This is a genomic window from Herbidospora yilanensis (assembly GCF_001570565.1).
In the GTDB taxonomy this organism is placed as follows: domain Bacteria; phylum Actinomycetota; class Actinomycetes; order Streptosporangiales; family Streptosporangiaceae; genus Herbidospora; species Herbidospora yilanensis.
In genome coordinates, this window is the sequence record NZ_BBXE01000023.1 from 1 (window position 1) to 56478 (window position 56478).

Here is a 56478-nt window from a genome sequence, read left to right on the forward strand (position 1 = left end):
GCTCCACTTGAGCGTGTGGCCCGAGTAGGCGTGGTTGCCGTCCGGGTGCTTGCCGCTCGGGTAGCCGAAGACGTAGACCGACTGGCCGACCTTCTGGTTGTACGCGAGGCCCTGGCCACCGACGTTGTCGCCGAGACGGCCAGCGTCCACGAACTTCCAGACGAAGTAGACGTAGACGTCGTCCTTCTCGCCCGGCTTGTCCACGATCTTCCACTTGAACGTGTCACCCTTGAAGGTGTCCCAGCCCCAGTACTGGTCGTAGACCTCCTTGGAGACCTTCTGCCAGCCACCGAGGTCGTTCCAGCCCTCGCCGCCCCCAGCGATGGGGGAAGGCGTCTTGCCGCCGAAGGCGGGGCCGTCGTGCGGGGCCTTCAGACCGTTGTACACGGTGACGAACGCGTAGTTGCGGTCGCCGTCCTCGTACACGTCGAAGTCGTAGTGGGTGAAGGCCTGCTTACCCACGTAGATGCCCCACGGGGTCTTGCCCTGGTAGTAACCGGGGACGAAGATCCAGTTGTTCAGGGTCGCCTTGTTGGACACGACGTCGTAGACGCAGTGGCCGGCGGTCGCGACAAGGTTCTTGTACGCGGCCTGAACGGAGGTGGCGGTGCACCAGTGCGGCTCACCGTTCGCACCGGTGAAGAACACCTTGCCCGTGGTCTTGGGCAGGTTGACGTTCTTCGAGGTGCTGGTGACCTTCTTCTCGTCACCGATGGCGGGAACGATCCCCGGCTTGGTGTCGGCGGTCGGGCCACCGGTCGAGACGTGCTTCCCGACGACCTGGGTCTCCACGTCGTAGGGGGTCGCGCCCACGAGGTTGGCGGCCTTGTTGGCCGTCCAGTAGGCGACGATGTTCTGCGCCGCGATGCCGGTGGAGGCCAGCGGGGTGCTGGCGACGTCACCGGCGGCGGAAGCCGGCTGGGTGACGAGGGCGGAGGCCAGCAGGCCCGCCGCCACGCCACCGAGGGCGAGAGTGCGCTTCATGGGGGAACTCCTTGGTCTGTACGTGGGCCGCATCTTGCGTCCCATGCGTCAGGAAAGGGATGAGTGGACCTTACAGCCGCGATCTTCGGTGACTGAAGTGATCCGTGAGTCTTGTTGATCACCCTGAGTGACGGAGATCTGTCCGTGATGTTGATGACCTGGTGTTGACAGATCTGTCAATGCGACCAAAGGGATGGAAGCGCAGCTCCGATGCCATCGAGATGTGACCGGCGAATGGCGTAGGGAACCACAGGTTGCTGAGAAGACACTGGGAATGTGATGCGAATCACATCGAATCAGTGGAACCGGTCGCGAACGGCAAAGGGCCCGGTCCAATCGACCGGGCCCTCGACCGTGGAGACGACTACGCGATCGAGCCGCTCCACACGTTGGCGGCGGCCTTGTAGACGCCGTAGGTCTCGCCGTCGAAGTAGGCCGAGACGCTCGTGTCGATGCGCCTGTTGCCGTCGGTGTCGGACACCCCGCTGGTCAGGCCGTTCAGGTAGCCGAGGCGGCGGGCGCTCTTGTACTGCGACAACCACGCCGAGCCCAGCGAGCCCTGGCCGGTGAACGACGACTTCACGCCGATCAGCTCCTCGGCCTTCACGGCCGACGCCTTGGCCTTGAACGTCTTGCCGTAGCTCCACTTGAGCGTGTGGCCGGTGTAGGCGTGGTTGCCGTCCGGGTGGGAGCCGCTCGGGTAGCCGAAGACGTAGACGTTCGTGCCGACCTTCTGGTTGTAGGCCAGGCCCTGGCCGCCGACGTTGTCGCCGAGGCGGCCGGCGTCGGTGAAGCGGATCACGTAGTACTTGCCCTTGATCGGGCCGGGCGAGCGGATGGCCTTGCTGTAGGTCTCCCACTCGGACTTGGAGACTTCCTTGGTGTTCTCGGTCCGCATCCACTTGGCGAACTCGCTGCCCTTGGCGGGCAGGCCCGACGCCGGGGCCTTGAGGCCGTTGTAGACGGTGACGAACGCGTAGTTGCGGTCGCCGTCCTCGTAGACGTCGAAGTCGTAGTGGGTGTAGGCGGTCTTGCCGACGTAGATGCCCCAGGGGGTCTTGCCCTGGTAGTAGCCGGGCACGAAGACCCAGTAGTCGAGGGTGGCCTTGTTGGTCACCGTGTCGTAGACGCAGCTTCCGGCGGTGGCCACCAGGTTCTTGTACTTCGACTGCAGCGAGGTGGCGGTGCACCAGTGGGGCTTGCCGTCGCCGCCGCGGAAGAACACCTTGCCGGTGGTGCGGGGGAGGTTGACGTTCTTGGAGGAACCGCCCGACTTGGCCTCGTCGCCGATGGCGGGGACCGTTCCAGGCTTTCCGTCGGCCGCGGGGCCGCCGGTGGAGACGTGCTTGTTGACCTTGATGGTCGTCTCGGCGTTGTAGGGGGTCGAGCCGACCAGGTTGGCGTACCTGTTGGCGAACCAGTAGGCGACGACGTTCTTGGCCGCGAGCGAGGTCTTGGCCAGAGGGTCGCTCGCCACGTCGCCGGCCGCCGAGGCGGGCTGGGCGACGAGGGCGGAGGCCAGCAGGCCGGCTGCCACACCGGAGAGGGCGAGGGTGCGCTTCAAGGGTGCTCCATGCGTTGGTAAAGGGACCGTCAGGACGATATGCGGGATGTTCCGCGTGTCCAAAGCGGCTTCACCGGGCCTTTGGGGCCGTTGTGCACGCATCGTCGCAGGTGGGAACTTGACTGACGCCAGTCGGATCTTGGTCTAAATGTGACCCGAATCACATTTTTCCATGGCACCGAAATCCGTCTATGTACGTCTAATTCTCTCGCGCATGAAAAAAGGGCCCGGCCAGATGCGGCCGGGCCCCTCGTCGTCCTAGGCGATCGAACCCGACCACAGGTTCGCCGCGTGCTTGTAGATGCCGTAGGTCTCTCCGTCGAAGTAGGGCGAGAGGCTGACGTCGATGCGGTCGTTGCCGTCGGTGTCGGACACCGCGGCGGTGACGCCGTTCAGGTAACCCTTGCGGCTGGTGTTGCTGTACTTGTACATCCAGGCCGAGCCCGACGAGCCCTCGCCGGTGAAGCTGCACTTGACGCCGAGCAGCTCCTCCGCCTTGATGGCCGGCGCGGAGGCCGGGAACGTGGTCCCGTAGCACCACTTCTGGGTCTGGCCCGTGTAGGCGTGGTTGCCGTCGGGGTGTGACCCGCTCGGGTAGCCGAAGACGTAGTCCTTCACGTTCCTCTTCTGGTTGTACGCGAAGCCCTGGCCGCCCACGTTGTCGCCCAGGCGGCCCGCGTCGACGAACTTCCAGATGTAGTACTTCGAGCCGACCTTCTTCGTGTACTTGTCGACGATCCACGGGTAGGTGCCGTAGGAGCGGTACTTGTCCCACTCGCTCTTGGAGACCTTCTTCCAGTCGCCGTCGAGCGGGCCGCCGTCGTGCGGGGCCTTCAGGCCGTTGTAGACGGTGACGAAGGCGTAGTTGCGGTCGAAGTCCTCGTAGACGTCGAAGTCGTAGTGGGTGAAGGCCTGCTTGCCGACGTAGATGCCGTAGGGGGTCTTGCCCTGGTAGTAGGCCGGGACGAACACCCAGTACTTCATCGTGGCGGCGTTCGACTCGGTGTCGTAGACGCAGTGCCCGGCGGTGGCGACCAGGTTCTTGTACTTCGACTGGAGCGAGGTGGCGGTGCACCAGCGGGGGTTCTTGTCGGCGTCCAGGAAGAAGACCTTGCCGGTGGTGCGGGGCAGGTTGACGTTCTTGGACGAGGTGGAGCCCGCGCCGCCGATCGGGGAGACGAGGCCGGGCTTGCCGTCGGCGGACGGGCCGCCCTTCGACAGGTGCTTGGCGACGACCTTGGTCTCGACGTCGTAGGGGGTGGCGGCGTTCAGGTTGGCCTTCGACTGGCCGTACCAGAAGGCGACGACGTTCCAGGCGGCGATGCCGCTGCCGGCCAGCGGGTCGGACGCCTCGTCGGGAGTGGCGACGGCCGCGGACGGGACGGCCAGGGCCGCGCCGAGAAGGCCGGCGGTGGCGCCGAGGAGGGCGAGGTGCTTCGCTCGGGTTCGCATGGTGGTGCTCCTTCATTACAGAGGGTGTGCTGTGATGAAGGTAGGTTCGTGCGCTTTATCCCTGCTTTATTCGCGGTTGCAAGGCGCTTGCTCAGGCCGTGGCCTGCTTGGCGGCCTGCTGGTAGACCCGCGCGGTGATCGTGTTGAAGTAGGGGGAGGACGCCGCGTCGAGCTTGCCGTCGGCGTCGATGTTCCACGTCAGGCTGGTCACGCCGTTGAGGAACCCGGTCTTCTTCGCCGGATCCCAGCCGAGCACCCACGGGCCGCCGCTCGCGCCCGCCGTGAACGGGCACGGGTTCAGCAGGACGCCGTTCTCCAGGAGATAGGTGGGCGCCGTCGCGGCGGTGGCCCTGGTCGTGCCGGAACAGGACCGGACGACCTGGCCGTCGAAGGGGCGGCTGCCGTCGGGGTGGGCGCCGGCCGGGTAGCCGAACACCGACACCGGACGCGAGCGGCCCTTCGTCGAGGCGAACTGGAACGCGCCGACCTTGTCTTCGAGCCGGCCGCCCTGCACCCGCTGGTCGCCCTTCCAGGTGAAACCCCGGTAGACGGTCACGAAGGCGTAGTCGCGGTCGTAGTCGCCCGCGCCCGAGAAGTCTTCGTGCAGGTAGAGCGTGTGGCCGACGTAGATGCCCGCGTCGGTGGAGCCGCCCGCGTAGGACGGGATGAAGACCCAGTTCTCCACGGGCTTGTTCTGGCCCAGCGACCAGCCGCAGTGGCCGGCCGTGGCGACCAGGTTGCGGTTCTTGGAGTGGACGACCGAGCCGGAGCACCAGTACTCCTTGTCGCCCAGCTTGAAGAAGACCTTGCCGACCATCGGCTGCTGGGAGGGCGCGAGCGCGCGGGCCGAGGTCGTCGTCGTGCTCTGGCGGGAGAGCTCCGCCATCGAGGGGGCCTGCCGCGCCCCGGTGGCCGGCTTGGAGGCCGGGACGTAGGTGCTGGCCTCCTTCAGCCGCTCGGGCGTCCAGTAGGCGGCGACCTTCTGCATGTCTCCGCCGGTCGCCGCGAGGGGATAGGCCATGACGCCCTTGCCGAGGTGCCGCTCGGCCGGTGGCGCGGCCTCCTTGGCCGAGACCTCCATCAGGGGCGCCGTGGGCGGGGCCGCGATGGCGGGAACCGAGGTCGGCGTCCAGATCGAGAGGAGCGCGGCGGCACCCAGCGCGGCGGCGACGCCGCCCGCGGCAAGGGTGATCCGCCTGGTCATGGGGGCCTCTCGGGGGTCTCGTGACGGAGGTATCGATCGTAAGGGGTGATTTTTCCAGATCACCAGTGATCAGGCACAGGTTCTTGGCTGTCTCGTTATGAATTCGGGGGAACCGAACGGCCCTCTGACCCGTCCGAGTAGATCGGGCCGAAGCTACGGCCCGTGTAAAGGAAAGTGCCCGGGAGACGAAGAACGTCCCCCGGGCACCCGGTGCGAGGTCGTGTCACGCGGTCCAGCGGTTCGCCGCGACCTTGTAGACGTCGTAGGTCTCGCCGTTGAAGTAGGGCGAGGAGAGCCGGTCGTACCGGTCGTTGCCGTCGGTGTCCCAGGCGATGCTGTTGACGCCGTAGAGGTAGCCGGAACGGGTCTTGCTCTTGTAGTTCCAGAGCAGGGGGCCGCCGCTGGCGCCGGCGGTCATGCCGCACTTGATGCCGACGTGCTCCTGGACGTTGTACTTCGGCGCGGCCGGCATGGCGGCGGTCTGGCCGTAGCACCACTTCATCGTCTTGCCGCTGAACGGACGGTCGCCGTCGGGGTGCGGGCCGGCCGGGTAGCCGAACGAGAAGACGTTGGTCTTGGTGCTGCGGTTCCAGGTGAAGCCCTGGCCGCCGACGTTGTCGCCGAGGCGGCCGACGGAGGTCTTGACGAGCTTGTACTTGCCGTCGACCTTCTCCCAGCTCGCCTTGTAGCCGGAGGCGACGTTGACGAACGCGTAGTCGTAGTCGTAGTCCTCCTTGACCACGAAGTCGTCGTGCGCCTGGTACCAGGTGGCCGGGTAGATGCCGTAGGGCGCCTTGCCGTTCCACGCCTGCGTGCCATCCCAGTACGACGGGATGAACACCCAGTTGTCGTAGAAGCGGTTGCTGGCCGGGTCGTACACGCAGTGGCCGGCGGTGGCCACGACGTTGCGGAACTTGCCCTGGATCGAGGTGCCGGAGCAGTACTTCCAGCTCTTCGGGTCGAGCGGGTTCTTGCCGGGCAGGGTGAAGAACACCCGGCCGACCGTGTTGGGCAGGTTGACCTGCTTGCTGGCGGGCGTGCCCGCCTTCTCGCCGCCGATCGGCGGGACCACACCGGCCTTGCCGTCGGGCTCGGGGGTGCTCGGACGGCCCGAGCCCTTCACCGCGTTGCCCAGCTCCTCGGTGCGGTCCTTCGCGGCGCGGAGCCGGTCGGGGGTCCAGAACTGCGCCGCGGCGGCGGCCGTGGTGGGGGCCGCCTTCTGGGTCACGTCACTGGGGGCCGTGGCCGTGGCCGACGAGGCGGTGCCCACGGCGCCGAACGCGACCAGCGCGCCGGCGACGGGGATGGAGAGACGTCGTGCTCGGGAGATCATCGAAGTCCTTTCCCTTGGGACGAATTGAGGGTGCGTCCCAAATACGTGGAAACAGCTCCGAACGTTAATGACGCGATCGCGGTCAACGCCCTAGATATAACGAGAGGGCTGGGTCAATTGGCCTTACCGTTATTCATGCGCTGCCGTTATGAATGGCGTCCTCGCAGGTGATCCCTGGTTTGCCATTTCGGTTTACGTATTATTCGCGGCGGGTCTCAGTCCCTTTTGTCACTCTCGTAACAGGGATAGAGTAATGTTCTGCCATGATCGCAGTAACGGCTTCGCAGACCGATCCGAACGACCCGCTGAAGGGTCTGACCGTGGGCGAGCGGCCCGAGCCCGCCGTCCCCGACGGCTGGACGACGGTGACCGTCAGGGCCGCCTCGCTCAACCACCACGACCTGTTCACCCTGCGCGGGATCGGCATCAGCCCCGACCGGCTGCCGATGACGCTCGGCACGGACGCGGCCGGGGTCGACGAGGCGGGCAACGAGGTGATCGTGCACTCGGTCATCGGCACGCCGGTCAACGGCGACGAGACCCTCGATCCCCGGCGGACGCTGCTCTCCGAGCTCCACCAGGGCACCTTCGCGGAGAAGGTCGTGGTGCCCAAGCGGAACCTGGTGCCCAAACCCGCGGCTCTCTCGTTCGAGCACGCCGCCTGCCTGCCGACGGCCTGGCTGACCGCCTACCGGATGTTGTTCGAGAAGTCCGGGCTGGAGCCCGGATCGACGGTCCTGGTCCAGGGCGCGGGTGGGGGCGTGTCGACCGCGCTGATCACCCTGGGCCGGGCCGCCGGCTATCGCGTCTGGGCGACGAGCCGGTCGGAGGCCAAGCGGGGCAAGGCGCTGGAACTGGGCGCCGACCAGGTGTTCGAGACCGGCGGACGGCTGCCCGAGCGGGTCGACGCCGTGATGGAGAGCGTGGGGGAGGCGACCTGGGACCACTCGATCTCGTCGCTGCGGCCCGGCGGCCGGGTGGTGATCTGCGGCGCGACCAGCGGCATGGTCGCCCCCACCAAACTGGCCCAGGTCTTCTTCCTGCAGAAGCAGATCATCGGCTCGACCATGGGCACCCGCGACCAACTGGGCAGACTCGCGGTCTTCCTGGAGCAGACGGGTGTGCGCCCGCTGGTCGACCGGGTGCTCCCGCTGACCGAGGCCCGCGAGGGCGTGGCGGCCATGGCCGGGGGCGACGTGTTCGGGAAGATCGTCTTCACTCCCTAGGGCGGCCGGCCGACTCCCCGTGGCCGGGCGGTGCGGGCGCGGCCGGTCGGCGCCGGCCGCGGGGAGGTCCGGGGACGGCGGGCGGGGCCGGCCGGGCGGAGCCGTAACGGAACGACCGTGAACGGCGTGACGGGCCGCACCCGACGCACAGGTGAGCTCCACCCAGCGGAGATCAGCCGTCGGGGTCGAGGATCGACCGCAGGCGGGTCGCCGTGTCGTCGAGGACCGCCTTGCAGGCCGCCAGGTCGTCGTCGCCGAGCCTGGTGTCGGCCGCCTCCGAGCGGACGGCGGCCACGAAATCGGCCAGATACTGGCCGAGTTCCGCGTCGTTGGCCGTGGCCCGCTCGTCGTCGACCGTGCCGTTCGGGGGCGCCGGGAATCCCGTCATGGCCCACGTGTCGGTCCAGATGCGCTGCCACTCGCCCTTCCAGCGTTCCGACTCCGCCTTCCACTGCTGCTTCTGGCGGGACCATTCCGCCTTCTGCCGGTCGCGCTGGCGCTTCCACTCCTCGCGTGTGTCGCGGGCCGAGCCGGTCGTCTCCTGGTTGATGTTTCGGGCCATCGTGGTCAGTTCGTGGCGCAGGGAGCGCACGGTCTGGCGGACGTCCTCTTTGACCTCGCGGGCGATGTCCTGGACCGAGGCGGTGATCTCGCGTTCCAGGTCGGCGAGTTCGTCGAGGCGGGCGTTCAGTTCGGCGCGGCCCTTGTCGGTGAGGGTGAAGACCTTCTTGCCGTCGACGACCTCGTGGGTGACCAGGCCCTCCTCCTCCAGCCGCGCCAGGCGCGGGTAGATCGTGCCGGGGGAGGGGGAGTAGACGCCGAGGAAGCGGTCTTGGAGCAGGCGGATGACCTCGTAGCCGTGGCGGGGGCTCTCCTCCAGCAGTTTGAGCAGGTAGAGCCGGAGCCTGCCGTGGCCGAAGACGGGACTCATTCTGTTTCCTTACTGAGCAGGGTCACGCCGCCCGAGACGGTGGTCGCGCTGAGCGTGGCCATGCCACCGCCGAGACGACCGGTGAGGGTCTTGGTGCCGGGGTGGCCGTTGTACGTGAGACCCGGGAAGGCGGACTCCAGATTGCCCGACATCGAGCGGAAGGTCACGTCGCTGTCGGTGGCGCGCGGGAGCCGCACCCAGATCGAGCCCGAGACCGTGTTGAGCGTGACGTGGCCGGTCGGGCCGAGGGTCAGGTCGGCGGTGATGGCGCCGCTCACGGTGTTGCCGCGCAGGCGCCTCGGCACCCCGTCGGCGACGGTCAGCTCGCCCGAGACGCTGGTGAACGCCAGGTCGCCGGCGAGGGCGCGGCTCTCGACCGAGCCCGAGACGGTCTCGGCGTGGACGTCGCCGCTCACGCCGTCGAGGATGATGTCGCCCGTCACGCTGCGCACCCGGGTCTGCGTCTCGAAGCCGGCGATCACCGCCCCCGCGGAGATCACCCCCGCCTCCACCCGGCACGTCTTGGGGACCGTCAGGGTGATCACGCAGCTCCGCCCGCCACCCGAGCGCAACCAGCCGAGCACGCCCTCCCAGGTGAGGTCGCCGTAGGTGACGGTGAGCCGGCCGCCCTCCTGCTCGACGACGAGGGGGACGCTGCCGATCTCGCTGATCTCCAGGCCGGGCGGGCCGTCACTGGCCAGCACCGCGAGGTGACCGGCCACGATGCGCACGCTCAACCGGTCGACCGGATCGAACGTGAGCTGGTCGGGTTTGTCGATGGTCCATCTCGGCATGACGCCGCCCCTTCCACGAACTGCCTACAGACACGATATGTCGCGTTCGTGGAAAGTCAAGATGTATCGCGTTCAGTCCTCGTCGTCGTCGAGCCGGGCCAGCCAGGTCGCCAGGCGCTCGACCGGCGTCTCGAACTCGGGGTTGAGGTCGACGAACTCGCGCAGCCGCTCGGCCAGCCAGACCATCTGCACCTCCTCCTCGCCCCGGCGCTCGACCAGTTCCTCGATGCCCCTGTCGGTGAAGTACATGAAAGCTCCCGGAAACGGCGAGAGGCCCCCGCAGTGGAGGGCCTCCCGCTGGGTTGTGACGTCGTCTAACCGAAGATCTCGGTGATGATGGTGTGGAGTTCGTCGTCGTGGGTGCTGTGGGAACCGGCGGCCGGCGAGGAGTTCGCCGCCCGCGAGACCCGCCGCAGCCGCCGGCCGTTGAGCACCTCGGGCCGCTCGGTCATCTTCAGCGCCAGGTAGGGCCACGGGCCCATGTTGACCGGTTCGTCCTGCGCCCACACGAGCTCGACGTCGTCGGCGTAGCGGGCCAGCTCGGCCTTCAGCGGCTGCTCGGGGAACGGGAAGAGCCGCTCCATCCGGAGGATCGCCGTGTCGGTGTGGCCGCCCTTGTCCCGTGCGGCGGCCAGATCGTAGTAGATCTTGCCGGAGCACAGGACGACCTTCCGGACGCCCGCCGGGTCGACGGTGGTGTCACCGAGCACCGGCTGGAAGGTGCCGGAGGTGAACTCCGCGGTCGCCGACGCCGCCGCCTTTTGGCGCAGCAGCGACTTGGGCGTGAACACGACCAGCGGCTTGCGCCGGTCGGACAACGACTGCCAGCGCAGCAGGTGGAAGTAGTTCGCCGGGGTCGTCGGCTGGGCCACGGTCATGTTGTCGAGCGCGCAGATCTGCAGGAAACGCTCGATGCGGGCCGAGGAGTGGTCGGGACCCTGACCCTCGTAGCCGTGCGGCAGCAGCAGCACGACCGACGACCGCTGGCCCCACTTCTGCTCACCGGACGAGATGAACTCGTCGATGATCGACTGGGCGCCGTTGACGAAGTCGCCGAACTGCGCCTCCCACATGACCAGCGCCTCGGGCCGGACCACGCTGTAGCCGTATTCGAAGCCCAGCGCCGCGAACTCGCTCAGCAGCGAGTCGTAGACGTAGAACTTCGTGACGCCCTCGTTGAACGCCTTCAGCGGGGTGTGGTCTTCGCCGGTGACCCGGTCGACCAGCACCGCGTGGCGCTGGCCGAAGGTGCCGCGCCGCGAGTCCTGGCCTGCCAGGCGGACGGGGTGGCCGTCGAGCAGGAGCGAACCGAACGCCAGCATCTCGCCGGTCGCCCAGTCGATCGCGTCCTCCTCGATCATCGCGCCGCGCCGCTGGAGCACCGGGTTGAGCCTCGGGTGGACGGTGAAGCCCTCGGGCAGCGTGAGCTGGGTGTCGATGACCCGCTTGACGGTCTCCTCGGAGATGGCCGTCTTGGTGTCGTCGTGGCTCCACACGATCAGCTCGTCGGTGGGCGGCTTGACGACCGCGCCCTCTTCGAGCGGCTTCTTGGCGGCGTCGCGGGTCTCGGTGAAGGCCCGCTCCAACTGCTCCTGGTAGTCGCGCAGCGCCTGCTCGGCGTCTTCGACCGTGATGTCGCCGCGGCCGATCAGGGCCTCGGTGTAGAGCTTGCGGGTGGAGCGCTTGGCGTCGATCAGGTCGTACATGAGCGGCTGGGTGAAGCTGGGGTTGTCCATCTCGTTGTGGCCCCGGCGCCGGTAGCAGATCATGTCGATCACGACGTCCTTGCGGAACGCCTGGCGGTATTCGTAGGCCAGCTTGCCGACCCGGACGACCGCCTCGGGGTCGTCGCCGTTCACGTGGAAGATCGGCGCCTGGATCATGCGCGCGACGTCGGTGGCGTAGACCGACGAACGCGAGGCCTCCGGGCTGGTGGTGAAGCCGACCTGGTTGTTGACCACGATGTGGACGGTGCCGCCGGTGCGGTAGCCGCGGAGCTGCGACAGGTGCAGCGTCTCGGCCACCACGCCCTGGCCCGCGAAGGCCGCGTCGCCGTGGACCAGCACCGGCAGGACGGTGAAGCCCTCGGGGCCCATCTCCAGCAGGTCCTGCTTGGCGCGCACGACGCCTTCGAGGACGGGGTCGACCGCTTCCAGGTGGGACGGGTTGGCGACGACCGACGCCTTGATGCGCTTGCCCGACGGCGACACGAAGTCGCCGTCGGCGCCCAGGTGGTATTTCACGTCGCCCGAGCCGTGGGCGCTGCGCGGGTCGAGGTTGCCCTCGAACTCGCCGAACACCTGGGCGTAGGACTTGCCGACGATGTTGGCCAGCACGTTGAGACGGCCGCGGTGGGCCATGCCGATGACGACCTCGTCGAGCTGCTCGTCGGCCGCCGCCGCGATCACCGAGTCGAGCAGCGGGATCAGCGACTCGCCGCCTTCGAGGGAGAAGCGCTTCTGGCCGACGTACTTCGTCTGCAGGAAGGTCTCGAACGCCTCGGCGGTGTTGAGCCGCGCCAGCACGTGGAGCTGCTCGTCGCGGTCGGGCTTGGCGTGGGGCTTCTCGACCCGCGCCTGGATCCAGGCCCGCTCTTCGGGGTTCTGGATGTGCATGTACTCGATGCCGACCGTGCGGCAGTAGGAGTCGCGCAGCACCCCGAGGACCTCGCGCAGCGTCATCAGCGCCCGGCCGCCGAAACCGCCGGTCGGGAACTCGCGCTCCAGGTCCCACAGGGTGAGGCCGTGCTTGGTGATGTCGAGGTCGGGGTGCTTGCGCTGGCGGTATTCCAGCGGGTCGGTGTCGGCCATCAGGTGGCCGCGCACGCGGTAGGCGTGGATCAGCTCGATGACGCGGGCCGACTTGGCGACGTCGTCGTCGTGGGAGGCCGACACGTCGGCGGTCCAGCGGACCGGCTCGTAGGGGATCCGCAGCGACTCGAAGATGTCGTCGTAGAAGCCGTCGGCGCCCAGCAGCAGCTGGTGGATGCGCCGCAGGAAGTCACCCGACTGCGCACCTTGGATGATGCGGTGGTCGTAGGTGCTGGTGAGCGTCATCACCTTGCTGATGGCCAGCCGCGAGAGCGTCTCGGCCGAGGCGCCCTGGTATTCGGCCGGGTATTCCATCGCGCCGACGCCGATGATCGTGCCCTGGCCGGGCATCAGGCGCGGCACCGAGTGGACCGTGCCGATGGTGCCGGGGTTGGTCAGCGAGATCGAGGTGCCCTGGAAGTCGTCGACGCCGAGCTTGCCGGAGCGCGCCTTGCGGACGATGTCTTCGTAGGCCATCCAGAAGTGCTGGAAGTCGAGCGTCTCGGCGGCCTTGATCGACGGCACCAGCAATTGGCGCGTTCCGTCGCTCTTCTGGACGTCGATCGCCAGCCCCAGCCCGACGTGCTCGGGCCGGACGATCGCCGGCTTGCCGTCGATCTGGCCGTAGGCGTAGTTCATCTCCGGCATGGCCTCAAGGGCCCGCACGATGGCGTAGCCGATGAGGTGGGTGAAGGAGATCTTGCCACCGCGCCCGCGGGAGAGGTGGTTGTTGATCACGATCCGGTTGTCGATCAGCAGCTTGGCCGGCACGGCCCGCACGCTCGTCGCGGTCGGGATCGCCAGCGACGCCTCCATGTTGAGGGCGGTGCGGGCGGCGGCGCCGCGCAGCTTCTCCTCGACCGCGCCGACGGGCGCCTTGGGCGCCTCTGCCTTGGCGGCGGGCTTGGCTGCGGCGGGGGCCTTCTTCTCAGGCACGGGGGCCTTCGGCGGCTGCGGAGGCGCGGCCGGTGCTGCGGGTGTGGGAGCGGCGGCCGGCGTCGCGTCGCCCGGCGGGGCGACCTTGCCCTGCCCGTTGTAATCCGCGAAGAAGTGCCACCAGGCCTTGTCAACCGACTCGGGGTCCTGAAGGTACTTTTGGTACAGCTCGTCGACAAGCCATTCGTTCTGTCCGAAGCTTGCCAGCGGGTTTGTCCGCGACGACTCAGACGACACGGCGGAAATCGCCCTCTTCCGCAGATCGGCGTTGATGTAAAGGAACCTGTCCAAGGCTACTCGTCCAGCCAGGTGACGAGAGCCGTCCGGCGCGTGGCTCCCGCTTATGCTCCCAGGACTGTCCGAACTGGTCACGCACGGGTAGCCCTCCAGGATGGTAGAGGCACCCTCACCGGCTGGTCAGGGCGAGGTCCCCTTTTCGTCATATTGGTCGTAATTCTAGCTGATTGTGCGACTTGAAGTTCGGACATCAGGGCTGATCAAGTGCAGCAACGTGACCAGTTCCTCGCCTGCTGCGGCCAGTTCCGCCATGGTCATGGGGGCCAGTCGTTCGAGGATGAAAATCGCGTCGACCGTTTCCTCGGTGATGCGGGTGCGGACGCCCTGACGCCAGTTCCACCGCCGGCAGGTCACCCCCGCGTCGTCGCGCCAGATCACCTCGCCCTGCTCGGGCTCGCCCAGCGCCTCGTCGGACTTCTCGTCCCCGGCGGCGCGGACCAGCCGGGCCGGGCCCTCGTAGCGGCGCAGGTCCTCGCCGCCGATGGGGAGCGTGTGGCGCACCGACACGGAGTTGTAGGCGTCGACGACCAGGTTGATCTCGGGCAGCGGCATGCGGCGGATCAGGGCGTCGACCGACGGGCGGGTGCGGGACGGCTTGGCGCCGAACGCGCGGTAGGCGTCGCGCCAGGACTCGATCTTCTTGTCGTCGAGCGGCGCGGCCCGCTCGGCCGCCTTGGCCAGCCACTTCCTCGACCGGTCGTCGGAGGGGCCGTTGACGAAGCCGGTGGCCTCGATGAGGAGGGCGGCGAAGTCGGGCCGGAGCGCGCGGACCGCGTCGTCGACGTGGATGTCGTTCAGCACGGAGAAAGAGTAGAGCGAGACACGGACGGCCGGAGGCCGGGCGTGTCCCGCGTTGTGAACGTGCCTGAAAGACCGGGCCCGTGGCTCCCCCGGAAGAGCCACGGGCCCGGGGGTCGGCTTAGGCGCAGGCCTTGCCGTTCAGGAGGAACAGGTCCGGCACGGGGTTGGCGCCCGGGGCGCCGACGCCGTTGAAGCCGAAGGTGATCGACGAGCCGGGGTGGATCTTCTTGTTGTGGGACAGGTTCTTCGCGGTCAGGGTCGCGCCCGACTGCGAGTAGTCGGCGTTCCAGCCGTGGTCGAGCTTCTGCCCGCCCAGGAACGACCACTTCAGGTTCCAGCCGTCGATCGCGGCGGCACCGGTGTTCTTGATCGTCACCTGGGTCGAGAAGCCGGTCGGCCACGTGCCGTGGATCTGGTAGGTCACCTCACACGAGCCGGGAGCCGTCACCGAGCCGTCGCCCTGGTCGGCGATGAAGGCCGAGATCCACGACAGCGGGGCGTTCCAGTTGATCGTCAGCTCGTTGGTCGCCCACGACTCGATGTGGTCGATGTAGCAGAACTGCGGCTTGCAGCCCTGGAGGTTGGCCTGCGCGATCGGGTCCTGGATGGCCGAGTTCGGGCCGCCCGCCAGGGTGCCCCGGGGCGGGTTGGGCAGGTCGGGGTTGAGCTGGTTGGCGTACCAGCGGGAGTGCTGGTTGCGGGAGTTGACCTCGCCGTAGCCCGTCACGTAGGAGATGTTGAGGGCGTTGCGGCCGAGGATGTAGTCGATGCCCTCCAGGACTCCGTCGAGGTACTTCTTCTGGCCGGAGATGTCGTACGCCGCCGCCATCACGACCATGTTGTTCAGGACGAGGTTGTTGGAGCCCCAGTCGAAGTCGGGCGGGTTGTAGGGCAGGCCGTACGGGTGTGCGTCGAGGGTGGCGAGGTACTTGTCGGCGCCTTCCAGGACCGAGGCGCGGACCGCCGCGCGGCCGGGCAGGTTGTTGGGCACCGTGGCCAGGTCGAGGCGGCCGAGCTGCGCCGTCGAGCCCCAGTCGAAGCCGCGCTCGCGCCACACGTCGGACGTGTGCAGCGGCGAGTTCAGCACGGCGTCCCGGAAGACCGCCTCGCCGGTGGTGATGTAGAGCTCGGCGGCGGCCCAGTAGAACTCGTCGGTCACGTTGTCGTCGTTGTAGGCGCCGCCGCCCACGCCGTCGTTGGGGGAGGCGTAGATCGCCGGGTTGGCCTTGGCGGCCGTCCAGGCCTTGCGGGCGGCGGCCAGGTTCTTGGCCGCGAACGCCGCGTCGTAGGGCGCGAACAGGCGGGCGGCCTGGGCGGCGGTGGCGGCGAGGTTCAGCGTGGCGGCCGTGGAGACCGGGTGGAGCTCACGGGCCTGCGGGTCGAGGTGCGGCATCAGCGGCAGGCCGGTCCACGCGGCGTCGTGGATCTTGTGGTGGGCCATGCCGTCGGGGCGCTGCATCTTGAGCAGGAACTCCTGCTCCCAGCGGGCCTCGTCGAGGATGTCGGGCACGGCGTCGCCGCTCTCCGGGATCGCCAGCGAGCCGATGCTCTTGGCGGTGGCGGCGTTCTTGGTGCGCTCGAACTCGCTCATGAGCTGCCAGGCGGAGACGCCGCCGTTGACGACGTACTTGCCGTGGTCGCCGGCGTCGTACCAGCCGCCCGAGACGTCGAGCGAGTAGTCGCACACGCCGGGCTGGCAGGGGACGTTCGTGTCGCCCTGGTTGGGCGCCACGCCGACGTGCCCGGCCGGGCGGCCGTAGCCGGGGCGCAGCGTGTCGTCGATCGCGATGCCGCTGCGCTGGGTGTAGTAGAACTTCAGCGCGTCCAGCTTGAGCTGGGCGTAGGCGTTCGCCGAGATGTCGAAGGGGCGGCTGGTGTCGCCGTCGGCGGTCAGGGTGTAACCCTCGCCGGCGGTCGTGTAGGCGCCGAAGTCGATGCTGTGCACGTTCTGGCCGGAGCTTCCGTCGACGCCGCGCGGGGTCGTCGAGCCGTTCGCCACGACGGTGCCGCCCTCGTTCTTGAGCTGCCAGGCGACGGCCTCGGTCGCGTCGGTCACGACGGTGGCGTTCTTGGGGCCGTTGGGCAGGTAGGCCACCTGGTTGACGCGCACCCGGGGGCCGGTGTCGGGCTCGTAGACCTCGGGCTCGGCGCCGCCGCGCAGCGACACGTCGTCGAGGCAGAAGCGCCACGGGGTCGCGCTGCCGCCGAGCTGGAAGGCGATCTGGGCGTTGGGCAGGCTGGTGGGCGCGGTGAAGGTGAACTCGTAGGAGTTGCCCGACACGCTCAGCTCGGGGTTGGCCGCGAAGAACTGCGTCCAGGGGTCGACCGGGAGCTGGATCAGCGCCCGGCCCACGCGCGAGGGCGTGGCCGAGGCGAAGAAGCGGTAGGCGTAGGTCTCACCGGCGACCAGCGGGATGCCGTCGAGGCCGATGATCGCGTCCCACGGGTTGGTGGTCGAGCCGGGGATGTCGGCGCACAGACGGCCGTCCTCCAGTTCGACGGTGACGTTGCCGGTGTTCCACCAGGGCGCGGTGGAGGTCTCGAACGTCCCGTTGGGGATCTGCTCGGGGCCCTCGTCGGCGTACGCGGTGGTGACCGGTAACAGGAACAGGGCCGCCGCGGCGAGCACGGCGGTGAGGCGGGAGGGTCGCGTCAAAATGCACCTCGTCAGATATGGGAGCGCTCCCATGGCTCAGATGCACCCGATGTTTCCAATGGGTTTCATCGAGGGTCAAGAATCGCAGGTCGGCGCTGGTGGGCGACCTGCCGTGCGTCCGGAATGTCCGGTGAAACTTTCAGCCACTAGAATCTTGTTCGGTATGTCGGACACAATCGACCCCGTGAGAAGACCAACCGAACCGGCCAGTCCCGCCCAGCACGCCGCCTGGCTGGCCGGTCGCCTCCCCGAGGTCGAACGCGTCCGCCCCGGCCTCTGGTCGATCCCCGTGCCGCTGCCGAACACCCCGCTGCGCTACGTGCTCGTCTACGCCCTCGAACTGCCCGGCGGCGTGGCGCTGATCGACGCGGGCTGGAACACCGAGGAGGCGTACACGGCCCTGACGGCGGGACTCAAGACGGCGGGTTACGAGATCGCCGACGTCCGGGCGGTCCTGGTCACCCACATGCACCCCGACCACTACGGCCTGGCCGGCCGGGTCAGGGAGGACTCGGGCGCCTGGATCGGCCTGCACCCCGCCGACGCCCGGCTGCTGCGCGGCCGGTACGAGGACACCGAGGACCTGTCGAAGCGGGAACTCGCGCTGCTGCTGCGCAGCGGCGTCCCGGCGGAGAAGGCCCGCGAGCTGGCGGGCGCCTCGATGGCGATCCGCCGGTTCGTCTCGGCCGGCGCCCCCGACCGGCTCATCGAGGACGGGACCCGGCTCGACCTGCCGGGCTGGGACCTGACCGCGATCTGGACGCCGGGCCACTCGCCCGGCCATCTGTGCTTCGCCGGCGACGGGCTGCTGTTCTCGGGCGACCACGTGCTGGCCAAGATCACCCCGATGGTCGCCTTCCATCCGCAGTCGGCGCCCGACCCGCTCGCCGACTACCTCGACGCCCTGCGCGCGGTGGGCCGCCTCGACGTCGAGGAGGTCCTGCCCGCCCACGAGTACCGCTTCCCCGACCTGCCCGGCCGCGTCGAACACGTGATCTCCCACCACCACGACCGGCTGGCCGAGATCGAGCGGGTGGTGACCGCCGAGCCGGGCCTGACGTGCTGGCAGATCGCGACCCGGCTGACCTGGTCGCGGCCCTGGGAGTCGATCCGGGGCTTCCAGCTCCGGGCCGCCAACAACGAGACGCTCGCCCATCTGATCTACCTGGAGGCGAAAGCCCGGCTACGCCGGGAAGATAACCTATATTACAAGTAGGGAATAAGTGCTACATTCGTGCCATGAGCCTGGAGTACCCCGGCGACGTCTTCTGGTACGACCTCCCCGACGACGAGGCCGAAGAATACGAGGAGGACGTCTGATGGGCAGCATCGTGACCCTGGTCGGCAACCCCCGCGGCGGATCGCGCACGGCGGCCGTGGCCGTCCGCGCCGCCGAGGCGGCCCTCGGGTCGGCCGGCGACGTGGTCGACCTCGCCGGTCTGGCCCCCCACCTGTTCGCGCCCCAGCCCGTCGCGGCCGTCGAGGTGGCGCTCGACCTCGTCAAGGACGCCGATGTGCTGGTGGTGGCGAGCCCGACGTACAAGGGCACCTACACCGGGCTCCTCAAGGCCTTCCTCGACCGCCTGCCGCCCAGGGCGCTGGCGGGCAAGCACGCGCTGCCGCTTCTGGTGATGGGCGGCGCCCAGCACGCCCTGGCGGTGGAGGTGCACTTCCGGCCGCTGCTGGTCGAGCTGGGCGCGATCGTGCCGACGCCGGGGCTGGCGGTGCTGGAGAGCCAGATCGCCGAGCTCCGCGACTTGGACGCCGTGCTCAAGTCGTGGGCCGGGCAACTCGCGGGCCAGCTCCCCGCCCGGGTCTAGGCCAGCCGGGCCGTGCCCCGGCCCGTCACCATCGGCAGGTCGAGGATGGTGCGGATGCCCGGGTCGGCCAGCACCACGGCGCGGATCGTGTTGACCGCGTGGGCCGCGGCCCCCGCCAGCCCGTGGTCGACCTCGTTGAGGTTCACCACGATCGTCGGCCGTCCCTCGATGTGGATCGAGAAGCCCGGCTCGGCCCAGCGCGGCACCTTGTCGGCGTCGGCCTTGTAGACGCACTCGACGGTCATGAAGGGCCGCCCGCGCACGAGGCCGGAGAAGACCCAGCGCGAGGCCGCCACCGTGCCCTGGCGGACCAGGCCCGAGGCGATCTCGAAGTCGTCGGCGGCGAGCTCGAACTCGTCCATCTCCTCGATCTCGTCGAGCTCGACGCCGAGCGCCGCCGAGACGAGCTGCACGCTCTCGGTGAACAGGGCCCGCTGAAAGGCCCGGAACGGGCGCACCGCCGTCACGTAGTCTTTCGGCGTGCGGGCGAAGCCGATCAGGTCGGTCACGATGTGGTGGGACGGGTGACCGCGGTAGTCGGAGGTCTCGCGCACGTAGATGTGGTCGAGCCGCGACGACAACCCCGTGAGCGTGAGGGGGAGCACGTCGCTCACGAAACCGGGGTTGATGCCGGTGCCGTGGAGTGTGGTGCCGCCCTCGCGGCAGGCCTTCTCGATGCGGTCGACGACCCCCGTGCCGTAGGCCATGGGGTAGACGAAACCGGTCGTCGTGATGACGTTCTTGCCCGAGGCGAGCAGCTTGCAGATCATGTCGACGTCGTGGCCGTGGTCGCCGCCGAAGAAGGTCGCCGGCAACGGCATGTGCAGCACGCAGTCGGCGTCGAGCGCCAGGATGGCGTCGACGTCGTCGGTGCAGGTCACTCCCGTTTCGGGGAGACCGACGAGCGGACCGGCGTCCATGCCGATCTTGTCGGGGTCGTAGACCAGAACTCCGGCGAGCTCGAACTCGGGACGCTCGACAACACCGCGAAGCGCGTATCCCCCCACGGCGCCGGTGGCCCACTGAACCACACGGAGAGTGCGCATTGAGCGGCCTCCAGCCCAGGGGTGTGCGACGGCGGCGAAACCATATCAGAAACTCACTCATCCGATCACTGTCCGCTACGTCCCGTTTGGTATCGTGCGCTAGACCAGAATTTTGTTCTCCTTGGAAGGGTGTGAGCGAGAATGCCGGATGATCTCCTCAGGTTCGACGGGCGGGTCGCCGTCGTCACCGGCGCCGGGCACGGCCTCGGCCGGTCGCACGCGCTGCTGCTCGCCGAGCGCGGGGCCAAGGTCGTCGTCAACGACCTCGGCGGGGCGCTCGACGGCACCGGGGCCTCCGCCGGACCGGCCGCCGAGGTGGCCGAGCTGATCGTCAAGAACGGCGGCGAGGCCGTCGCCAACGGTGACAACGTGGCCACGCCCGAAGGGGCCGAGGCGATCGTCCGGCAGGCGGTCGAGACCTTCGGGCAACTCGACATCGTGGTCAACAACGCCGGGATCCTGCGCGACCGGTCCCTCGGGAAGATCACCGTCGAGGACTTCGACGCGGTGCTCGCGGTGCACGTGCGCGGGTCCTTCCTCGTCACCCGGGCCGCCTATCCGCACATGAAGGAACGCGGGTACGGCCGGGTGGTCAACACCTCCTCGCCCGCCGGGCTGTTCGGGAACTTCGGGCAGGCCAACTACTCCACGGCCAAGATGGGGCTCGTCGGGCTGACCAAGTCGACCGCGATCGAGGGCGCCCGGTCGGGCATCACCGCCAACGCCATCGCCCCCATCGCCTGGACGCGGATGACCGAGTCGCTGCTGCCGCCCGAGTTCGAGGCCAGGTTCGGGCCCGAGACCATCAGCCCCCTGGTGGCCTATCTGGTCCACGAGAGCTGCGCCACGAGCGGCGAGGTGTTCTCCGTGGGCGCCGGGCGGGTGGCGCGGGTGTTCGTGGCCGAAGGGCCGGGCTGGCACGCCGACGGCGACCTCACCGTCGAGGGGATCGCGGCCAACTGGGACGCCGTCCTGGCCGAGCAGCCCTACCTCCAGCCGACCGAGATCGGCAAGCAGGCGACCGCCTCGTTGCAGGCGATGCTCAAGCCGTAGAAACCCGGCAGGGCCCGGCGTGGGGGGGAACACGCCGGGCCCTGCGGTGTTTCTGAGGGGTGGTTCTAGTTGCCGTACACCTCGAACTCCCAGAGCGAGTAGCCCCAGGCCGTGCCGCGGGCCGTGCCGTTGATCCGGACGTAGCGGGCGCTGGAGTTCAGCCCCGTGTGGTCGTCGACGCCGCCGTTCTCACCGGTCACCGTCTTGATCGTCGTCCAGGTCGTGCCGTTGGGCGAGGTCTGGATCTGGTAGCCGCTTCCGTAGGCGGCCTCCCAGCTCAGTCTCACCCTGCTGACGGCGTAGGTCTGGCCGAGGTCGACCTGGATCCACTGCGGGTCGGAGAACGCGCTCGACCAGCGGGTGGTGGCCGATCCGTCGACCGCCGCCGCGGGGGTGTAGGCCGCCTCCTGGCTGGAGGCGGTCGCCGTCTTGTTCAGGGCGACGTTGGTGGCGGGCGGCGGGTCGGTGGGGCCGCTGCCGCCGTACACCTCGAACTCCCAGAGCGAGTAGCCCCACGCGGTGGCGCGGGTCGTCCCGGTGATGCGGACGTAACGGCCGGTGGCGCTCAGGCCCGTGTGGTCGTCGACGCCGCCGTTCTCACCGGTCACGGTCTTGACCGTCGTCCACGTGGAGTTGTTCGTCGAGGTCGCGATCGTGTACGCCGACCCGTAGGCCGCCTCCCAGCTCAGCCTGACCCGGTTGATGGTGTAGGAGGCCCCGAGGTCGACCGTGATCGACTGCGGGTCGGAGAAGGCGCTGGCCCACCGGGTGGTGGCGCTGCCGTCGACCGCGGCCGAACCCGGATAGGTGGCCGCCTCGGTGCTGGTCACCACGACCGGCTTGTTCAGCGCCAGGTTGTTGCTCGGCGGCGTCACGGTGCCGGTGCCGAAGGTGAAGTCGTCCAGGTCGAACAGGCCGCCGCCGGTCGCGCCCTTGAACACCAGGTAGAGCTGGCCGGTGCCCGTCGGCGGGTTGGTGATCGGGACGGTGACGTCCTGGAAGGTGGCGTACCCGCCGGTGGCCGGGACGGTGACCGTGGCCACGAGCGTGCCCGTCGGCGAGCCGGTCCGCACCTCCAGCGTGTTGCCGCCGGCCACCGCGCCGACCCGGGCCGTGAACGTGGTCGCCCCGCTCAGGTTGTACGGGGTGAACGCGATCCAGTCGTTGTTGTCGATGTAGCCGACCGCCGCGCCGCCGTGCGGAGCCGCGCCGGTCACCACCTGCACGCCGTTCTGCGACGAGAAGTGCTCGGCCTGGCGCAGCCTCGGCTGGAGCTGGGCCTGGGTGTGCGTGGTCAGGCCGCCGTTGTCGGTGTACTCGGCGTCGATGACGCCGTAGATGTTCGCGGCGGAGTCGTGCTCACCGTCGGTCGTCGTCTGCAGCACGCCCGAGCAGCCGTTCGCGCTGGTCATCGGGTGGCCGTGCGAGTCGTGGCCGAGGATGAAGCTGACCTTGACCCGCGAGCAGGCGATCGTGCCGTCCTCCGGGTCGGTGACGGTCACCGTGAACGGGATCGCGTCGCCGAAGGAGAACAGGCCGCCGTTGACGGGCGTGTTCACCACCACCGTCGGCGCGGTGTTGCCGACCGTGATCACCGTCGAGGCCGACGACGACTTCCCGGTCGAGTCGCGCACCGTCAGCGTGGGGTTGTAGGTGCCGTTGGCGGTGTAGGTGTAGCTCGGGTTCGCCGCCGTCGAGTCGGTGCTGCCGTTGCCGTCGAAGTCCCAGGCCAGCGTGATCGGGTCGCCGTCGGGGTCGACGGTGCCGGCCGAGGAGAAGGCGACCGTCAGCGGCGCGGGGCCGCTGGTGCGGCTGGGGGTGATCACGGCCTTGGGCGCGTGGCCGTCGGCGGCGTACTCGATCCGGTAGAGGGCCGAGTTGCCGTCGCCGTTGAACCAGCCGGTGCCGTAGTCGAGGACGTAGAGCGCGCCGTTCTTGCCGAACTCCATGTCCATGACCTGGGTGCCCGACCACGGGAACGGGTTGATCGTCAGCCACTGCCCGGCCGAGTCGGGCACGATGTTCTTGATCCAGCGGCGGCCGAACTCACCGGCGAAGAAGGTCCCGTCGTAGTAGCGGGGGAACTTCACCGTGGAGGTCGAGGCCGCGTCGTAGCGGTAGACCGGGCCGCCCATCGGCGACAGGCCGCCGCCGGTGAACTCCGGCGGGGTCGAGCCGGTGTAGGGGATCCAGCCGCGCTGCGACGGCGGGAGGGTCGTGATGCCGGTGTTGTTCGGCGAGTTGTTGGTCGGGCCGCCGGCGCAGTTGTACTTCGCGCCCGAGGGGCCCGACGGGAAGGTGTACTCGTTGTACGCGTCGTTGAACGCCGAGCAGTAAGGCCAGCCGTAGAAGCCGGGGCCGGTGATGCGGTCGAAGGAGACCTGGCCGGCCGGGCCGCGGTTCGGGTCGGCGGTGCCCGCGTCGGGACCGTAGTCGCCCAGGTAGACGACCCCGGTCGCCTTGTCGACGCTCATCCGGAACGGGTTGCGGAAGCCCATGGCGTAGATCTCGGGCCTGGTGTTCGCGGTGCCCGGGGCGAACATGTTGCCCGCCGGGATCGTGTACGCCGGAGAGCCCGACGCCGTCGGCTTGACGCGCAGCACCTTGCCGCGCAGGTCGTTGCTGTTGGCGCTGGTGCGCTGGGCGTCGTAGGCCGGGTTGCGGCCCGACCGCTCGTCGATCGGCGCGAAGCCGGCCGAGTCGAACGGGTTGGTGTCGTCACCGGTCGACAGATAGAGGTTGCCGGCCGCGTCGAAGTCCATGTCGCCGCCCACGTGGCAGCACATGCCGCGGCTGGTCGGCACGTCCAGCACGGTCCGCTCGGACGCGGGGTCGAGCGTGTTGTCGGACCTGACGGTGAACCGGGACAGGCGGTTCACCCCGTTGAAGGGGGCGAAGTCGGCGGCGGTGCCGGTCGAGGGGGCGTCACCTCCGGGGGTCGACAGCGGCGGCGCGTAGAACAGGTAGATCCACCGGTTGGTGGCGTACCCGGGGTCGACCGCGACGCCCTGCAGGCCCTCCTCGTCGTGGGTGTAGACGGGGATGGTGGCGGCGACCTTGGTGTTGCCGGCCGCGTCGGTGTAGCGGACCGTGCCGGTGCGGGCGGTGTGGAAGACGCCGCCGTCGGGGGTGACCGACAGGCTCATCGGCTCGCCGACCTCGGCGACGCCCTTGGCCAGCTCGATCTGCTGGAAGTTGCCCGTCACCGTGGCGCCGCAGTCGGCCGCCGCGAAGCCGGCCGCGGTGCGGATGCCGCCGAGCAGGTGGTTGCGGAAGTTGGCGTCGCCGTAGGAGGCGTCGGTGTGTCCCATGCCGGTGTACCAGGAGCGGCCGCCCGCGTAGTCCTGGCACCACGAGATCGGGTGGTCGATGCCCATGCCGCCACCGGAGTAGGTGGTCTCGTCGAGGGTGGCCAGCACGTGGACCTTGCCGCGCGGGTTGGCGCGGTAGCTGTACCACTCGTCGTACCGGCTCCAGCGCTGCGGCAGGTGCGCGGTGGAGGGGTGCACCCGGTCGGAGACCCGCACGGTCGCGGTCTGCTCGGCGGGGTGCTGCTGGAAGTAGGCGCCGACGAGGTTGCCGTACCAGGCCCAGTCGTATTCGGTGTCGGCGGCGGCGTGGACGCCGGCGTAGCCGCCGCCCGCCGCGATGTAGCGCTCGAAGGCGGCCTGCTGGGTGGCGTTGAGCACGTCGCCGGTGGTGGAGAGCCAGATGACCGCCTGGAAGCGGGCCAGGTTGGCGTCGGTGAACTGGGCCGCGTCCTCGGTCGTCTCGACCGTGAAGTTGTTGGCGGCGCCGAGTTGCTGGATGGCGGTGATGCCGGGGCCGATGGAGCCGTGCCGGAAGCCGGCGGTCTTGGAGAAGACCAGGACGCTGAAGTCCGCCGCGTGAGCCGGAGGGGTGGTGACGACCACGCCCGCCAGCACCAATAAGGCGCTTAGGACGACACGGATGAAGGGGCGCACGGGGCGTTCCTTTCGGAGGGGGTGCCGGAACGCGTGCGCCGAACGCGTCAGAGGGGAAGCGCTCTCACCGGTGGGTCAGCGTGCCACCGCTGACCGGATCGAGTGGGACCCGCCCGTAATGTTGCTGCCTTGTCACGAGTCAGTCAAGAGAGCGCTCTCAGGATGAGACGACCAGATCCACCGCTTCCGGGGACAGGACGTGCTCTATGACCATGACGGCCGCGCCGATGATGCCCGCCCGATCACCGAGCTCGGTGGCCCGTATGCTCAGGTGTTGCGTCGCCAGCGGGAGCGATCGGCTGTAGATCACCTCTCGCACCCCGGCCAGGATGTGCTCCCCGGCCTCGGCCATGTCTCCACCGATCACTATCACCGACGGATTGAAGAAGTTCACGATCGACGCCAGGACGTCGCCGATCTCGCGCCCGGCCTGCCGTGCGAACTGCACGGCCATCGTGTTGCCCTGCCGCACCAGGTTGACCACGTCGCGGCTGCCGTGGGCCTCGACCCCGGCCGCGTCGAGCTGGTTGGCGATGGCAGCGCCGCTGGCCACCGCTTCCAGACAACCGCTGTTGCCACACCGGCACACAACCTCGTCGCTCGCGGTCACCCTGATGTGGCCGATGTCGCCGGCCGCTCCCTGAGCGCCGCGATGGAGCCGCCGCTCGGAGATGATGCCGCACCCGATGCCGGTGCCGATCTTGACGAACACCAGGTGCTCGACGTCGCGCCTGGCCGCCCAGTGTTCGCCCAGAGCCATGATGTTGACGTCGTTGTCGACCAGAACCGGCGCGCCCAGACGAGATCCCAGCCAGTCAGGCACTGGGAACCCGTCCCACCCCGGCATTATCGGGGGGTTCACGGGACGGCCGCTGGAATGGGAGACCGGCCCGGGAAGGCCGACGCCCACGCCGCAGAGCTCGCCGCCGGTGTCGACGAGCAGTTCTTTCAGCGTCACCACCAGCCAGCCGAGGACCTCTTCGGGCCCTCGGTCGATCGGCAGGTCGACCCTGCGCTCGGCCAGGACGGTCGAGGCGAGGTCGGTCACCGCCACTCGTGCGTGGGTCGCCCCGAGATCGGCCGCCGCGACGACCCGGGCGCCCCGGTTGAAGGTGAAGGCGGTCGCGGGCCGCCCTCCTGAGGAGATCGCGTCGTCGGCGGGCACGATCCATTGATGCGAGAGCAGCGCGTCGAGCCGCTGCGAAACTGTGGATCTGGCGAGACCCGTGAGCTGCACGAGTTCGGCCCGAGTGCGGGCCTGGCCGTCACGAAGGATCGAGAGCAGCGCTCCCGCCCCGGTGACCGAGCCGCTGGACTCGCTCAGCATCCCCTGAGTCAACATCGCCTCCCTTCACCGCATCCGATGATTCCAGATCTCATTATGACATCAGGACACCCACTTTTGCTTGACCGTCAGCATAAGTCGTCCTTAGCATCCGGAAACATGGAGGACATAAGCCGGGAGCAGTCGGAAACCCCGTCGTTGCTCGCAATGCGGGACATCGTCAAGCAGTTCCCCGGCGTGCGTGCACTCGACGGGGTGGACCTCGACGTCCGCGCCGGAGAGGTCCACTGTCTATTGGGACAGAACGGGGCCGGGAAGTCGACCCTCATCAAGGTGCTCGCGGGCGCCCACCAGCCGGACTCCGGCGAGGTGCTGATGAACGGCGAACCGGTGAAACTGACGACACCGACGGCCGCTATGAAGCTGGGCGTCGCCACGATCTATCAGGAACTCGACCTCGTCGACGGCCTCAGCGTCGCCGAGAACGTGTTCCTCGGGCACGAGCACGCCACGATGGGATTCACCCGCCGGGGCGCCACCAACGCCGCCACCAGGAAGATCCTCGAACGACTCGGGCACGGCGAGATCCGCCCGACGACCGAAGTGGGCCGCCTCTCCCCGGCCGGCAAGCAGGTCGTCTCCATGGCGCGGGCGCTGTCGCACGACGCGCGGATCATCGTCATGGACGAGCCCTCGGCCGCGCTGGCGCACGACGAGGTGAGCAACCTCTTCCGGATCATCCGGGAGGTGACCGCCCAGGGCGTCGCCGTCATCTACATCTCCCACCGCCTGGAGGAGATCCGGGAGATCGGCGACCGGGTGACCGTGCTGAAGGACGGCCGCACCGTCGCGGTCGGCCTGCCCGCGAAGGACACCCCCACGAACAAGGTCGTGTCGCTGATGACCGGCCGCAACGTCGAATACGTGTTCCCGCCGCGCCCTGACGGCGGCTTCGGGGACGAGATCCTCACGATCGAGAACTGCTCGGTGGCCGGCATGGTCCGCGACGTGTCGTTCTCGGTCCGCGCCGGCGAGATCGTCGGTCTCGCGGGACTCGTCGGCTCCGGCCGCTCCGAGATCATCGAGGCCGTGTACGGCGCCCGGAAGTTCTCCGGGAAGATCACGCTGAACGGCAAGGCCGTCAAGCCCGGGAACACCACCCGCACCGTCGGGCTCGGCATGGGGCTGGCCCCCGAGGAGCGCAAGGCCCAGGGCCTCCTCCTCGGCCAGAGCGTCGCCCGCAACATCACCTTGGCGAGCATGGAGCGTTACTCCACCTTCGGCTGGATCAACCGGAAGAAGGAGGCGGAGGAGGCCGCGCACCTGGTGAAGGCGCTCGACATCCGCCCGCCCGACCCCAACCGCATCATCAAGACCCTCTCCGGCGGCAACCAGCAGAAGGCGGTCATCGGCCGCTGGCTGGTCGGAGAAGGCCGGAAGCTACTGCTGCTCGATGAGCCGACCCGCGGTGTCGACGTCGGCGCGCGCGCCGAGATCTACGCCCTCATCCGCAAGCTGGCCGACGAAGGCGTCGGTGTGCTGCTGGTCTCCAGCGAGGTCCCCGAGGTGCTCGGGCTCTCCGACCGCGTGCTGGTGATCCGCGAAGGCCGCATCGTCCGAGAGGCCGGCGCCGGGGAGCTCGATGAGCACACCGTGCTGGACCTCGTCATGGACGCCCACCCGGTGTCCGCCCCCTCCCACGACTGATCGAGCAGGAGCCCGTTCCATGACAGAGGTGAATCCGCAACAGGTGTCCGCACCCAAGGCGGACGAAACCGCCCCGGCGAAGGCCCACGCGGCCACCGCCAAGCCCTCAGGCGGAGGCGGTCTTCGACTAGGCAGGATCGGCGAGATCCCGCACATCGGCCTCGTGCTGGCCCTGGTCATCCTGGGCGCAGTCGGCCTCGTCACCGTGCCGGACGCGTTCGCCACCAGTTCCAACATGGTGTCGATCCTGGCCCTGGCCGCGACCATCGGCGTCATCACCGTCGGCGCGACGTTCGTCATCATCGGCGGCGGCATCGACCTGTCGGTCGGCGCGGTGATGGCCCTGGCCTCCGTATGGGCCACCACGCTGGCGACCCAGGCCTACGGGCCGTGGGTGATGATGATCTGCGCCGTTCTCGTAGGAACCGGAGCCGGACTGCTCAACGGCTTCCTGATCTCGTACGGGCGGATGGTGCCCTTCATCGCCACGCTGGCGATGCTGGTGGCCGCCCGTGGTCTGGCCCAGCGCATGTCCGACCGCAAGACCCAGCTCGTCGGCCCGGACAACCAGTTGATCGTCGACCTGTCGACGACCCGCGTCCTCGGCCTGCCGCTGCTCGTCTACATCTTCGCCGTGGTCGTCATCATCGGCTGGCTGATCCTCAACCGCACCACCTTCGGCCGCCGCACCTACGCCGTCGGCGGCAACCCCGAGGCCGCCCGGCTGGCCGGCATCAACGTGCGACGCCACACGATGATGCTCTACGCCCTGTCCGGGTTCTGCTGCGGCATCGCCGCGATCCTCATCATGGCGCGCACCACGACCGGGTCGTCCACCCACGGCGACCTGTACGAACTGGACGCGATCGCCGCGGTCATCATCGGCGGCACGCTTCTGACCGGTGGGCGGGGCACGATCGTGGGCGCCATCCTCGGTCTGCTGATCTTCACCGTGATCACCAACCTCTTCATCCTGAATGGGCTGAACACCAGTGACCAGCTCATCGCCAAGGGTCTGATCATCGTGGCCGCCGTTCTCCTTCAGCGGCGCAGCCTCAACGCAAGTACATAGCAAGTTCTCACCCCCTGCTGGGCCGCGGCATCCGTACCGCCGTGGCCCGGATACCTCACTGCCGGAAATAACTCTCCAAGGGAGAACAACATGACCCAGACCCCGGGTCGCCGCGGATTCCTCCTCGGCGGTGCCGTCATCGGCGCCGGTGCGCTCGTTTCGGCCTGCACCAGCAACGAGCCCGCCGCGGCTCCGGCGGCCACCACGGCCGCCGCCGCCCCCGCGCCGGCCCCGGCCGGCGGGAACGACGCCCCCGGCGACAAGGTCGTCATCGGCTTCTCGGCCCCCGCCGCCGACCACGGCTGGATCGCGGCCATCGCCAAGAACGCCGCCGACGCCGCCAAGCAGTACTCCGATGTCGAGTTCAAGGCCGTCGAGCCGACCAACGACATCAACCAGCAGATCTCCGCCGTCGAGACGCTGATCGCCGCCAAGGTCAACGTCATCGTCATGCTGCCGAACGACGGCGCGCAGCTGAACCAGATCGCCCGCACGGCCACCGACGCCGGCATCCCGGTCGTCAACCTCGACCGCGTGTTCCCGGACAAGCTGTCGTACCGGACCTGGATCGGCGGCGACAACTACGGCATGGGCGTGGCCGCCGGCCACTTCATCGGCAAGCGCCTCAAGGACGCCGGGACCTCCAACCCGGTCATCCTGGAGATCCAGGGCATCGCCACGCTGCCCCTGACCCAGGACCGCAGCAAGGGCTTCGAGGACGCCCTCAAGAGCTACGGCTTCTCGGTGACCGCCAAGCAGGACGCGCAGTTCACCGTCGAGTCGGGCACCGAGGTCGCCGCCAACCTGCTCCAGGCGCACCCGAAGATCGACGCCATCTGGAACCACGACGACGACCAGGGCATCGGCGTGCTGGCCGCCATCAAGGAGGCCAACCGCTCCGAGTTCTTCATGGTCGGCGGCGCCGGTTCGGCCAACGCCATGCGTGACATCCAGGCCGACTCGGGCGTCCTCAAGGCGACGGTCACCTACTCGCCCACCATGGCGGCCTCCGCGATCAAGCTCGCCCGCCTGATCGCGCAGGGCAAGGGCATGAGCGACCTTCTGGAGCACCAGGTCCCGCAGTCCATCACCTTGGCCTCCGAGACCATCACGAAGGAGAACGCCGCCGAGTACCTGCCGCTGGGCTTCGAGTCGTGAAGCCGGTCATCGGGGTTGGCATGGTTGGGTACGCGTTCATGGGACGCGTGCACTCCCAGGCCTGGCGCAGCGTCGGTGCGTTCTTCGACCTGCCGGTCAAGCCGTCCATGGCGGTCCTGTCCGGCCGGTCGCGGGCGAACACCGAGGCGGCCGCCGAGTCCATGGGCTGGGCGTCCGTCGAGACGGACTGGAAGGAACTCGTCAAGCGCGACGACGTGCACCTGGTCGACATCTGCACGCCCGGTGACTCGCACGCCGAGATCGCCATCGCCGCACTTGAGGCGGGCAAGCACGTGCTGTGCGAGAAGCCCCTGGCCAACACCGTCGAGGAGGCGGAGGCCATGGCCGCCGCCGCCCGCGCGGCCGCGGCCCGGGGTGTGCGCAGCATGGTGGCCTTCAACTACCGGCGTGTCCCCGCCGTCGCGCTGGCCCGCCAGCTCGTCGCCGAGGGTCGTCTCGGGACCATCCGTCACGTACGCGCCCAGTACCTCCAGGACTGGATCGTCGACCCCGATTTCCCGCTCGTCTGGCGTCTGCAGAAGGACAAGGCCGGATCGGGTGCGCTCGGTGACATCGGCGCGCACATCATCGACACCGCGCAGTTCATCCTCGGAGAGCACCTGACGGGCGTCTCGGCCATCACCGAGACGTTCATCAAGGAGCGGCCCCTCGCCGACGCCTCCGCCGGGCTCTCCGCCCAGGGCGGCGCCGAGATGGGCCAGGTCACCGTGGACGACGCCGCGATCTTCACCGGCCGCTTCGGCGGCGGCGCCATCGCCTCCTTCGAGGCCACGCGCTTCGCCACCGGCCGCAAGAACGCGCTGCGCATCGAGGTCAACGGATCGCTCGGCAGCATCTCGTTCGACTTCGAGTCGCTCAACGAGTTGTGGTTCCACGACCACACGCTGGCCGCGGAGGAAGGTGGATTCCGGCGGGTGCTCGTCACCGAGGCCGGTCACCCCTACGCGGGCGCGTGGTGGCCCCCGGGCCACGGACTCGGCTACGAGAACACGTTCACCCACGAGGTGAAGGACTTCCTGGAGGCCATCTCGGCCGGGGCGGACCCCACGCCCTCGTTCGACGACGGACTCCAAGTGCAGAAGGTGCTCGACGCGGTCGAGCGCAGCGCCGGCGACGACAGCCGCTGGACGACTGTCTAAGACCACGCACACCTTTTCGGGGGGACCGGGGTTCCCGGCCGCCCGGAACGCGACCGGCACGGTCGCGTGTACGCCGTCGCGCCGAGGCGACGTACACGTGAGTGCCACCCGAGCCGTTTCGCGTTCCGGGCGGAAGGGGCAGGCCCCATCCCAGGAGACTGACGGAGACTGACGACGATGACGCGACCGATCACCCTCTTCACCGGCCAGTGGGCCGACCTGCCCTTCGAGGAGGTCTGCCGCCTCGCCTCCGAATGGGGCTACGAAGGCCTCGAGATCGCCACGTGGGGCGACCACCTGGAGATCGACAAGGCCCTCAGCGACCCCGGGTACGTCAAGCGCAAGCTGGAGACCCTGGAGAAGTACAACCTCAAGGTCTGGACGATCTCCAACCACCTGATCAGCCAGGCCATCTGCGACCACCCGATCGACGAGCGGCACAAGGGCATCCTGCCCGCCCGCCTGTGGTCCGACGACGCCGAGCAGGTCCGCCGCAACGCGGCCGAGGAGACCAAGAACACCGCCCGCGTCGCCGCCCTCCTGGGCGCCAACACCGTGGTCGGCTTCACCGGCTCCTCGATCTGGCACACCGTGGCCATGTTCCCGCCGGCCAGCCAGGCCATGATCGACCGTGGCTACGAGGACTTCGCCGAGCGTTTCAACCCCATCCTCGACGTGTTCGAGCAGGAGGGTGTGCGCTTCGCCCACGAGGTGCACCCGAGCGAGATCGCCTACGACTACCACACGACGGTCAAGACCCTGGAGGCCATCGGCCACCGGGCCTCCTTCGGCCTCAACTGGGACCCGTCGCACATGGTGTGGCAGCAGCTCGACCCGGCCGGCTTCATCCTCGACTTCGCCGACCGGATCTACCACGTCGACTGCAAGGACGCCAAGGTTCGCATCGGCGACGGCCGCCGCGGCATCCTGTCGTCGCACCTGGCGTGGGCCGACCCCAAGCGCGGCTGGGACTTCGTCTCCACCGGCCGCGGCGACGTGCCGTGGGAGGACTGCTTCCGCGCCCTCAACCACATCGGCTACGACGGCCCCATCTCCATCGAGTGGGAGGACGCCGGCATGGACCGCCTCATGGGCGCGCCCGAGGCCCTGGCGTACATCTCCAAGCTCAACGCGATCACCCCGCCGGCCGCGGCGTTCGACGCCGCGTTCAGCTCCGAGTGATCATTTAGACGAGGCAGGTCTGCGTTTCCGAGGTCAGGGGCGCAGGCCTGCCTTTTTGCCTGTCTGATTGCCGCGCCTCCGGCGCGGCGGCTCGGCCGCCTTCATGTCCGGGCCTTCCCTCGTCGCTCCGGCTCGCTGCGCTCACCTGCGCTCCTCAGTCCAGGCCCGGACGCGGCCTCGCACTTCCCCCATACGACTATGTGCTCACCGCATTGTCGGTCAGTGTGTTCGCGTCTCCCAGACCGGCTCCTGGGGCTCGTCGTTGTGCACGATGATGTCGACGTGGTCGGTCGGGCGGACCGTGGTGAAGTAGAGCTGCTGGGCGGGGATGTAACGCTCGCGCCAGCGGCGTTCGACTTCGGCGCGTGATGACACCCGGCTCTCCCGGATCACGGCACGGTCCACGGTCTTCTCAAGCGCGGTCGACACGAAGACGCGCAGGTCCCACCTGTCGATCAGCTCCGGGCGCATGAGGAAGACGCCGTCGAAGACCAGCACGGCGTCGGGGGCGGCGGTCGCGGTCGGCGGGGACGACACGGTGTCCTCCGTGTGGTCGTAGACCGCGTGTCGATAGTTTCGATCTCCGCCCGGGCCGAGCGGATCGAGTAGAACCCGGTTCAGCGCATCGTGGTCGTGGGTGTCGAAGTAGCAGCCTTCGGCCGAGTATTCACCGCGCGGATAGCGCCGTGCCCGGGGGAAGAGGAAATCGTCGATCGTCGCACGGATGACGTCGCGGCCCTGGTCGCGCAAGACGGCGGCCAGCTCGTCGGCGAGAGTGGTCTTGCCGGCGGCGGGCGGTCCGTCGATGGCGACCCGTGTCGGGTGTGCGACCGTGATGGACCCGACGGCCTCAGCCAGGCGGCTGAGCACCTCGTCGCGGGTGCCTTGATCCACGCCTTGTCCCGTCCTCTTCTCGCGAAAAGTCGCCGTGTCGAGCCGACCTTATGCGCGGCGCCTCCTTCGCTCACCACTCCCCGCGTGTGTGATGAGTCAAGACCACGCGGGCGGCGGAACGCCGCCATTTTCCCGGCCGGGCATGCGGCCCGGGAAGCGACACGTCGAATCCGTGCTGCCGGCGTCGATGACCCACGGGTCCGCCCGCGTGAATGCGGTGTGCATTCGTCCAGGCCCGCGACCATGGAGTCATGGACACTCATGTGACTCTCAACACCGGCCACTCCATGCCCCTCGTCGGGCTCGGCACTTATCCCCTCCACGGCCGGCGGGCCACCGAGGCCGTGCTCACCGCCGTCGACGCCGGGTATCGGCTGCTGGACACCGCCGCCAGTTATGGGAACGAGGCGGCCGTGGGGGCGGGGGTGCGCGAGTCGGGGTTGCCGCGTAAGGACCTCTTCGTCACCACCAAGCTTCGGGGTGAGGACCATGGGGCCGCCAAGGCGCGGGCCGCGCTTGAGGGCTCGCTGGAGCGCCTCGGGCTCGACTATGTCGACCTCTACCTCATCCACTGGCCGTTGCCCCGGCTGGGGCTCTACGTCGAGACCTATGCCGCGCTGCTCGAACTGGCGCGGGAGGGGCTGATCCGGTCGGTCGGGGTGTCGAACTTCACGCCTGAGCACCTGCACGCCGTGGTGAAGGAGACCGGGGTGCAGCCGGCGGTGAACCAGCGGCAGGTGTCGCCCACCCATGCTCAGGTCGCCCTCGTGGAGGCCACGAAGGGCGACCCGACCGTGATCCAGGCTTGGAGCCCGCTGGAGCGCAATACCGGGATCCTGGAGCATCCCGTGATCGTCGACATCGCCCGGCGGGTCGGGGTGAAGCCGTCGCAGGTGGTGTTGCGGTGGCTGCTCGATCGGGGGATCGCCGTGGTGCCCAAGTCGGGGGACCCCGGGCGGCAGCGGGAGAACATCGACGTCTTCGGGTTCCACCTCGACGCGGGCGACGTCGACGCGATCACCGCTCTCGACACGGGGGAGCCGGTCAGGCTCGACCCGGAGACCTGGGAGGAGTTCTAGATCGTCGTCACCACCGAGCCCTGGGCCGAGTAGAGGGGCGCCAGGTCGACGAAGATGCGGTAGTCGGTGATCAGGCCGTCGTCGCCGCGGGTCCAGATGGAGACGGCCACCACGCTGACCTCGCTGTCGTCGAGCCGGGTGTAGGTCACCTCGGTCTCGGCGACGGTGTCGGCCCCGGCCGTCCAGGCGCGGACGATCCGGTGCCGCAGGCCGCCGATGGTGGAGAAGAACCCGCGTAACCCGGCGGCGATCGCCTCGCGGCCCGTGTTGGGGTCGGCGTTGCCGAACCTCAGCGTGCCGTCCTCGGCGAACAGCCGCACGAACGCGTCGGGGTCGAACGCGTCGACAACGTCGAAGACGCGCCGCGCCTCATCGTCGGACATACCGATCCTCCCTCACGTGATCACTGGCACTGAGGGGGACGATACGGGGGGATATGCCCGGTGAACCCTGTCGCAGAGGTGGGTTTCACGATCCCCCGGACGCCCACCGCTCCCAGTCGCCGGGCGGCCGGTTCCGCATCTCGGTCCAGAGGGCCCTGGCCTCGGCGGGCTCGGTCCGCAGCACCCCGGCCAGCCGTTCCGCGTTGCCGCCCGAGGCCATGAAGGCGCGGATGGTGGCGGTCCGGATGGCGTCCAGGCGCGACCGGAGACGGTCGGCGTGCCACAACGCGCTCGCCCAGTCTCCCTGGACGGGCGCGGGAGAGCCCGGATCGCGGGAGTTGGCCCCGGTCCGGAGCATTCCCAGGGCCCAGAGATGACTGTCGAAGGCCTCTGCCATCAGCTGCGGCACATTCTGCATGGCCTCGGCCTCGGCGGCGGTCAGCCGGATGGTGATCTCCAGGCCGCCGTCGTCGGCGGGCCGGGTGGACATGGTCATCGCTTCTCCAGTGAACATGTGCAGGTATGTGCTGGGGCGATATACTTCGAGCATTATCTGCCTCCCCGGTGCGCCGGGGAGGCTTTTTTCATGCCCTCAGGAGCCCCCGTGCACGTCCGCCCCGCCACCGCCGCCGACCGGCTCACGGTCGAGCGCCTCTGGCTGATGTTCCGCCATGACATGTCCGAGTTCGCCGGTGTCGTCCCCAACCCCGACGGCACCTTCCGCAGCGAACGCGTCGAGGCCGCCTTCACCGACGCCGACTGGGCGCCCTATCTGATCGAGCGAGAACGGGCCCCGCTCGGCTTCGCCTTCGTCCGGGCGCTCAGCGGGCCGGTCCGCGTGCTGAACAGCTTCTTCGTCGTCCGCGCGGCCCGCCGCTCCGGCATCGGCCTGCGGGCCGTGGCCGACGTCGTCGACCGGCACCCGGGTGCCTGGGAGGTCGCCTTCCAGGACGTCAACCTGCCCGCCGTCGGCTTCTGGCGCCGCGCCGCCACGACGGTCGCCGGGCAGGCCTGGACGGAGGAGCGGCGGCCGGTGCCGGGGCGGGCGGACCTGCCGCCCGACGTCTGGATCTCTTTCACGGTCTAGGCGTCGGGATCGGCGACCTCGATGGTGTGCAGGGGGTGGTCGAGGGCTGCCGAGCAGGCGCGCCAGATGCTCGCGTCCATGGTGAGGATCGGGCAGACGGAGGTGTTGGCGATGGCGGCCACCTGGGCGTCCCACGGCTCCAGGCCGGTCGCGATGAGCATGTCGACGAGGTCGGTCGCCTGGTCGACGCCGTCGAGCGGCGCGACGATCACCTGGCCGAAGCCCGACAGGCCGGCGAGGAGGGCCTGCGCCTCGGGTGCGCCGCGGTGGTCGCGCAGTGCCCCCGCCATGGCGAGGACCGGCACCACCATCGGCTGGCCTGATCGGTCGAAGTCCTGGATCAGGCCGATCAGGTCGCTGTCGCCGCGCACGATCTCGCTCAGCACCCCGGTGTCGAGGACGTAGGGCGTGGGGGTGTGGTCACTCACTCGGCGGAGAACCCCTGTTCGCGGGCCTGGCGGTCTACATGGGCACGCAGCCGGGCGACTCGATCGGGGTCGGCGGAGGCGGCGCGGCGCCGGAGGAGGGCCAGTCCGTGGAGCTCGCGGCGGCGCTGCGCGAGCAGCGCCGCGTTGAACGCGTCGGAGACCGATCCGGCCCGTCCGTCGTGGACGAGTTGTTCGGCGTAGTCGGCCACACCGGGATCCACCGTGATGGTGATGCGTCGCTTGGTGTCGCTCATACCCGGGATCATACCGACGGGACGGCGGTTACAGCAGGACGATCTGCCGCAGGACCTCGCCGCTCCGCAGGGCCGTCACCGCGTCGTTCAGGTCGGTGAGCTGGATGCGGGAGCTGATCATGCTCTCCAGGTCGAGCTTGCCCGCCTTGTAGAGCCCCGCGAAGAACGGGAAGTCACGGCGGACGTCGCTGCCCCCGTACAGGGAGCTGAGGAGGTTCTTGCCGTCGAACAGGAGGCTGAAGGCGTTCAAGGGCACCATGTCGTCCATCGCCCCGGCGCCCACCACGATCACGTCGCCGCCGCGCCGGGTCGCCTGCCAGGCGGTCATGATGGCCTGGGACTTGCCGACGACCTCGAAGCCGTAGTCGAAGCCCTGGCCGCCGGTCAGGGTGCCGATGGCGTCCATGAGCTGGTCGGGGGTGCAGGCGTGGGTGGCGCCGACCTTCTTGGCCAATTCGTGCTTCGACTCCAGGGGGTCGATCGCCAGGATCGTGGTCGCTCCCGAGATGCGGGCGCCCTGGATCACCGACAGGCCCACGCCGCCGCAGCCGACCACGGCCACCGACGTGCCGGGGCGGACCTTGGCCGTGTTGAGGGCGGCGCCGACGCCGGTGGTGATGCCGCAGCCGATCAGGGCGGCCATCTCGAACGGGACGTCCGCGTCGACCTTGATGGCGCCGCCGGCGGGGACCACGATCTCCTCGGCCCACGTGCCGCAACCGGCCATGCCGAAGGCGGGCTTGTCGCCGTCGAACTTGAAGCCGGGCTCGGTGAAGCCGCGGACGACCGAGGTCATGCACAGGTGCGGCTGCCCGTGGGAGCAGCTCGCGCACGACCCGCACGCCGGGGTCCAGTTGATGATCACGTGGTCCCCGGGCGCGACGCTCGTCACGTGGTCGCCGACCTCGACGACCTCTCCGGCCCCTTCGTGGCCCGGCACCAGGGGCGCGGGCTGGGGGAGCACCCCAGATACGGCCGACAGGTCGGAGTGGCAGACGCCGGTCGCCCTGATCCGGACCCGGACGTCCGACGGGCCGACCGGGATGAGGGTCAGGTCGTCGCGGATGTCGAGCTTGTCCGCGCCGATGGTGTGCAGCAGAGCGCCGCGCATGGGAACCTCCGGTGGTTTTTACTCTTCTTCGAGCGAAAGTGCCGCCTTCGGGCATGACCGGACGGCGTGCCTGACCCGGTCGAGCATGCCGGCGGGGGGTTCTTCCAGCAGAACGTGCAGGTTGTCGTCGTCGTCGAGGTCGAACACCTCGGGGGCCAGGCCCACGCAGACCCCGTTGGCCTCACAGACGAGGTAGTCGACAATGACCTTCGGCATCAGGAGCTCCCGTGCAGTTTGCGGTGATCCCAGGAGACTACGCGCCCCGGCTCCACGATGTAGGCGACGCGCTTGCGTCCGGTCATCTCCACGAACGGGCGCATCGGTTCCGGGTCCTGGCCGGTCATCCTGGCCGTGACGCGCATGCCGGCGTCCATGACGTCGTCGTAGGGGAGCGCGGTGCCGTAGATCGTCGCGCCGCGCAGGTCGCCGTAGTCGTCGCCCACTTCGACCAGGCAGGTCACCCGGGGATCGCGCTCGATGTTGCGGGACTTCTGCGCCTTGGCGTAGGTCCAGAAGATCAGCCTGCCGTCGTCGGACAACCCGTAGAACATGGTCACCAGGTGGGGCGTGCCGTCTTGGTTGATCGTGGCGAGCTGGAGTTTGCGGCCCTCTTTCAGCAGGGTGGCCACCTCTTCGCCGGTCATCACGATCCGCGCGCGCTGGTTCACGACCAGAAGTAGAACACGTTGCACCTAACGGGACAAGGGTAGTCTCGGGCGGGTGACACACCATCCGATGCCGGCATCATTGCGGCACACCGCCGAGCGGGCCAAGGGATTCATGCCCCCCGACGAGGGCCTGGCTCTCTACGAACTCGGTTGCCTGTACGGCTCCCGCGGCCCCATGGCCGAGATCGGCTCCTACTGCGGCAAGTCGGCCGTCTACCTGGGCGCCGCCGCCCGCGAGGCCGGCACGGTGGTGTTCACGGTCGACCACCACCGGGGTTCGCAGGAGATCCAGCCCGGCTGGGCCCACCACGACCCCACGCTGGTCGACCCCCGGTTCGGCCGCATGGACTCGCTGCCCTTCTTCCGCACCACCATCGCCACGGCCGGCCTCGAAGACGTCGTGATCGCGGTCGTCGGCGCGTCGGCGACCGTGGCGGCCCACTGGCACACCCCGCTCGGCCTGCTGTTCGTCGACGGCGGCCACTCCGAAGACCCGGTCACCCGCGACTACGAGGGCTGGGCGCCCCACGTGGTGCCGGGGGGTGTGCTGATCTTCCACGACATCTATCCCGACCCGGCCGACGGCGGGCAGGCGCCGTACCGGATCTACAAGAGAGCCCTCGAAGAGGGCTTCAAGGAGGTCCGGGTGACCGGCTCGCTCCGGGCCCTGGAGAAGGTCTAGGCGGGCGAGGCCGCCCGCTGGCAGCCGCAGTCGGCCGAGGCCCGGTCTTCGGCGAAGCCGCCCGCGTCGCGGAAGACGCCGTTGGCCGGGGTGGTGCGCGACAACGCGTCGGCGGCCAGGATCACCGCGGCCGCCGTGTACGCCGACCGCTCGTTCGGGAAGTGGCGCTCGTTCACGAACTGCCAGCCCGTCCAGTAGCCGCCGTCGGGGTGCCGCAGGTGCTGCATCTCGGTGAAGACCTTCAGGGCCCGGTCGTCGTCGCCGACCGCGTCGAGGGTCAGCACCAGCTCGCACGACTCCGCGCCCGTCACCCACGGCTGGTCGGAGACGCAGCGGATGCCGAGGCCGGCCACCGCGAAGCGGTCCCAGTCGTCGTCGAGGCGGCGCAGCGCCCGCTCGCCGCGCAGCGCGCCGCCGAGCACGGGGTAGTACCAGTCCATCGAGAAGCGGCTCTTGTCGGCGAATGCCTCGGGGTGCTCACGCAGGACGTGGCCCAGCCGGTCGGCCGCCAGCTCCCAGCCGGGCTGGGGGTCGCCGAGGCGCTCGGCCAGGCGCACCCCGCAGCGCAGGCCCTGGTAGACCGACGAGCAGCCGGTCAGCAGCGCGTAGGAGTCGGGGGCCGCCTCCCAGACGATCTCGCCGCGCCGGGTCTGCAGGCCGGTGACGAAGTCGAGGGCCCGGCCGACCGTCGGCCACATCTCCCGGGCGAACGCCTCGTCGCCGGTGATCAGCAGGTCGTGCCAGACCCCCACGGCCACGTAGGCGGCGTGGTTGGACTCGCCCCGGTCTTCGAGCGGCTCGCCGTTCAGCACCTTCATCGGCCACGAGCCGTCGGGCCGCTGGTGCCGCCTGATCCACTCCCAGCCCCGCGACGACGCCTCGCGCAGGCCGGCCGCCGTCATCGCCATCAGGCACTCGACGTGGTTCCACGCGTCGACGTGCCCCTCGGGCCACGGCACGCCCCCGTCGGGGAGCTGCACGGCGGCGATGCTGGCTGCGGTGGCGGCGATGTCGTCGCCGGTCACGACCCCCGGCACCGCCGGGATCATGCGGGCTTCCGGGCGTAGAGGACCACGCTCTTGCCGATCACCGGGTTGAGGATCTGCTCGGCGATCCGGGTGACGGCGGGCCGCTTCATGATGTCCCACACCAGCAGCTCGTGGTAGGCCTTGGCGATCGGGTGGTCATTGTTGTCGACCCCGACCGCGCACTTGATCCACCAGTAGGGCGTGTGCAGCCCGTGGGCGTGGTGGTGGTCGCCGATCTCCAGGCCCGACGACTTCAGCTTGGCCGACAACTCGGCGAGGGTGTAGATCCGGATGTGCCCGCCGGGAGCGGTGTGGTAGGCCTCCGAGAGCGCCCAGCAGACGCGCTCGGGCAGGAACGCCGGCACCGTCACGGCCAGCAGCCCGCCCGGCTTCAGCACCCGGACGATCTCCTTCATCGCCGCCATGTCCTCGGGGATGTGCTCCAGGACCTCCGACGCGATCACGCGGTCGAACGACCCGTCGGGGAACGGCATGTCGAGCGCGGTCCCGACGACGGTCTCGCCCGTGGCGCCGTAGGGGACCTCGCCCTCCTTGTCCATGGCCGCGAACATCGCCGCCACCGACTCCATCTCGGCCGGGTCGAGGTCGAAGGCGACCACGTCGGCGCCCCGTCGCAGCACCTCGAAGGCGTGCCGGCCGCCACCTGCGCCCAGGTCGAGCACACGGTCTCCGGGCCCGACGGGCAGCCGGGCGAAATCGACGGTCAGCATCTCCTGGGGAACCCTTCGGGTCAGCGCGCGGCGATGGCCTCGCGGTAGGCCTCAACGGTCTTGCGGGCCACGACGGGCCACGCGTAACGCTCCATGACACGGTCGTAGCCGCGCTGTCCGTACTCCTCCCGCAGCTCGGGGGAGTCGATCAGGCGGCGCAGCGTGGCCGCGAGCTCCTCGGGGTCGCCCGGGGCCACCTGGACCGCGGCGTCGCCGACCACTTCGGGCAGGGCGCCGGTCCGGGACGCCACCAGCGGGGTCCCGCACGCCATGTGCTCCACGGCGGGGAGCGAGAAGCCCTCGTACAACGACGGGACGACGGAGATCTCGGAGGTGGCGATCAGCTCACCGAGCTCGTCGTCGGAGATGCCGTGGACGAACCGCACCCGGTCGTGCAGCGACAACTCGGCCACGAGCTGCTCGGTCGGGCCGCCGGGGGTGGGCTTGCTGACGACGGTCAGGTTCACGTCGCGTTCGGTGGAGAGCTTGGCGACCGCGCGCAGGAGCGTCGCGACCCCCTTCATCGGGGAGTCGGCGCTGGCCACCGCCACGATCGAGCCCTTGCGCCTGGGCAACTCGGGGCGGGGGTGGAAGAACCGGGTGTCCACACCGAGCGGGATCAGGCGCAGGTTCGACTGCGGGACGCGGAAGTCACGGTGGATGTCGGCCACCGACGACTCGCTGACCGTGAGGATCGGCTTGAGCCGCGCGGCGACGTATGCCTGCATGCGGACGAAGCCGTACCAGCGCCGTTTGGAGAACTTCATCCAGCCCTCGGCCGCCGCCAGCTCGATCCGCCGGTCGACGCTGATGGGATGGTGGATCGTGCCGACCACCGGGAAGTGCTTCTGGATGCCCAGCACGCCGTATCCGAGCGTCTGGTTGTCCTGTACGACGTCGAAGTCGCCGATCCGCGCCTTGAGCTCCCGGTAGGCCCGCAGGCTGAAGGTCAGCGGCTCGGGGAAACCGGCCGTCCACATCGTGCCGACTTCGAGGAGGTCGATCCAGTCGCGGTATTCGCCCGGTTTGGGGGTCCGAAAGGGGTCTTCGTCGCGGTAGAGGTCGAGACTCGGCACCTTGTTGAGGATCACGCCCTCGTCGAGCTCCGGATAGGGCTGACCGGAGAACACCTCGACGTGGTGCCCCATCGCCACGAGTTCGCGGGTGATGTGGCGGAGATACACCCCCTGACCGCCGCAGGTGGGTTTGCTGCGATAGGACAGCAGTGCGACGCGCAGCCTCTCCACCCCGAAGCACCCCTTTCCGCCCCTGTGGGGGCACCTGAGATGACCTTAGCCTAGGCGGGTGGAATGCCGTTCGGTGGAACGTGTTCTACGAATGCGGCCCGGTCAGGGCCTTCGGGGTACATTCGCCTACAAAGTTCGCGTACGGAGGAGGACGTGTTGGCCAGACGCGCGTTGATCACGGGCATCACCGGTCAGGACGGCTCCTATCTCGCCGAACACCTGCTCTCCGAGGGCTACGAGGTGTGGGGCCTGGTCCGCGGCCAGTCCAACCCGCGCGTCGCCCGGCTGCCGAAGGACATCCACCTCGTCCGCGGCGACCTGCTCGACCAGGGGTCGCTCATCTCGGCCGTCGAGAAGGTCCGCCCCGACGAGGTCTACAACCTGGGCGCCATCTCGTTCGTGCCCATGTCGTGGGAGCAGGCCGAACTCACGGCCGAGGTGACCGGCATGGGCGTGCTGCGCATGCTGGAGGCCATCCGCGTCTGCTCCTCGCGCGGCGGCGAGATCCGCTTCTACCAGGCGTCGTCGTCGGAGATGTTCGGCCAGGTCCGCGAGACCCCGCAGACCGAGGTCACGCCCTTCCACCCGCGCTCGCCCTACGGCGTGGCCAAGGCCTACGGGCACTTCCTCACCCAGAACTACCGCGAGTCCTACGGCATGTACGCCGTCTCCGGCATCCTGTTCAACCACGAGTCGCCCCGCCGGGGAGCCGAGTTCGTGACCCGCAAGGTGTCGCTCGGAGTGGCCCGGATCAAACTGGGCCTGGCCACCGAACTGCGGCTGGGAAACCTGGAGGCCCGGCGCGACTGGGGCTTCGCGGGCGACTACGTGCGGGCCATGCACCTGATGCTCCAGGCCGGCAAGCCGGAGGACTACGTCATCGGCACCGGCCGCACCCAGTCGGTGCGCGAACTCGCCGAGGCGGCCTTCTCCGCGGCCGGCCTCGACTGGGAGCGGTACGTCATCGCCGACCAGGCGCTGCACCGGCCGGCCGAGGTCGACCTGTTGTGCGCGGACCCGAAGAAGGCGCGTACGCAGCTCGGGTGGGAACCGACCGTTCCGTTCGAGGAACTGATCGCGATGATGGTCGAGTCGGACCTGCGCCTGCTGAGCGAGGGCGGCGACCTCCAGGACTCCTCCTGGCCCTGATATCCGCCGCGCCTCCGGCGCGGCGGGCTTGGCCCTGTTTGATGGCCGCGCCTCCGGCTCGGCGGGCTTGGCCGCTTTCAGTCCGGGCCTTCCCTCGTCGCTCCGGTTCGCTTCGCTCTCCTGCGCTCCTCAGTCCAGGTCCCGGACGCGGCCAAGCCACGACTGGTCGGCCTCACGAGCGACTTTGGCTCTCGTCGACGGACTTGGCGCGTCGGAGGGGAAACGCCGGACCAGGGTCCTTGGCGTCGCTACTTTCTGTGCATGATCAAGTACCTTGTGTCGCTGGCGATGTTCGGTTCGGCCTTTCTCGCTTCGCCCGCGCACGCCCAGACCGGTGCCTGTGGAGTGGAGGCCGACACCCGTAAAGGTGTGTCGAGCGTGCTCTGGCGGTTGTGCCTGGAGGACGGCGACTGGCCGCACGGCGCCCTCACCTCGCACTGCCGGACCGCCGTTCCTTTCTGGACGCTGACCCCCTGCTCGGTCAGGGGACGGTTCGAGATCCGCAGGGACGGCGACCTCGTCGCGTCGGGGCCCTTCGACGCGCGCAGCGACCTGAACGGCCACACCTCCCTGGACCAGATCTTCACCTTCCGCTGCGAGGGCCCCGGCGTCTACACCTACGCGGTCACCGAGGCCACGTACACCTTCCCGACGCTTGCCGCCGTGGCGCTCCCCGGCGGCTTCGTCGCCCGGACCGCCTGCTGACGGAGAAGGTGCGGGGCCGGGCGGCCGGCCCCGTGTCGGTTCAGAGGGAGACCGGCAGGTCCTTGATGCCGTTGATGAAGTAGGAGCGCAGGCGGCGGGCCTCGCCGGCCTGCTGGATCTTCGGGACGCGCTCCGACAGGACTTCGAACAGCACTCGGAGTTCCATCTTGGCCAGGTGGTTGCCGAGGCAGAAGTGGGCGCCGCCGCCGCCGAAGCCGAGCTGGGGGTTGGGGTCTCTGGTCACGTCGAAGACCTCCGGGTCGGCGAAGACCTCCTCGTCGCGGTTGGCGCCCGCGTAGAAGATGACGACCTTGTCGCCCTCCTTGATCTGCTGGCCGCGCACTTCCATGTCCTGGGTGGCCGTGCGCCGGAACAGGTTGACGGGCGAGACCCACCGCACGATCTCGTCGGCGGCCGTCTTCGCCACCGACTGGTCGGCGACGAGTTTGGCCCACTCGTCGGGGTTCTCGAAGAGGGCCAGCATGCCGCCCGAGGCGGCGTTGCGGGTGGTCTCGTTGCCGGCGACCACGAGGAGCAGGACGAACAGGTCGAACTCCTCCACGCTCAGCTCCTCGCCGTCGTCGCCGGGCTGGAGCAACTTGGTCACCAGGTCGTCGCGGGGGTCGTCGCGGCGGGCCTCGGCGAGCCGGTTGGCGTACGCGTAGACCTCCATCGGCGCCATCTGGCCCTCTTCGGGGCTGGCCGAGTAGTCGGGGTCGTCCATGCCGATCATGCGGTTGGACCACTCGAACAACTTGGCCCGGTCTTCCACCGGCGCGCCGAGGAGCTCGCAGATGACGTACAGCGGCAGGGGAGCGGCGATGTCGCGGACGAAGTCGACGCTCGGCTTCGCCTGGGCCTCGTCGATGAGCTCGTGGCAGATGTCGCGGATGTGGTCTTCCAGCTTGGAGATGGCGCGCGGGGTGAAGCCCCGGTTGACGAGCGAGCGGCGGCGGGTGTGCTCCGGCGGGTCCTGGTTCAGCATCATCAGCCGCTGGAGTTCGAGCTCCGCCTCGCCCGGCTCGGGGAAGAGCGACAACCGCCGGTGGGACGAGAACAGGTCGCTGCGCCGTGACACGTGCACCACGTCGGCGTGCTTGGTCAGCGCCCAGAAGGGCGGCCAGCCCTCCATCTGACCACCCTGGTGCCGGAACACCGGGGCGTTGGCCCGCAACCAGGCGAATTGGTCGTGGGGGGCGCCGGAGGCCGCGTACCGATCCATGTCGACGAGGTCGATGTGCATCTGATCACCCGATCATCGTTGCGCTGGGAATCCGCCTCAAGACGAGGCCTGGAACGTGTTCCAGCCAAGCACGTTTCGAGGCCGAACAGGTCATCCGATGTCTGAGCTTGACAGGGAGGCGGGCATGGCATCAGGCTTCCTCATGCAAACATCGGATGTATAGGGGGAGTCGTGAGGCTGCTTCGAGTAGGTGGAAAAGGCGCGGAACGCCCGGCCGTGCTCACAGACGACGAGCGGCTGCTCGACCTGGGCGAATTCCTCAACGGAGCCGATTTCACCCCGGACTTCTTCGCCTCCGGCGGCCTCGACCGGGTCCGTGCGGCAGTCGCCGGCCACCCCCTTCCGGAGCTCGACCAGGACGGTCTGCGCATCGGTCCGCCCATCGCGCGGCCCGGAAAGATCGTATGCATTGGACTGAACTACCGCGACCACGCGGAGGAGTCCGGCGCCGCCGCTCCGACCGAGCCGGTGGTCTTCATGAAGGCTCCCAACACAGTCGTCGGACCTTTCGACGAGGTCCTTGTTCCGCGTGCCAGCGTCAAGACCGACTGGGAAGTCGAACTGGCCATCGTGATCGGTTCGACCTGCCGATACCTCGGCTCGCACGAGGAGGCGCTCGCGGCCGTCGCCGGCTACACCGTCTCCAACGACGTCTCCGAGCGCGAGTTCCAGCTTGAGCGCGGCGGTCAGTGGGACAAGGGCAAGTCCTGCGAGACCTTCCAGCCGCTCGGCCCGTGGCTCGTCACGGCCGACGAGGTCGCCGACCCCCAGGCGCTCGGGCTGCGCCTCTGGGTCAACGGCGACCTGAAGCAGGACGGCGACACCAAGAACATGATCTTCGGCGTGGCCGAGATCGTGCGTTACCTCAGCCAGTTCATGGTCCTCGAACCCGGGGACGTGATCAACACCGGCACACCCGCCGGGGTCGCCCTGAGCGGCCTGCATCCCTACCTGAAGGAAGGCGACGTCATGGAGCTCGAGATCGACGGTCTCGGCCGGCAGCGGCAGACGGTGGGTCAGGCGTGACCTCCGCAGCGTCGATCCACCCGTCGATCCACCCGCCCATCCAGTCGTTCCAGACCTTCGACATCCGGTTCCCGACGTCCCTGGAGCTCGACGGCTCCGACGCGATGAACCCCGACCCCGACTACTCGGCCGCCTACGTCGTGTTGTCCGACGGGGAGTGCGAGGGCCACGGCTTCGCGTTCACCATCGGCCGGGGCAACGACATCCAGACCGCCGCCATCCGCGCGCTGGAGCCCTATGTGCTCGGCCGCGACGTCGGCGACCTCGGCGCCCTCTACAAGGAGATGGTGTACGACAGCCAGCTCCGCTGGCTGGGCCCCGAGAAGGGCGTCATGCACATGGCGATCAGCGCGGTCGTCAACGCCCTGTGGGACCTGAAGGCCAAGCGCGAGGGCAAGCCCCTGTGGCGGCTGCTCGCCGAGATGTCGCCCGAGGAACTCGTCGGCCTGGTCGACTTCCGCTACATCGGCGACGAGCTCACCCCCGAGGAGGCGCTGGAGATCCTGCGCCGCGCCGAGCCCGGCCGCGCCGAGCGGATCGAGAAGCTGCTGGAGACCGGCTACCCGGCGTACACGACCTCGCCGGGCTGGCTCGGCTACGACGACGAGAAGCTGCGCCGCCTCTGCAAGGAGGCGCTCGACGACGGCTTCAGGCAGATCAAGCTGAAGGTCGGCGCCGACCTCGACGACGACGTGCGCCGCATGCGCATCGCCCGCGAGGTCTGCGGCGAGGGCTTCCCGATCGCCATCGACGCCAACCAGCGCTGGGACGTCGGCGCGGCGATCCACTGGGTCAAGGAGCTCAGCCCCTACTCGCCCCACTGGGTCGAGGAGCCGACCAGCCCCGACGACGTGCTCGGCCACGCCACCATCGCGCGCGCCATCGCGCCGATCCCCGTGGCCACCGGCGAGCACGTCCAGAACCGGGTCATCTTCAAGCAGTTGCTGCAGACGCGCGCGATCTCCTACCTTCAGCTCGACGCCGCGCGAGTGGCGGGTGTCAACGAGAACATCGCGATCCTGCTGCTGGCCGCCAAGTTCGGCGTGCCGGTCTGCCCGCACGCCGGCGGCGTCGGCCTGTGCGAGCTGGTGCAGCACCTGTCGATGTTCGACTATGTGTCGGTGACCGGAACCATGGAGAACCGCGTCATCGAGTACGTCGACCATCTGCACGAACACTTCACCGACCCGGTCGTCGTCGAGAACGGCGTCTACCGGGCACCGGTCGCACCGGGGTTCAGCGCCGAGATGCGACCCGAGTCGATCGCGGCCCACGTGTTCCCCGACGGGCCGGTCTGGAGAGAGTCATGACCGAGTTCGAGGGCCTCAAGGCCCTGGTCACCGGTGGGGGCCAGGGCATCGGCCTGGCCATCGCCACGTTGCTGACCGAGCGCGGCGCCCGCGTCGCCTGCCTCGACCTCAACCCGCCCGGTGACCCCTTCGTCGGCGTCAAGGCCGACGTGTCCGACGACTCGTCGGTCCGCGCGGCCGTCGCGTCCGCCGCCGAGCAACTCGGCGGCCTCGACATCGTCGTCAACAACGCCGGGATCGGCGCGGCCGGCACGGTCGCCGACAACGACGACGCCGAATGGTTGCGGGTGTACGACGTCAACGTCGTCGGCATGGTCCGGGTCACCCGGGCCGCCCTGCCGCACCTGCGCGAGTCGGCCCACGCCGCGATCGTCAACACCTGCTCGATCGCGGCCACGGCCGGGCTGCCCCAGCGGGCGCTCTACAGCGCGACGAAGGGCGCCGTCTACTCGCTGACGCTGGCGATGGCGGCTGACCACGTACAGGACGGAATCCGGGTCAACTGCGTCAACCCGGGCACCGCCGACACCCCGTGGGTCGGCCGGCTGCTCGACGCCGCCGCCGACCCGGCCGCCGAGCGGGCCGCCCTGAACGCCCGTCAGCCGATGGGCCGCCTGGTCTCCGCCGAGGAGGTCGCCCACGCGGTGGCCTACCTGGCCGGCCCGTTCGCGTCGGCCACCACCGGCACCTCGCTGGCGGTCGACGGCGGCATGCAGGGCCTGCGCCTGCGGCCGAGGAGCTGAGGCGTGCAGCGCATCGCCCTGCGCACCCGGCTCAAGCCCGGCAGCGAGGCCGCCTACGACACCGAGCACGCGCGGCTGCTGCCGGGCCTCGACCGGGCGATGCGCGAAGCGGGCGCCCGGGTGTGGCGGATCTGGCGCGACGGCCTCGACCTGTTCCACTACGTCGAGGTCGTCGACTACGCCGACTTCCAGGCGCGACTGGCCGGCAACCCGATCAACCAAGCCTGGCAGAAACAGATGAACCGCCACCTTGACGGCGATTTCGACCCCTCCGCCGGGCCTCTCCGCAAGGTGTGGGAGATGTCGGGGGCTGTACGTCCGAGGGCTCCGTTCTCTACGGTTTTCGGCGTGACGACGACCTACGGCTTAGGTGCCGCCCCGATAGGCAACCTCTTCACCGCGCTCACCGACGACGAGGCGTCGGCGACGGTCGAGGCCGCGTGGGACGCGGGGATCCGCTACTTCGACACCGCGCCCCACTACGGGCTCGGCCTGTCGGAGCGCCGGCTCGGCCGGGTGCTGGCCGCCAAGCCCCGCGGCGAGTTCGTGCTCTCCACGAAGGTGGGCCGGCTGCTCGTGCCTGCCGACGGCGTCGGCAAGGACGACCAGGGCTTCGACGTGCCGAGGAGCCACACGCGGGCCTGGGACTTCTCCCGCGACGGCGTGTTGCGCTCGCTGGAGGAGTCGCTCGAACGGCTCGGCCTCGACTCCGTCGACGTCGCCCTCATCCACGACCCCGACCATCACTGGGCGCAGGCCGTCGGCGAGGCGTTCCCCGCCCTGGCCGAACTCCGCGACCAGGGCGTCGTCAAGGCCGTCGGCGTCGGCATGAACCAGTGGCCGATGCTGGCCGACTTCGTGCGCGAGACCGACATCGACACCGTCCTGCTGGCCGGCCGCTACACGCTGCTCGACCAGTCGGCCGGGGCCGAACTGCTCCCGCTGTGCGTCCGGCGCGGCGTGTCGGTGATCGCCGGAGGCGTCTTCAACAGCGGCCTGCTGGCCCGCCACGACCTCGCCGGGGGCACGTTCAACTACGCGCCCGCCCCCGACGACGTCCTCGCCCGCGCCCGGGAGATCGCCGCCCTGTGCGAGAAGCACGGCGTGACCCTGCCGCAGGCCGCCATGGCGTTCCCGCTGCGTCACCCGGCGGTGACGACGGTCGTCATGGGCATGAGATCCGTGCAGGAGGTTCGGGGGAACATGGAACTGGCCGCCCGGCCCGTTCCCGAGGCTCTGTGGGAGGAGCTGGGGTTCTGACCATGATCGACGCGCATCACCACCTCTGGGACCCGTCCCGCCGCGACTACCCGTGGATGTCCGGCGCGGCGCTCACGCCGATCAGGCGCCCCTACGGCCTGCCGGAGCTGCGGGCCGCCACCAGCGCCACCGGCACCGTGCTCGTGCAGACCGTCTCCTCGGTCGAGGAGACCCGCGAGTTCCTGCGGACGGCGCTGGAGTCCGACGGCCTGATCAAGGGCGTCGTCGGCTGGGTCGACCTGACCGCCCCCGACGTCGCCGACGTCCTCGCCGAACTGCGGGAGGGCCCCGGAGGCGACCTGCTGGTCGGCGTCCGCCACCAGGTGCAGGACGAGCCCGACGACGATTGGCTCACCCGCCCCGACGTCGTGCGCGGCCTGCACGCCGTCGCCTCGGCCGGGCTCGCCTACGACCTGCTGGTGCTCGTCCACCAGTTGAAGGCGGCCCGCCAGGTCGTGGCCGACCTGCCCGACGCCCGGTTCGTGCTCGACCACGCCGCCAAGCCGCCCGTGGCCAGCGGGCTGATGGAGCCGTGGGCGACCGGGATCGAGGGCCTGGCCGACTTCGACAACGTGACGTGCAAGATCTCCGGCCTGGTGACGGAGGCGAGCTGGACCGACTGGACCCCCGGTCAGCTCCAGCCCTATGTGGAGCACGTCCTTGAATATTTCGGCGCGGAAAGGGTCATGTTCGGCTCAGACTGGCCCGTCTGCCTCCTTGCCGCGACGTATGGCGAGGTAGTGGAGACAACTAAGGATTTCACCAGTGGGCTGAGCGGAGACGAACAGTCGTACATATACGAATCGACGGCGCAGAAGGTTTATCGCCTGACGCCATAAGCGGTTTTCCACAGAAGAACCGACGGTCGCCGGAGCGGGTGGCGAGAGATCGCCCCCGCCCCTGGTCAGGGGGTTTATCTGTGCTCTGACCTGCGGAAATAGCTGGCGGTGTCGGTTCGGGGTGTCTCACTGGTGCTCACTGAGACTCGCCATCGCTGAGTGTTCACGGGCCATACACGGGCCAAATGCCGCGCACGTTTGCCCACTACAGAGGGTGTTATGGCCCATGATCACGGGCCATAACACCCTCTCTGTACGCGTGGGGTCAGACATCCGATCTCTGGAGGTTGAACTCCTCCTGGTTCACCGGGCTTGCCGGAGACAGACTGGAGAGCAACCCGACAACGACGGAGGTTGTCTCATGGGCGGGCAATCTGGTGCGGTTCTAGAGGTCCATGGCGACTTAGCGGGTTGGTACGCGGTCGTTCACATCACGGGAGAGTTCGGGCAGGTCGGCGATCCTCACGCTCGTCTTCGTCAGGTGATGGCGGATCTACCGATGCCGGAGCCGCCATATCTGGTTCTCGACCTGGCGGGTGTGGTGTCGTGGGACGGCTCGGGTCTCGGCGCGATGCTGTCGAGCGTGAAGGACGTGCGGGAGTCCGGTGGCTGTGTCGCGGTCGCGCGGGCTCCGTCTGATCTGGTAGCACACTGCCGGCGGGTTGGGCTGAACCGCGTGTTCGAATGTCACGCGACGGTTGAGTCGGCGGTCACGGCACTACGTCCGACGTAAGGGCGGCGCGTCTCTGCGCTTTCGGCTTGTGCCACTCCGGCGCCGCCCCCGCTGGCTGCCCTCTCCGGGACTATCAGGCGGCGGTCAGTCAAGGACGGCTTCGCGTGCTCCCTTGCCCGGTGACCTTCCTCGCGCGCTGGTTGTCCTACGGGTACAGCCGCCCTTGACGGAACCCGGCTGACCCGGACAATCGGGCGGCGGGTGCAGAGCCGTCCGATGCCTACGGCCCTAGCCGGATATGAGCGAGCTCATGCCAGTTCCACGCATCTTCCGATCCCTCTTGGAAGACGAGGCTGACGTTTCCTACAGTCACAATGGCCTCTGGAAGGCTTTTCCCCAGAGCCTCGATAATGGGGGCTGCCGGCATGTCTGCCGCGCTGTATGCGACCGTTACATGAGGAATCCAGGGCTGCGCCAGAACACCACGCTTTCCGGAGGCGGAGAATGTCACCTCTTGAAGAGCTGTAATGAGGGGTTCAAGCCGGCTCGCAGGATGCGCTTCGATGGCAATTGCTTCAGGGTGATACAGAACTCGCTCGAACGCCAAAGTGATCGGTGTCATCGACGCAAAAGCGCTGGTGGCGTTGGACGCCATGACCTGGGTCTGTTCCACGGTGAACTCATCTGCCGGACCACAGAAGAGCAGGGTCAGGTGCACATATTTATGCGGCGTCAGATCGAGTCCGGAGATTCCTGAGATACGTCGATGAGCTTCACTGGTGAGCCTGTCGATCTGAGTATTTCCGCTCAGGAGCATGTGCCAATACAACTGCCCTTTGCCGGCCGTATAGGTTTTCCGGCGCTCCCAGCGGTTGACCATGTTCTCCGGCATAGGGCTCATCTTGTTCTCTCCTAAGCGGACAAGGCGCGGGAGTTGAAGTCCTCGATCTGCCTTGTGAGCGTTGTCGCGATTTCCGAGTTCTGATACTGGCGGTCCTTCAGGCGCTCTCTCAACTCAACTAGATAGTTGGTGACGGTCGCCATACGCATCTCGGGTTCCATCTCCATGACGGGGGTGATCTGTTCTGCCGCTGCGGCCAGGTCGCCCATCATCACGAAAGCGTTCGCCGCTCCGAGGCGGATCTGTGCCCATGTCGGCCGGGCGAAGGGCGCTCCCGACGCCCATGCCTCCTCGGCTTTCGAGGCTGCCTTGATCGCCGATCTGGCTTCGCCCAACTGGAGGGCGACGGCCAGTTCGAACAGAGCTTGGCGCGGTCGGGGGCACGACCAGGGATATAGACCGGAGTCCTGGTCGATCCTCTCGGCTGCGTCGTCCGCCCGCTGCAACGCATCGCGAGCCCGTTCGGCATCGCCGACGATTCCGGCTGCGTTCGCCTCCTGGCATGCCAACAGGATTCGCAGAGGCGTAGCCGGGCTGCACTCGTATCCGCGCCGGGCGATATCGGCGGACGCGAGATAGTTGCCACGCCACCTTTCGGTTTTAGCCTGGGCGCTCAAACTCGCCGCGACGCTTATCCCGGCCTCTTCGGCACATAAGGTGGCGGTGATTCCGTGGACGATTGCGGAGCGGTTGTCATGGAGATCGCCCAATAGAATGCATGATTGCGCAAGAACTTGAGCTTCGATTCTCAGTAGTTCGCGGACTTCCCTCGGGCGCTGCTTTCCCGTCGTGAGTAGGCGCTGAATCTTCATGTTCAGGCCGTTGACGTCTCTCAGGAGTTGGGCAGGCGGAACTTTCGTGTGTTCTTCCGCGAATAGGTTCGCCGTATGTTCGAGCATCGAGATGGTTGAGCTACCGACGTTCGTTTGCTCAATCCACGCGGCGAAAGATGTGATGTCCTGGCCCGCCGATATCTCGGCATGGAGATCTCGACTGAAGAGATCATTATCCCGTACCGCCTGGAGCTCGCCTTTCTCGGACGCCTTTTGCAGGGCGACTAACCGCCCTCCGGCATTCAACGCCTTGTCGAGTGATGCCGCTACTTGTGCACTGGGCGCACGCCGCCCTGATTGAAGATCCGCGATATGGCCGTAGGAGACATTGGCGAGAGTCGCGAGTCTACGGAGCGGGATCTTTCCGCGTATGCGCTGTAATGCCGCACCGAATGTCTCCAAGTCGGGGTCTCCTGATCTCGGGTCGGTGATGCGTTCGCATAGGCGCGAACACGGGTGCGAACAGCTGCGAACAAGTCGCATATAGAAACTCGCTTCCGAGTCTAGACATGCTTGCTGGCAGATCTGAAGGAAGCGGCGGAATGTCCTCGTCGCCAGAAATGCGAGGAAGCGCCCCCGGTCTCATGGCCTGGTGGACGCCGACAAGTAGCGGGTCCGGCTGGCGTTGCGAGCGACCAGCCGAACCCTTGACCAGGAGGGTCTTCCTGATCCATGGCACACGATAGGGCTACGAGACAGGTTCAGCGAGATGGTCTAGAAGACATCTTCTTACCCGGTATCGGACCGGAGAATGGGGAGACGTTCGGGGCGGCGGGGTCCCTCGGGGCTGTGACACGGCGGTTCTACCGCTTGCGGGCGTTGCCGGAGTCGGTGTCGTCGGCGCGGGCGTACGTTCAGGTTCGGATGGCGATGTACGGGCGGCCTGACCTGCTGGACACGGCGCAGCTCGTTGCCAGTGAGCTGGTGTCCAACGCGGTCAAGGCGACGGCGGCGCGTTGCGCGAGCCTGGAGATGTGGGGCGGATCGCCGGTGCCGGTGGTCGGTCTGAGCGTGTACCCGATGTTCGACCGGGTGGTCACAGAGGTGTGGGACTGCTCGCCCGAACCTCCCAGGCTGGTGGAGGTAGACGACAACTCCGAGAGCGGGCGGGGCCTGTTCCTGGTGCACATGCTGTCCGGGGGCCTGTGGGGTTACCGGCGTCCGCGTACCGGCGGCAAAGTCGTCTACGCCACCATCGGGGCGGAGCTGTGAGCGGGCGGGGAGAGATCACGCTTGCGGGCGGGCCGGATGATGCGGCGGACTTGCGGGCGCTGGAACGGCTGCTCATTGCGAGATCCTTCTCCACGGTCTTCATCCCGGACATGTCCGAGACGGCTGCCGCGCGGGCTGCGACTCCGGGCCTGCTGGTACTCACCCGGGATCGGCGAGAGGTGGCCCGGGTCTACATGGGGCCGCGTAGCGGGGCGTACATGGTCCAGCTCTTGATGGGGCCGGGTTCGGATGCCGCACGGGTGCTGCCGGTGATGGGTGCCGGACGGGCGGCGGCCAGGATCGCGGGCGGCTCTGGTGTCGCGGGGCTTCTGGCCGGTACCTCGTCGGAAGGCGGGGTGAGCGATGTCGCCGAGTAGGGCGCTTACCGGGCTGCGTCGCCGGTCGTGGGATCTGCGGGAGGCGGCGTTTCGCCTGTGGGAACGCACCTTGTGGGTGTGGGAGCGGAAAGCCGTGGAGGCGGCGGAGACGGGGATTGAGGGCCTGTCGATGCTGCTCGACGATCGCGGGATCTATGAGCTGTTCTACGAAGAGCCGGGGATGATCGAGATCTGCCGGTCGTCGGACAGGCGGCCGGGCGCGTGGGCGAAGTACAGCGCCCGGACCGGGCTGTACTTCGTGGGGGCGATTCATGGCCCGATCGCTGTGGCCTCGGACAGGTATGAGGCGGCGCAGTTGGTTCCGGGGTATGGGCCGACGTCGTTGACGGCGCTGTGCTGGTCGCCGGAGTGGGATCGGTTCCTGGAAGAGGTCGAGGACGTTCGTGACCAGATGTACGGCGGTGAGGAATGAGGGCGGGCTGAGGCGGCTGCTGGGCCGGTGGTCTCTCTCCTCGGGTGCTGGTGCGGTGACCTGAGGGGGTGAGCGGGCTGTTCGCGTGTGTCCCCCGTACGCGTGGATGGTGCTGGTCTGGTGGCGAGGGGGCGGGGTGGGTCGTAGCGCGTCCGGTGCGCTCCCTGCCCCGCCTTCGTTTCTGTGTGGATCACGGGATGAGTCGTCGGTTCTCCCGTCGTGGCAGGCGGTGGTGCGGTGAGGCTTTCGGAGCTGGCGGAGAGGTACGGGCGGCGGTGGGACATCACCGGCAGCGACGTTGAGGGGTGGACGGCGGTGCGTCGTCAGCTCGTTCGGCAAGAGGCGTTGGATCGCGGGCTGTCCAACGTCCGGTGTGGCAACACGTTGGCGGACTTGGCCGTGCGGTTGAAGGAAGAGGAGGAGTCGGAGTGGAAGAGGTGAGGCGGTGTATCTGGTGATGGTGGTACGGGCCTTGACCTTGCTGGGAGTGGCAGGGCCGGCGGAATGACCGCAGGTCACCCCGTAAGGGCGAGCGTTGAGCGAGTTCGGCCGGCGCTGTCGCGGGCCGCCCTGATGATCTTGGAGATAGCTGTGGGTGTGGAGGGTTTCCGTAACGTGTCGGCGGCGACGTTGCGTGTGCTGCGGGAGCTGGAATCGGCTCGTGGGCCGGTGTACGGGTCGGTTCTCGAAGCTGTCTGGGATGGGGGAGATAACGTCTATCCGCTCTTGAAGCGGCTGACGGATAGAGGGTGGCTCGTCAGTGAGCGGGATCGGCCTCCTGGTCGGCGTCGTCGCCTGTACCGGCTGACCACTGAGGGTCGGCGGGCGACGTTGGAGCTGCTGGCCGTGTATGAGACGGCGGGGCCATAGCGATGATCAACGAGGAACTCGTGACGGTGAGGAGATTGCGGCAGGTGTCGCCTGCGACGTTGCGTGTGGTGCGGGCGGTCATGTCGGATTCGTTGGCGGCTGTGGACGGGTACGGGCTGGCGGAGACCTGTCGCATGGAGAAGGCGCGTATTTGTCGGGTCTTGTGTCGGCTGACGCCCGATGGGCGGTCAGTGGCGTTGGCGGTGTTGTGGCAGCACGGGGAAGGGTGCGGGAACCGGGTCCCGGAACGGCTGCCTGAGGTGTGACGGGTCTGGCCGGGGACCTGAGGTGTTCGGCAACCTCTCGCGGCCCCGTACATCCCGTACAGTCCGGAACGTTCCGTATGCCCCTCGCGCCCGATTCGATGGCTTCCCTGCCGGGTGCTAGGTCTGGCGTTCGGCAGTGGGTTCACGGAGGGTGCAGGCGTCTTGAAGGCATCGGACGCCTGTACTCCCGCGATCTTTCCCGCAGCCCATGAACGCGCTACGTAGCCAAATGCAACGCTCCGTGTAGCCGCGGAAGGGTGCGCCGCGCCGTGTGTTGATCATGTGTCCGAGCGCTCTGACCGTTGTGGTGTGGGGCGGCCGGAGTTGTCTCCTTGAAGGAGTCGGCCGTTTGCGAACTCGGCCGTGATGGGGTGTTCGCTCCAGTCGATCACCTCGTCCGCCTCGCGCAGTAGCCATGCGCTCTGTTGCTGGGCGAGGGGTTCCGTGCCGGGGATCGGGGGGCGCAGGTAGGCGAGATAGGAGGCGGCCCCTTGGAGATCTTCTGTGGGGTCCTCCTTCTTGGTTCGGCCCGGTCTTGTGGGTATCGGCCGCCATCCTGCTTCCCTGGCTGCCGCGATGAGTCGTTCGGGATCGAAGACGTGGAGTTCCT

Annotated in this window: 54 protein-coding genes (1 of these 54 only partly in view); 25 read left to right on the forward strand and 29 right to left on the reverse strand. The window is 68.7% G+C overall.

Features of this window, described 5'->3' with window-relative positions:
• The 5 genes from AW273_RS17405 to AW273_RS17425 form a co-directional block, all read right to left on the reverse strand.
• Window positions 1–984, reverse strand: a 984-nt coding sequence (locus AW273_RS17405) for a trypsin-like serine peptidase (RefSeq protein WP_062349382.1), incomplete at its 3' end; no start/stop codon positions are given.
• 364 nt (window positions 985–1348) lie between these two features.
• Entirely contained in the window at window positions 1349–2548 is a 1200-nt protein-coding gene (locus tag AW273_RS17410; RefSeq protein ID WP_062349383.1) for a trypsin-like serine peptidase, read from the reverse strand.
• Between the two features lie 258 nt (window positions 2549–2806).
• Complete coding sequence (locus tag AW273_RS17415; RefSeq protein ID WP_062349384.1) at window positions 2807–4000, reverse strand: trypsin-like serine peptidase; 1194 nt, start codon at window positions 3998–4000, stop codon at window positions 2807–2809.
• A 91-nt stretch (window positions 4001–4091) separates the two neighbouring features.
• Window positions 4092–5204, reverse strand: coding sequence for a trypsin-like serine peptidase (locus AW273_RS17420; RefSeq protein WP_062349385.1), 1113 nt, complete (start codon window positions 5202–5204; stop codon window positions 4092–4094).
• 223 nt (window positions 5205–5427) lie between these two features.
• Window positions 5428–6537 carry a trypsin-like serine peptidase gene (locus tag AW273_RS17425; protein WP_062349386.1) on the reverse strand — a complete coding sequence of 370 codons (1110 nt, stop codon included), beginning with the start codon at window positions 6535–6537 and terminating at the stop codon, window positions 5428–5430.
• A 263-nt stretch (window positions 6538–6800) separates the two neighbouring features.
• On the opposite strand from AW273_RS17425, the gene AW273_RS17430 reads away from it, so the two are divergent.
• Window positions 6801–7763, forward strand: a complete 963-nt coding sequence (locus AW273_RS17430) for a zinc-binding dehydrogenase (RefSeq protein ID WP_062349387.1) — start codon at window positions 6801–6803, stop codon at window positions 7761–7763.
• Window positions 7764–7935: 172 nt separating this feature from the next.
• Here the strand turns inward: AW273_RS17430 and AW273_RS17435 are convergent, their stop codons facing one another.
• The 6 genes from AW273_RS17435 to AW273_RS17455 all read right to left on the reverse strand — a co-directional run bounded on the left by AW273_RS17435 (window position 7936) and on the right by AW273_RS17455 (window position 16988).
• Window positions 7936–8694: a PadR family transcriptional regulator gene (locus AW273_RS17435; protein WP_062349388.1), complete on the reverse strand. Its 759-nt coding sequence runs from the start codon at window positions 8692–8694 to the stop codon at window positions 7936–7938.
• On the reverse strand, window positions 8691–9488 hold the full coding sequence (locus AW273_RS17440) for a DUF4097 family beta strand repeat-containing protein (protein WP_062349389.1): 798 nt from the start codon (window positions 9486–9488) through the stop codon (window positions 8691–8693). The genes AW273_RS17435 and AW273_RS17440 overlap by 4 nt, the downstream gene beginning before the upstream one ends.
• Before the next feature lie 72 nt (window positions 9489–9560).
• Window positions 9561–9737, reverse strand: coding sequence for a DUF6104 family protein (locus AW273_RS37935; RefSeq protein ID WP_170990908.1), 177 nt, complete (start codon window positions 9735–9737; stop codon window positions 9561–9563).
• 65 nt (window positions 9738–9802) lie between these two features.
• Window positions 9803–13471: a multifunctional oxoglutarate decarboxylase/oxoglutarate dehydrogenase thiamine pyrophosphate-binding subunit/dihydrolipoyllysine-residue succinyltransferase subunit gene (locus tag AW273_RS17445; protein WP_062349562.1), complete on the reverse strand. Its 3669-nt coding sequence runs from the start codon at window positions 13469–13471 to the stop codon at window positions 9803–9805.
• 219 nt (window positions 13472–13690) lie between these two features.
• Entirely contained in the window at window positions 13691–14332 is a 642-nt protein-coding gene (locus AW273_RS17450; protein WP_062349390.1) for a B3/B4 domain-containing protein, read from the reverse strand.
• 118 nt (window positions 14333–14450) lie between these two features.
• The gene (locus AW273_RS17455; RefSeq protein WP_232327469.1) at window positions 14451–16988 is read right to left on the reverse strand and encodes a glycoside hydrolase family 9 protein; all 2538 of its coding nucleotides are present in this window, start codon (window positions 16986–16988) and stop codon (window positions 14451–14453) included.
• A 184-nt stretch (window positions 16989–17172) separates the two neighbouring features.
• On the opposite strand from AW273_RS17455, the gene AW273_RS17460 reads away from it, so the two are divergent.
• Together AW273_RS17460 and AW273_RS17465 are read left to right on the forward strand one after the other, a co-directional pair.
• Window positions 17173–18204 (forward strand): MBL fold metallo-hydrolase, encoded by a 1032-nt coding sequence (locus AW273_RS17460; protein WP_232327470.1) that lies wholly within the window; start codon window positions 17173–17175, stop codon window positions 18202–18204.
• Between the two features lie 103 nt (window positions 18205–18307).
• Window positions 18308–18808, forward strand: a complete 501-nt coding sequence (locus AW273_RS17465; protein ID WP_062349392.1) for an NADPH-dependent FMN reductase — start codon at window positions 18308–18310, stop codon at window positions 18806–18808.
• Here AW273_RS17465 and AW273_RS17470 read toward each other — a convergent pair.
• On the reverse strand, window positions 18805–19854 hold the full coding sequence (locus AW273_RS17470) for an NAD(P)H-dependent amine dehydrogenase family protein (RefSeq protein WP_062349393.1): 1050 nt from the start codon (window positions 19852–19854) through the stop codon (window positions 18805–18807). The two genes, AW273_RS17465 and AW273_RS17470, sit on opposite strands and share 4 nt — an antisense overlap.
• Window positions 19855–19995: 141 nt before the next feature.
• Here AW273_RS17470 and AW273_RS17475 point away from each other — a divergent pair, with 141 nt between their 5' ends.
• On the forward strand, window positions 19996–20907 hold the full coding sequence (locus AW273_RS17475; protein ID WP_062349394.1) for an SDR family oxidoreductase: 912 nt from the start codon (window positions 19996–19998) through the stop codon (window positions 20905–20907).
• A gap of 65 nt (window positions 20908–20972) precedes the next feature.
• Here AW273_RS17475 and AW273_RS17480 read toward each other — a convergent pair whose 3' ends face one another.
• Window positions 20973–24872, reverse strand: coding sequence for a ThuA domain-containing protein (locus AW273_RS17480; RefSeq protein ID WP_198168205.1), 3900 nt, complete (start codon window positions 24870–24872; stop codon window positions 20973–20975).
• Between the two features lie 157 nt (window positions 24873–25029).
• Entirely contained in the window at window positions 25030–26214 is a 1185-nt protein-coding gene (locus tag AW273_RS17485) for an ROK family protein (protein ID WP_083949834.1), read from the reverse strand.
• Window positions 26215–26316: 102 nt separating this feature from the next.
• Here AW273_RS17485 and AW273_RS17490 point away from each other — a divergent pair, with 102 nt between their 5' ends.
• From AW273_RS17490 to AW273_RS17510, 5 genes are all read left to right on the forward strand, one after another.
• On the forward strand, window positions 26317–27864 hold the full coding sequence (locus AW273_RS17490) for a sugar ABC transporter ATP-binding protein (protein WP_062349396.1): 1548 nt from the start codon (window positions 26317–26319) through the stop codon (window positions 27862–27864).
• A gap of 19 nt (window positions 27865–27883) precedes the next feature.
• Window positions 27884–28936, forward strand: coding sequence for an ABC transporter permease (locus tag AW273_RS17495; protein WP_062349397.1), 1053 nt, complete (start codon window positions 27884–27886; stop codon window positions 28934–28936).
• A 90-nt stretch (window positions 28937–29026) separates the two neighbouring features.
• Window positions 29027–30094 carry a substrate-binding domain-containing protein gene (locus AW273_RS17500; protein WP_062349398.1) on the forward strand — a complete coding sequence of 356 codons (1068 nt, stop codon included), beginning with the start codon at window positions 29027–29029 and terminating at the stop codon, window positions 30092–30094.
• Window positions 30095–30114: 20 nt separating this feature from the next.
• A complete protein-coding gene (locus AW273_RS17505; RefSeq protein WP_062349565.1) occupies window positions 30115–31254 on the forward strand; it encodes a Gfo/Idh/MocA family protein in 1140 nt (379 codons plus the stop codon).
• Window positions 31255–31431: 177 nt separating this feature from the next.
• On the forward strand, window positions 31432–32436 hold the full coding sequence (locus tag AW273_RS17510) for a sugar phosphate isomerase/epimerase family protein (RefSeq protein WP_062349399.1): 1005 nt from the start codon (window positions 31432–31434) through the stop codon (window positions 32434–32436).
• A 219-nt stretch (window positions 32437–32655) separates the two neighbouring features.
• On the opposite strand, the gene AW273_RS17515 is transcribed toward AW273_RS17510, so the two are convergent.
• Complete coding sequence (locus AW273_RS17515; protein ID WP_062349400.1) at window positions 32656–33330, reverse strand: cytidylate kinase family protein; 675 nt, start codon at window positions 33328–33330, stop codon at window positions 32656–32658.
• 251 nt (window positions 33331–33581) lie between these two features.
• Between AW273_RS17515 and AW273_RS17520 the strand changes: the two genes are divergently transcribed.
• Window positions 33582–34409, forward strand: coding sequence for an aldo/keto reductase (locus AW273_RS17520; RefSeq protein ID WP_062349401.1), 828 nt, complete (start codon window positions 33582–33584; stop codon window positions 34407–34409).
• Here AW273_RS17520 and AW273_RS17525 read toward each other — a convergent pair.
• Both AW273_RS17525 and AW273_RS17530 read right to left on the reverse strand, forming a co-directional pair.
• A complete protein-coding gene (locus tag AW273_RS17525) occupies window positions 34406–34792 on the reverse strand; it encodes a nuclear transport factor 2 family protein (RefSeq protein WP_062349402.1) in 387 nt (128 codons plus the stop codon). The genes AW273_RS17520 and AW273_RS17525 overlap by 4 nt on opposite strands.
• An 85-nt stretch (window positions 34793–34877) precedes the next feature.
• Window positions 34878–35288, reverse strand: a complete 411-nt coding sequence (locus AW273_RS17530; RefSeq protein ID WP_062349403.1) for a hypothetical protein — start codon at window positions 35286–35288, stop codon at window positions 34878–34880.
• Between the two features lie 108 nt (window positions 35289–35396).
• On the opposite strand from AW273_RS17530, the gene AW273_RS17535 reads away from it, so the two are divergent.
• On the forward strand, window positions 35397–35879 hold the full coding sequence (locus AW273_RS17535) for a GNAT family N-acetyltransferase (protein WP_232327472.1): 483 nt from the start codon (window positions 35397–35399) through the stop codon (window positions 35877–35879).
• Here the strand turns inward: AW273_RS17535 and AW273_RS17540 are convergent.
• The 5 genes from AW273_RS17540 to AW273_RS17560 are packed head-to-tail and all read right to left on the reverse strand — an operon-like array spanning window position 35876 to window position 38340.
• Window positions 35876–36307: a PIN domain-containing protein gene (locus tag AW273_RS17540; protein ID WP_062349405.1), complete on the reverse strand. Its 432-nt coding sequence runs from the start codon at window positions 36305–36307 to the stop codon at window positions 35876–35878. The genes AW273_RS17535 and AW273_RS17540 overlap by 4 nt on opposite strands.
• Window positions 36304–36561: a hypothetical protein gene (locus AW273_RS17545; protein WP_062349406.1), complete on the reverse strand. Its 258-nt coding sequence runs from the start codon at window positions 36559–36561 to the stop codon at window positions 36304–36306. Before AW273_RS17545 ends, AW273_RS17540 begins: the two co-directional genes overlap by 4 nt.
• 28 nt (window positions 36562–36589) lie before the next feature.
• Window positions 36590–37672, reverse strand: coding sequence for a Zn-dependent alcohol dehydrogenase (locus tag AW273_RS17550; RefSeq protein WP_062349407.1), 1083 nt, complete (start codon window positions 37670–37672; stop codon window positions 36590–36592).
• An 18-nt stretch (window positions 37673–37690) separates the two neighbouring features.
• Window positions 37691–37888 (reverse strand): ferredoxin, encoded by a 198-nt coding sequence (locus tag AW273_RS17555; protein WP_062349408.1) that lies wholly within the window; start codon window positions 37886–37888, stop codon window positions 37691–37693.
• Entirely contained in the window at window positions 37888–38340 is a 453-nt protein-coding gene (locus tag AW273_RS17560; RefSeq protein ID WP_062349409.1) for a pyridoxamine 5'-phosphate oxidase family protein, read from the reverse strand. The genes AW273_RS17555 and AW273_RS17560 overlap by 1 nt, the downstream gene beginning before the upstream one ends.
• 67 nt (window positions 38341–38407) lie before the next feature.
• On the opposite strand from AW273_RS17560, the gene AW273_RS17565 reads away from it, so the two are divergent.
• On the forward strand, window positions 38408–39022 hold the full coding sequence (locus tag AW273_RS17565; RefSeq protein WP_062349410.1) for a class I SAM-dependent methyltransferase: 615 nt from the start codon (window positions 38408–38410) through the stop codon (window positions 39020–39022).
• Here the strand turns inward: AW273_RS17565 and AW273_RS17570 are convergent.
• From AW273_RS17570 to AW273_RS17580, 3 genes are read right to left on the reverse strand one after another with little or no spacing between them, the layout of a single operon-like run.
• Window positions 39019–40071, reverse strand: a complete 1053-nt coding sequence (locus AW273_RS17570; RefSeq protein ID WP_062349411.1) for a prenyltransferase — start codon at window positions 40069–40071, stop codon at window positions 39019–39021. The genes AW273_RS17565 and AW273_RS17570 overlap by 4 nt on opposite strands.
• A complete protein-coding gene (locus tag AW273_RS17575; RefSeq protein ID WP_062349412.1) occupies window positions 40068–40781 on the reverse strand; it encodes a class I SAM-dependent methyltransferase in 714 nt (237 codons plus the stop codon). Before AW273_RS17575 ends, AW273_RS17570 begins: the two co-directional genes overlap by 4 nt.
• A gap of 20 nt (window positions 40782–40801) precedes the next feature.
• A complete protein-coding gene (locus tag AW273_RS17580) occupies window positions 40802–42019 on the reverse strand; it encodes a glycosyltransferase family 4 protein (RefSeq protein ID WP_062349566.1) in 1218 nt (405 codons plus the stop codon).
• A 165-nt stretch (window positions 42020–42184) separates the two neighbouring features.
• On the opposite strand from AW273_RS17580, the gene AW273_RS17585 reads away from it, so the two are divergent.
• Both AW273_RS17585 and AW273_RS17590 read left to right on the forward strand, forming a co-directional pair.
• Complete coding sequence (locus AW273_RS17585) at window positions 42185–43177, forward strand: GDP-mannose 4,6-dehydratase (protein ID WP_062349413.1); 993 nt, start codon at window positions 42185–42187, stop codon at window positions 43175–43177.
• A 261-nt stretch (window positions 43178–43438) separates the two neighbouring features.
• A complete protein-coding gene (locus tag AW273_RS17590) occupies window positions 43439–43882 on the forward strand; it encodes a hypothetical protein (RefSeq protein WP_157555875.1) in 444 nt (147 codons plus the stop codon).
• A gap of 40 nt (window positions 43883–43922) precedes the next feature.
• Here AW273_RS17590 and AW273_RS17595 read toward each other — a convergent pair whose 3' ends face one another.
• Window positions 43923–45125, reverse strand: a complete 1203-nt coding sequence (locus AW273_RS17595) for a cytochrome P450 (RefSeq protein ID WP_062349415.1) — start codon at window positions 45123–45125, stop codon at window positions 43923–43925.
• 216 nt (window positions 45126–45341) lie between these two features.
• On the opposite strand from AW273_RS17595, the gene AW273_RS17600 reads away from it, so the two are divergent.
• The 6 genes from AW273_RS17600 (at window position 45342) to AW273_RS39345 (ending at window position 51036) form a co-directional block, all read left to right on the forward strand.
• Window positions 45342–46151 (forward strand): fumarylacetoacetate hydrolase family protein, encoded by an 810-nt coding sequence (locus AW273_RS17600; protein WP_439648637.1) that lies wholly within the window; start codon window positions 45342–45344, stop codon window positions 46149–46151.
• A complete protein-coding gene (locus AW273_RS17605; protein WP_232327473.1) occupies window positions 46148–47461 on the forward strand; it encodes an L-fuconate dehydratase in 1314 nt (437 codons plus the stop codon). Before AW273_RS17600 ends, AW273_RS17605 begins: the two co-directional genes overlap by 4 nt.
• Entirely contained in the window at window positions 47458–48204 is a 747-nt protein-coding gene (locus AW273_RS17610; protein WP_062349417.1) for an SDR family NAD(P)-dependent oxidoreductase, read from the forward strand. Before AW273_RS17605 ends, AW273_RS17610 begins: the two co-directional genes overlap by 4 nt.
• Before the next feature lie 3 nt (window positions 48205–48207).
• Entirely contained in the window at window positions 48208–49464 is a 1257-nt protein-coding gene (locus tag AW273_RS17615) for an aldo/keto reductase (RefSeq protein WP_083949836.1), read from the forward strand.
• Window positions 49465–49466: 2 nt separating this feature from the next.
• Complete coding sequence (locus AW273_RS17620; RefSeq protein WP_062349418.1) at window positions 49467–50303, forward strand: amidohydrolase family protein; 837 nt, start codon at window positions 49467–49469, stop codon at window positions 50301–50303.
• Window positions 50304–50802: 499 nt separating this feature from the next.
• A complete protein-coding gene (locus AW273_RS39345; protein ID WP_369409044.1) occupies window positions 50803–51036 on the forward strand; it encodes an STAS domain-containing protein in 234 nt (77 codons plus the stop codon).
• 220 nt (window positions 51037–51256) lie between these two features.
• On the opposite strand, the gene AW273_RS36335 is transcribed toward AW273_RS39345, so the two are convergent.
• Both AW273_RS36335 and AW273_RS37265 read right to left on the reverse strand, forming a co-directional pair.
• Window positions 51257–51868, reverse strand: a complete 612-nt coding sequence (locus AW273_RS36335) for a 2'-5' RNA ligase family protein (RefSeq protein WP_198168207.1) — start codon at window positions 51866–51868, stop codon at window positions 51257–51259.
• Between the two features lie 20 nt (window positions 51869–51888).
• Window positions 51889–53112 carry a hypothetical protein gene (locus AW273_RS37265; protein WP_157555877.1) on the reverse strand — a complete coding sequence of 408 codons (1224 nt, stop codon included), beginning with the start codon at window positions 53110–53112 and terminating at the stop codon, window positions 51889–51891.
• A 387-nt stretch (window positions 53113–53499) separates the two neighbouring features.
• On the opposite strand from AW273_RS37265, the gene AW273_RS17630 reads away from it, so the two are divergent.
• From AW273_RS17630 to AW273_RS36340, 5 genes are all read left to right on the forward strand, one after another.
• A complete protein-coding gene (locus AW273_RS17630; RefSeq protein WP_062349420.1) occupies window positions 53500–53922 on the forward strand; it encodes an ATP-binding protein in 423 nt (140 codons plus the stop codon).
• Window positions 53919–54299, forward strand: coding sequence for a hypothetical protein (locus AW273_RS17635; protein WP_062349421.1), 381 nt, complete (start codon window positions 53919–53921; stop codon window positions 54297–54299). Before AW273_RS17630 ends, AW273_RS17635 begins: the two co-directional genes overlap by 4 nt.
• 94 nt (window positions 54300–54393) lie before the next feature.
• Window positions 54394–54732, forward strand: coding sequence for a hypothetical protein (locus AW273_RS17640; protein ID WP_157555879.1), 339 nt, complete (start codon window positions 54394–54396; stop codon window positions 54730–54732).
• Window positions 54733–54969: 237 nt separating this feature from the next.
• The gene (locus tag AW273_RS17645; protein WP_062349423.1) at window positions 54970–55173 is read left to right on the forward strand and encodes a hypothetical protein; all 204 of its coding nucleotides are present in this window, start codon (window positions 54970–54972) and stop codon (window positions 55171–55173) included.
• A gap of 132 nt (window positions 55174–55305) precedes the next feature.
• Window positions 55306–55602 carry a helix-turn-helix transcriptional regulator gene (locus tag AW273_RS36340; RefSeq protein ID WP_157555907.1) on the forward strand — a complete coding sequence of 99 codons (297 nt, stop codon included), beginning with the start codon at window positions 55306–55308 and terminating at the stop codon, window positions 55600–55602.
• 544 nt (window positions 55603–56146) lie between these two features.
• On the opposite strand, the gene AW273_RS37270 is transcribed toward AW273_RS36340, so the two are convergent.
• Window positions 56147–56478: the 3' portion of a hypothetical protein gene (locus AW273_RS37270; protein ID WP_157555881.1), read on the reverse strand. The gene runs 61 nt beyond the window's last position; 332 of the gene's 393 nt are visible here — the last part of the coding sequence; its start codon lies off the right edge, out of view; its stop codon occupies window positions 56147–56149.

Excerpts from the sequence above, each read along its gene's own strand:
- AW273_RS17415 (WP_062349384.1), bottom strand. The coding sequence starts at position 4,000 with ATGCGAACCCGAGCGAAGCACCTCGCCCTCCTCGGCGCCACCGCCGGC.
- AW273_RS17420 (WP_062349385.1), bottom strand. The coding sequence starts at position 5,204 with ATGACCAGGCGGATCACCCTTGCCGCGGGCGGCGTCGCCGCCGCGCTG.
- AW273_RS17425 (WP_062349386.1), bottom strand. The coding sequence starts at position 6,537 with ATGATCTCCCGAGCACGACGTCTCTCCATCCCCGTCGCCGGCGCGCTG.
- AW273_RS17430 (WP_062349387.1), top strand. The coding sequence starts at position 6,801 with ATGATCGCAGTAACGGCTTCGCAGACCGATCCGAACGACCCGCTGAAG.
- AW273_RS17435 (WP_062349388.1), bottom strand. The coding sequence starts at position 8,694 with ATGAGTCCCGTCTTCGGCCACGGCAGGCTCCGGCTCTACCTGCTCAAA.
- AW273_RS17440 (WP_062349389.1), bottom strand. The coding sequence starts at position 9,488 with ATGCCGAGATGGACCATCGACAAACCCGACCAGCTCACGTTCGATCCG.
- AW273_RS37935 (WP_170990908.1), bottom strand. The coding sequence starts at position 9,737 with ATGTACTTCACCGACAGGGGCATCGAGGAACTGGTCGAGCGCCGGGGC.
- AW273_RS17465 (WP_062349392.1), top strand. The coding sequence starts at position 18,308 with ATGGGCAGCATCGTGACCCTGGTCGGCAACCCCCGCGGCGGATCGCGC.
- AW273_RS17470 (WP_062349393.1), bottom strand. The coding sequence starts at position 19,854 with ATGCGCACTCTCCGTGTGGTTCAGTGGGCCACCGGCGCCGTGGGGGGA.
- AW273_RS17475 (WP_062349394.1), top strand. The coding sequence starts at position 19,996 with ATGCCGGATGATCTCCTCAGGTTCGACGGGCGGGTCGCCGTCGTCACC.
- AW273_RS17485 (WP_083949834.1), bottom strand. The coding sequence starts at position 26,214 with ATGTTGACTCAGGGGATGCTGAGCGAGTCCAGCGGCTCGGTCACCGGG.
- AW273_RS17490 (WP_062349396.1), top strand. The coding sequence starts at position 26,317 with ATGGAGGACATAAGCCGGGAGCAGTCGGAAACCCCGTCGTTGCTCGCA.
- AW273_RS17495 (WP_062349397.1), top strand. The coding sequence starts at position 27,884 with ATGACAGAGGTGAATCCGCAACAGGTGTCCGCACCCAAGGCGGACGAA.
- AW273_RS17500 (WP_062349398.1), top strand. The coding sequence starts at position 29,027 with ATGACCCAGACCCCGGGTCGCCGCGGATTCCTCCTCGGCGGTGCCGTC.
- AW273_RS17505 (WP_062349565.1), top strand. The coding sequence starts at position 30,115 with ATGGTTGGGTACGCGTTCATGGGACGCGTGCACTCCCAGGCCTGGCGC.
- AW273_RS17510 (WP_062349399.1), top strand. The coding sequence starts at position 31,432 with ATGACGCGACCGATCACCCTCTTCACCGGCCAGTGGGCCGACCTGCCC.
- AW273_RS17520 (WP_062349401.1), top strand. The coding sequence starts at position 33,582 with ATGGACACTCATGTGACTCTCAACACCGGCCACTCCATGCCCCTCGTC.
- AW273_RS17525 (WP_062349402.1), bottom strand. The coding sequence starts at position 34,792 with ATGTCCGACGATGAGGCGCGGCGCGTCTTCGACGTTGTCGACGCGTTC.
- AW273_RS17530 (WP_062349403.1), bottom strand. The coding sequence starts at position 35,288 with ATGACCATGTCCACCCGGCCCGCCGACGACGGCGGCCTGGAGATCACC.
- AW273_RS17545 (WP_062349406.1), bottom strand. The coding sequence starts at position 36,561 with ATGAGCGACACCAAGCGACGCATCACCATCACGGTGGATCCCGGTGTG.
- AW273_RS17550 (WP_062349407.1), bottom strand. The coding sequence starts at position 37,672 with ATGCGCGGCGCTCTGCTGCACACCATCGGCGCGGACAAGCTCGACATC.
- AW273_RS17555 (WP_062349408.1), bottom strand. The coding sequence starts at position 37,888 with ATGCCGAAGGTCATTGTCGACTACCTCGTCTGTGAGGCCAACGGGGTC.
- AW273_RS17565 (WP_062349410.1), top strand. The coding sequence starts at position 38,408 with ATGCCGGCATCATTGCGGCACACCGCCGAGCGGGCCAAGGGATTCATG.
- AW273_RS17570 (WP_062349411.1), bottom strand. The coding sequence starts at position 40,071 with ATGATCCCGGCGGTGCCGGGGGTCGTGACCGGCGACGACATCGCCGCC.
- AW273_RS17575 (WP_062349412.1), bottom strand. The coding sequence starts at position 40,781 with ATGCTGACCGTCGATTTCGCCCGGCTGCCCGTCGGGCCCGGAGACCGT.
- AW273_RS17590 (WP_157555875.1), top strand. The coding sequence starts at position 43,439 with ATGATCAAGTACCTTGTGTCGCTGGCGATGTTCGGTTCGGCCTTTCTC.
- AW273_RS17595 (WP_062349415.1), bottom strand. The coding sequence starts at position 45,125 with ATGCACATCGACCTCGTCGACATGGATCGGTACGCGGCCTCCGGCGCC.
- AW273_RS17610 (WP_062349417.1), top strand. The coding sequence starts at position 47,458 with ATGACCGAGTTCGAGGGCCTCAAGGCCCTGGTCACCGGTGGGGGCCAG.
- AW273_RS17620 (WP_062349418.1), top strand. The coding sequence starts at position 49,467 with ATGATCGACGCGCATCACCACCTCTGGGACCCGTCCCGCCGCGACTAC.
- AW273_RS39345 (WP_369409044.1), top strand. The coding sequence starts at position 50,803 with ATGCCGGAGCCGCCATATCTGGTTCTCGACCTGGCGGGTGTGGTGTCG.
- AW273_RS36335 (WP_198168207.1), bottom strand. The coding sequence starts at position 51,868 with ATGCCGGAGAACATGGTCAACCGCTGGGAGCGCCGGAAAACCTATACG.
- AW273_RS36340 (WP_157555907.1), top strand. The coding sequence starts at position 55,306 with ATGATCTTGGAGATAGCTGTGGGTGTGGAGGGTTTCCGTAACGTGTCG.